This is a genomic window from Paenibacillus sp. KACC 21273, assembly GCF_028736095.1.
In the GTDB taxonomy this organism is placed as follows: domain Bacteria; phylum Bacillota; class Bacilli; order Paenibacillales; family Paenibacillaceae; genus Saccharibacillus; species Saccharibacillus kyungheensis.
Genome location: NZ_CP117876.1, coordinates 1413700 through 1471370 on the forward strand (window position 1 = coordinate 1413700; position 57671 = coordinate 1471370).

At 38.7% G+C, this 57671-nt stretch carries 51 protein-coding genes (1 of these 51 running past the window's edge); 33 read left to right on the top strand and 18 right to left on the bottom strand.

Going from position 1 to position 57671, the window contains the following annotated elements; genetic code table 11:
* The first annotated feature begins 75 nt into the window (after nucleotides 1-75).
* Nucleotides 76-693 (top strand): hypothetical protein, encoded by a 618-nt coding sequence (locus PQ460_RS06560; RefSeq protein ID WP_273613271.1) that lies wholly within the window; start codon nucleotides 76-78, stop codon nucleotides 691-693.
* Between the two features lie 129 nt (nucleotides 694-822).
* Here the strand turns inward: PQ460_RS06560 and PQ460_RS06565 are convergent, their stop codons facing one another.
* Entirely contained in the window at nucleotides 823-1524 is a 702-nt protein-coding gene (locus PQ460_RS06565; RefSeq protein ID WP_274172112.1) for an MgtC/SapB family protein, read from the bottom strand.
* A gap of 285 nt (nucleotides 1525-1809) precedes the next feature.
* Between PQ460_RS06565 and PQ460_RS06570 the strand changes: the two genes are divergently transcribed.
* The 5 genes from PQ460_RS06570 (at nucleotide 1810) to PQ460_RS06590 (ending at nucleotide 6534) form a co-directional block, all read left to right on the top strand.
* A complete protein-coding gene (locus PQ460_RS06570; protein ID WP_274172113.1) occupies nucleotides 1810-2661 on the top strand; it encodes an amino acid ABC transporter substrate-binding protein in 852 nt (283 codons plus the stop codon).
* A gap of 157 nt (nucleotides 2662-2818) precedes the next feature.
* A complete protein-coding gene (locus PQ460_RS06575) occupies nucleotides 2819-3487 on the top strand; it encodes an amino acid ABC transporter permease (protein ID WP_204823070.1) in 669 nt (222 codons plus the stop codon).
* Nucleotides 3488-3536: 49 nt separating this feature from the next.
* Nucleotides 3537-4289, top strand: coding sequence for an amino acid ABC transporter ATP-binding protein (locus tag PQ460_RS06580; protein WP_274172884.1), 753 nt, complete (start codon nucleotides 3537-3539; stop codon nucleotides 4287-4289).
* A gap of 138 nt (nucleotides 4290-4427) precedes the next feature.
* Entirely contained in the window at nucleotides 4428-5168 is a 741-nt protein-coding gene (locus PQ460_RS06585) for an MORN repeat-containing protein (RefSeq protein WP_274172114.1), read from the top strand.
* 337 nt (nucleotides 5169-5505) lie between these two features.
* On the top strand, nucleotides 5506-6534 hold the full coding sequence (locus PQ460_RS06590; RefSeq protein ID WP_274172115.1) for a Gfo/Idh/MocA family protein: 1029 nt from the start codon (nucleotides 5506-5508) through the stop codon (nucleotides 6532-6534).
* A 135-nt stretch (nucleotides 6535-6669) separates the two neighbouring features.
* Here the strand turns inward: PQ460_RS06590 and dctA are convergent, their stop codons facing one another.
* On the bottom strand, nucleotides 6670-8037 hold the full coding sequence (dctA, locus tag PQ460_RS06595) for a C4-dicarboxylate transporter DctA (RefSeq protein WP_274172116.1): 1368 nt from the start codon (nucleotides 8035-8037) through the stop codon (nucleotides 6670-6672).
* Nucleotides 8038-8368: 331 nt separating this feature from the next.
* Between dctA and PQ460_RS06600 the strand changes: the two genes are divergently transcribed.
* Nucleotides 8369-8602, top strand: coding sequence for a hypothetical protein (locus PQ460_RS06600; protein WP_273613264.1), 234 nt, complete (start codon nucleotides 8369-8371; stop codon nucleotides 8600-8602).
* On the opposite strand, the gene PQ460_RS06605 is transcribed toward PQ460_RS06600, so the two are convergent.
* Both PQ460_RS06605 and PQ460_RS06610 read right to left on the bottom strand, forming a co-directional pair.
* On the bottom strand, nucleotides 8570-9877 hold the full coding sequence (locus tag PQ460_RS06605) for an MFS transporter (RefSeq protein WP_274172117.1): 1308 nt from the start codon (nucleotides 9875-9877) through the stop codon (nucleotides 8570-8572). The genes PQ460_RS06600 and PQ460_RS06605 overlap by 33 nt on opposite strands.
* A 167-nt stretch (nucleotides 9878-10044) precedes the next feature.
* The gene (locus PQ460_RS06610; protein WP_273613261.1) at nucleotides 10045-10368 is read right to left on the bottom strand and encodes a DUF3817 domain-containing protein; all 324 of its coding nucleotides are present in this window, start codon (nucleotides 10366-10368) and stop codon (nucleotides 10045-10047) included.
* Between the two features lie 393 nt (nucleotides 10369-10761).
* On the opposite strand from PQ460_RS06610, the gene PQ460_RS06615 reads away from it, so the two are divergent.
* The 10 genes from PQ460_RS06615 to PQ460_RS06660 all read left to right on the top strand — a co-directional run bounded on the left by PQ460_RS06615 (nucleotide 10762) and on the right by PQ460_RS06660 (nucleotide 22907).
* Nucleotides 10762-12318: an ABC transporter substrate-binding protein gene (locus PQ460_RS06615; protein ID WP_274172118.1), complete on the top strand. Its 1557-nt coding sequence runs from the start codon at nucleotides 10762-10764 to the stop codon at nucleotides 12316-12318.
* Nucleotides 12319-12452: 134 nt separating this feature from the next.
* Complete coding sequence (locus tag PQ460_RS06620; protein ID WP_273613259.1) at nucleotides 12453-13394, top strand: ABC transporter permease; 942 nt, start codon at nucleotides 12453-12455, stop codon at nucleotides 13392-13394.
* Nucleotides 13395-13406: 12 nt separating this feature from the next.
* Nucleotides 13407-14237, top strand: a complete 831-nt coding sequence (locus PQ460_RS06625) for an ABC transporter permease (protein ID WP_274172119.1) — start codon at nucleotides 13407-13409, stop codon at nucleotides 14235-14237.
* Nucleotides 14238-14266: 29 nt separating this feature from the next.
* Complete coding sequence (locus PQ460_RS06630) at nucleotides 14267-14986, top strand: DUF1028 domain-containing protein (RefSeq protein WP_273613257.1); 720 nt, start codon at nucleotides 14267-14269, stop codon at nucleotides 14984-14986.
* A 4-nt stretch (nucleotides 14987-14990) separates the two neighbouring features.
* Nucleotides 14991-16259, top strand: coding sequence for an amidohydrolase (locus PQ460_RS06635; protein WP_274172120.1), 1269 nt, complete (start codon nucleotides 14991-14993; stop codon nucleotides 16257-16259).
* Nucleotides 16260-16317: 58 nt separating this feature from the next.
* Nucleotides 16318-18087: a helix-turn-helix domain-containing protein gene (locus PQ460_RS06640; RefSeq protein ID WP_274172121.1), complete on the top strand. Its 1770-nt coding sequence runs from the start codon at nucleotides 16318-16320 to the stop codon at nucleotides 18085-18087.
* 189 nt (nucleotides 18088-18276) lie between these two features.
* A complete protein-coding gene (locus PQ460_RS06645) occupies nucleotides 18277-19962 on the top strand; it encodes a methyl-accepting chemotaxis protein (protein WP_274172122.1) in 1686 nt (561 codons plus the stop codon).
* A 129-nt stretch (nucleotides 19963-20091) separates the two neighbouring features.
* Nucleotides 20092-21372: a helix-turn-helix domain-containing protein gene (locus tag PQ460_RS06650; protein WP_274172123.1), complete on the top strand. Its 1281-nt coding sequence runs from the start codon at nucleotides 20092-20094 to the stop codon at nucleotides 21370-21372.
* A gap of 267 nt (nucleotides 21373-21639) precedes the next feature.
* Nucleotides 21640-22059, top strand: coding sequence for an integrin alpha (locus PQ460_RS06655; RefSeq protein ID WP_274172124.1), 420 nt, complete (start codon nucleotides 21640-21642; stop codon nucleotides 22057-22059).
* 47 nt (nucleotides 22060-22106) lie between these two features.
* Nucleotides 22107-22907 (top strand): hypothetical protein, encoded by an 801-nt coding sequence (locus PQ460_RS06660; RefSeq protein ID WP_274172125.1) that lies wholly within the window; start codon nucleotides 22107-22109, stop codon nucleotides 22905-22907.
* A gap of 100 nt (nucleotides 22908-23007) precedes the next feature.
* On the opposite strand, the gene fabV is transcribed toward PQ460_RS06660, so the two are convergent.
* A complete protein-coding gene (fabV, locus tag PQ460_RS06665) occupies nucleotides 23008-24204 on the bottom strand; it encodes an enoyl-ACP reductase FabV (RefSeq protein ID WP_274172126.1) in 1197 nt (398 codons plus the stop codon).
* 335 nt (nucleotides 24205-24539) lie between these two features.
* Between fabV and PQ460_RS06670 the strand changes: the two genes are divergently transcribed.
* Nucleotides 24540-24974, top strand: a complete 435-nt coding sequence (locus PQ460_RS06670; protein WP_204823093.1) for a LysM peptidoglycan-binding domain-containing protein — start codon at nucleotides 24540-24542, stop codon at nucleotides 24972-24974.
* 230 nt (nucleotides 24975-25204) lie between these two features.
* Nucleotides 25205-25597: a prenylated flavin chaperone LpdD gene (gene lpdD, locus PQ460_RS06675; protein ID WP_274172127.1), complete on the top strand. Its 393-nt coding sequence runs from the start codon at nucleotides 25205-25207 to the stop codon at nucleotides 25595-25597.
* Between the two features lie 120 nt (nucleotides 25598-25717).
* Here the strand turns inward: lpdD and PQ460_RS06680 are convergent, their stop codons facing one another.
* The 3 genes from PQ460_RS06680 to fdhF all read right to left on the bottom strand — a co-directional run bounded on the left by PQ460_RS06680 (nucleotide 25718) and on the right by fdhF (nucleotide 30440).
* Nucleotides 25718-26437, bottom strand: a complete 720-nt coding sequence (locus tag PQ460_RS06680) for a stalk domain-containing protein (RefSeq protein WP_274172128.1) — start codon at nucleotides 26435-26437, stop codon at nucleotides 25718-25720.
* A gap of 186 nt (nucleotides 26438-26623) precedes the next feature.
* Nucleotides 26624-27118, bottom strand: coding sequence for a helical membrane plugin domain-containing protein (locus PQ460_RS06685; protein WP_274172129.1), 495 nt, complete (start codon nucleotides 27116-27118; stop codon nucleotides 26624-26626).
* A 382-nt stretch (nucleotides 27119-27500) separates the two neighbouring features.
* The gene (gene fdhF / locus PQ460_RS06690) at nucleotides 27501-30440 is read right to left on the bottom strand and encodes a formate dehydrogenase subunit alpha (RefSeq protein ID WP_274172130.1); all 2940 of its coding nucleotides are present in this window, start codon (nucleotides 30438-30440) and stop codon (nucleotides 27501-27503) included.
* 498 nt (nucleotides 30441-30938) lie between these two features.
* Here fdhF and PQ460_RS06695 point away from each other — a divergent pair, with 498 nt between their 5' ends.
* The 4 genes from PQ460_RS06695 to PQ460_RS06710 all read left to right on the top strand — a co-directional run bounded on the left by PQ460_RS06695 (nucleotide 30939) and on the right by PQ460_RS06710 (nucleotide 34424).
* Complete coding sequence (locus PQ460_RS06695; protein WP_273616339.1) at nucleotides 30939-31289, top strand: Na-translocating system protein MpsC family protein; 351 nt, start codon at nucleotides 30939-30941, stop codon at nucleotides 31287-31289.
* Between the two features lie 5 nt (nucleotides 31290-31294).
* Complete coding sequence (gene fdhD / locus PQ460_RS06700) at nucleotides 31295-32122, top strand: formate dehydrogenase accessory sulfurtransferase FdhD (RefSeq protein WP_274172131.1); 828 nt, start codon at nucleotides 31295-31297, stop codon at nucleotides 32120-32122.
* A 67-nt stretch (nucleotides 32123-32189) separates the two neighbouring features.
* Nucleotides 32190-33209: a GTP 3',8-cyclase MoaA gene (moaA, locus tag PQ460_RS06705; protein ID WP_273613244.1), complete on the top strand. Its 1020-nt coding sequence runs from the start codon at nucleotides 32190-32192 to the stop codon at nucleotides 33207-33209.
* A gap of 357 nt (nucleotides 33210-33566) precedes the next feature.
* A complete protein-coding gene (locus tag PQ460_RS06710) occupies nucleotides 33567-34424 on the top strand; it encodes a formate/nitrite transporter family protein (protein WP_274172132.1) in 858 nt (285 codons plus the stop codon).
* Nucleotides 34425-34533: 109 nt separating this feature from the next.
* On the opposite strand, the gene PQ460_RS06715 is transcribed toward PQ460_RS06710, so the two are convergent.
* Together PQ460_RS06715 and PQ460_RS06720 are read right to left on the bottom strand one after the other, a co-directional pair.
* On the bottom strand, nucleotides 34534-36294 hold the full coding sequence (locus PQ460_RS06715; protein WP_274172133.1) for a methyl-accepting chemotaxis protein: 1761 nt from the start codon (nucleotides 36292-36294) through the stop codon (nucleotides 34534-34536).
* Nucleotides 36295-36346: 52 nt separating this feature from the next.
* On the bottom strand, nucleotides 36347-37357 hold the full coding sequence (locus PQ460_RS06720) for a BMP family lipoprotein (RefSeq protein ID WP_273613241.1): 1011 nt from the start codon (nucleotides 37355-37357) through the stop codon (nucleotides 36347-36349).
* A 229-nt stretch (nucleotides 37358-37586) separates the two neighbouring features.
* Between PQ460_RS06720 and thrC the strand changes: the two genes are divergently transcribed.
* The 5 genes from thrC (at nucleotide 37587) to aspA (ending at nucleotide 44060) form a co-directional block, all read left to right on the top strand.
* Nucleotides 37587-38987 (top strand): threonine synthase, encoded by a 1401-nt coding sequence (thrC, locus tag PQ460_RS06725; RefSeq protein ID WP_274172134.1) that lies wholly within the window; start codon nucleotides 37587-37589, stop codon nucleotides 38985-38987.
* A 242-nt stretch (nucleotides 38988-39229) separates the two neighbouring features.
* Complete coding sequence (locus PQ460_RS06730) at nucleotides 39230-39643, top strand: Rrf2 family transcriptional regulator (protein WP_273613239.1); 414 nt, start codon at nucleotides 39230-39232, stop codon at nucleotides 39641-39643.
* A gap of 158 nt (nucleotides 39644-39801) precedes the next feature.
* Nucleotides 39802-41118, top strand: a complete 1317-nt coding sequence (locus tag PQ460_RS06735; protein ID WP_274172135.1) for an SMI1/KNR4 family protein — start codon at nucleotides 39802-39804, stop codon at nucleotides 41116-41118.
* 36 nt (nucleotides 41119-41154) lie between these two features.
* Nucleotides 41155-42450, top strand: coding sequence for an arsenic transporter (locus PQ460_RS06740; protein ID WP_274172136.1), 1296 nt, complete (start codon nucleotides 41155-41157; stop codon nucleotides 42448-42450).
* 200 nt (nucleotides 42451-42650) lie between these two features.
* Nucleotides 42651-44060: an aspartate ammonia-lyase gene (gene aspA, locus PQ460_RS06745; protein ID WP_273613236.1), complete on the top strand. Its 1410-nt coding sequence runs from the start codon at nucleotides 42651-42653 to the stop codon at nucleotides 44058-44060.
* 160 nt (nucleotides 44061-44220) lie between these two features.
* Here the strand turns inward: aspA and PQ460_RS06750 are convergent, their stop codons facing one another.
* Complete coding sequence (locus tag PQ460_RS06750; RefSeq protein WP_274172137.1) at nucleotides 44221-45129, bottom strand: FUSC family protein; 909 nt, start codon at nucleotides 45127-45129, stop codon at nucleotides 44221-44223.
* 150 nt (nucleotides 45130-45279) lie between these two features.
* Between PQ460_RS06750 and PQ460_RS06755 the strand changes: the two genes are divergently transcribed.
* The 3 genes from PQ460_RS06755 (at nucleotide 45280) to PQ460_RS06765 (ending at nucleotide 47956) form a co-directional block, all read left to right on the top strand.
* Nucleotides 45280-46578 carry a hypothetical protein gene (locus tag PQ460_RS06755; RefSeq protein ID WP_274172138.1) on the top strand — a complete coding sequence of 433 codons (1299 nt, stop codon included), beginning with the start codon at nucleotides 45280-45282 and terminating at the stop codon, nucleotides 46576-46578.
* 265 nt (nucleotides 46579-46843) lie between these two features.
* Entirely contained in the window at nucleotides 46844-47266 is a 423-nt protein-coding gene (locus PQ460_RS06760) for a MarR family winged helix-turn-helix transcriptional regulator (RefSeq protein ID WP_273613233.1), read from the top strand.
* Nucleotides 47267-47308: 42 nt separating this feature from the next.
* Nucleotides 47309-47956: a nitroreductase family protein gene (locus PQ460_RS06765; RefSeq protein ID WP_273613232.1), complete on the top strand. Its 648-nt coding sequence runs from the start codon at nucleotides 47309-47311 to the stop codon at nucleotides 47954-47956.
* A 141-nt stretch (nucleotides 47957-48097) separates the two neighbouring features.
* On the opposite strand, the gene PQ460_RS06770 is transcribed toward PQ460_RS06765, so the two are convergent.
* From PQ460_RS06770 to PQ460_RS06780, 3 genes are all read right to left on the bottom strand, one after another.
* Nucleotides 48098-48856: a YdcF family protein gene (locus PQ460_RS06770; RefSeq protein WP_274172139.1), complete on the bottom strand. Its 759-nt coding sequence runs from the start codon at nucleotides 48854-48856 to the stop codon at nucleotides 48098-48100.
* A gap of 179 nt (nucleotides 48857-49035) precedes the next feature.
* A complete protein-coding gene (locus tag PQ460_RS06775) occupies nucleotides 49036-50178 on the bottom strand; it encodes a VanZ family protein (RefSeq protein WP_274172140.1) in 1143 nt (380 codons plus the stop codon).
* 71 nt (nucleotides 50179-50249) lie between these two features.
* A complete protein-coding gene (locus tag PQ460_RS06780; protein WP_274172885.1) occupies nucleotides 50250-51536 on the bottom strand; it encodes an amino acid permease in 1287 nt (428 codons plus the stop codon).
* Between the two features lie 241 nt (nucleotides 51537-51777).
* Between PQ460_RS06780 and PQ460_RS06785 the strand changes: the two genes are divergently transcribed.
* A complete protein-coding gene (locus PQ460_RS06785) occupies nucleotides 51778-53259 on the top strand; it encodes a family 43 glycosylhydrolase (RefSeq protein WP_274172141.1) in 1482 nt (493 codons plus the stop codon).
* Nucleotides 53260-53329: 70 nt separating this feature from the next.
* On the opposite strand, the gene PQ460_RS06790 is transcribed toward PQ460_RS06785, so the two are convergent.
* The 3 genes from PQ460_RS06790 to PQ460_RS06800 all read right to left on the bottom strand — a co-directional run bounded on the left by PQ460_RS06790 (nucleotide 53330) and on the right by PQ460_RS06800 (nucleotide 56495).
* Nucleotides 53330-54310 (bottom strand): iron-hydroxamate ABC transporter substrate-binding protein, encoded by a 981-nt coding sequence (locus PQ460_RS06790; RefSeq protein ID WP_274172142.1) that lies wholly within the window; start codon nucleotides 54308-54310, stop codon nucleotides 53330-53332.
* Nucleotides 54311-54441: 131 nt separating this feature from the next.
* Entirely contained in the window at nucleotides 54442-55644 is a 1203-nt protein-coding gene (locus tag PQ460_RS06795) for a PstS family phosphate ABC transporter substrate-binding protein (RefSeq protein WP_274172143.1), read from the bottom strand.
* Between the two features lie 62 nt (nucleotides 55645-55706).
* Nucleotides 55707-56495 carry an exodeoxyribonuclease III gene (locus PQ460_RS06800; RefSeq protein ID WP_274172144.1) on the bottom strand — a complete coding sequence of 263 codons (789 nt, stop codon included), beginning with the start codon at nucleotides 56493-56495 and terminating at the stop codon, nucleotides 55707-55709.
* A gap of 128 nt (nucleotides 56496-56623) precedes the next feature.
* On the opposite strand from PQ460_RS06800, the gene PQ460_RS06805 reads away from it, so the two are divergent.
* Nucleotides 56624-57304 (top strand): alpha/beta hydrolase, encoded by a 681-nt coding sequence (locus PQ460_RS06805; RefSeq protein ID WP_274172145.1) that lies wholly within the window; start codon nucleotides 56624-56626, stop codon nucleotides 57302-57304.
* Here the strand turns inward: PQ460_RS06805 and PQ460_RS06810 are convergent.
* Nucleotides 57285-57671, bottom strand: partial view of a PhzF family phenazine biosynthesis protein gene (locus PQ460_RS06810; protein ID WP_274172146.1) — the final stretch only. Its footprint extends 492 nt past the window's final position; only the last 387 of its 879 coding nucleotides appear in the window; its start codon lies beyond the right edge, outside the window — the gene reads right to left on this strand; it ends in the stop codon at nucleotides 57285-57287. The genes PQ460_RS06805 and PQ460_RS06810 overlap by 20 nt on opposite strands.

The following is a 57671-nucleotide window of genomic DNA, read 5'->3' on the forward strand; positions in this document are numbered from 1 at the left end:
CTACTTCTAAATCTACCTATCTAACCCTACCTGAGAACGTTTACAACTTGATAAGCAAAAGAAAGTGGGTGTCCTATGGAAAATGTAGTGACCGTTATTTTTACAGATGAATGTAAAGCATATCGAGCATTATCTACACTTCGACATAGTCGAATTACAGAAGGATATGCGGTACTGGAAGCTGCTATTGTAGCACGTGAGAAAGGCAAAGTCGTATTTTGGGATGGATTCGGTACACAGGGAGCACTTGCAGGCGAATGGACAACAGGTGGTTTGTTAGGTTCGATGATTGGTATTTTTGCAGGGCCATTGGGTGTTTTATTAGAACGTAGTATTGATTCGATTATCAGTATGCCATTTACTCACGAAGTCGCAGAACAAGAAATGGGACTGATTCAATCTACACTATTTTCATTAGATGAAGGACAAATGGCTTTGATCAGTATTGTGCAAGAGAATAATGTAAGCGTATTCAACTATGTGTTAAGTCAATTAGGTTCTCAATTCATATGTCGCCATGATGTGATTGATGTCGAAGCAGAGATTGATCAAGCGTATGAAGTAGAACGTGAATTGCAACGTGAAGCCAGACAACGAATGAATAACCAGCGTCAGGCTTATTTTAAAAACGGGGCAGAAGATGTACGAGATCGGATACGTCATCAATTTGATCAGTTAAAGCAAAACTTTTGATGATCTTAATATTTCGATGCAATCATACAATAAAAGCATCTTGCTAATAGAACTGAACCCGTAATATGTTCGTTCTTGGATCATAGCAAGATGCTTTTTGATGGGTACTTTTTAAAAGTGAGTTGAAAGTTATTCATCTATTTTGACCATTTGTACATCGGGAATCGATTGAAGGATTGGAACAATATCTTTACTCTGAATAGTAGAATCCAGTTGAACCGAAGATTGTAACAGCAAATACGAAGTATCTGAGACATCATGATGATATACAGAGGGTTCTACTTCAGAATGTAGACTAACCACACGTACCTGATGCTGATCCAGAACGTCTAGAATCGATGATATCGCCCCCTCATGATTAATTATCCGCACAGTTAGTCGATGAGGCACACGAGTCGCTGCAAAGGGCTTACGATGGCGATGCATAGCGAATTGAACAGCTACTATTAAAAGTGTAACGCCGATCCCTACTGTATACATACCTGCTCCTATTGCCATTCCTACTCCGGCTGTTGCCCATATGCCCGCCGCTGTCGTTAATCCTTTGACTTTTTGCTTATTCATAAAAATAGTGCCTGCTCCCAAAAATCCGACTCCGCTAACGATCTGTGAAGCTACCCGGGAGGGGTCAAGTGATACATTATTCCAGTTCCCCATATCTGTAAAACCGTATTTGGAAATAATCATCATCAATGAAGAGCCAACCGCCACAATAAAATGAGTACGAATCCCTGCTTCTTTTTGCCGGCTACTTCGTTCATATCCTATAATAGCTCCGCCTAATCCAGCGATTAATACTCTTAAAATATGTTCTAACGTGATCCATATCATCTGGATAAAATCCTCCTTGCTGAGATCATTATTCTAAAAAGTATATACCCTAATTTTGAATACATATATTGCTTTAAAAGAGAGAAATACTGTTCAAATCAACGTATAAAGGGTAAGAAATATGACAGAATTAGATCGCTTTTAATAAAACCAAGTATTTTTATCGGAAAAAGAGTTGACGTGCGATGAAAGACAGTGTACTATACAATTTGCAGTACGTTATTAATAAGTAGTGAATCACCAACCATAAGCGTGCTCACCAACATCTGAGAGGGGTCTTTTTAAATGAAAAAATGGGGTTCTTTTACACTGTTTATGATACTGACCATGCTTGTTCTTGCAGCATGTGGTAACAGTTCTAATACAGCAACGACAGGCAATACAGATACAACTGGAGCGGCTACAACAGACAACACAGCTTCTTCTGGCAAAGCGGCAACATTAGAGTCTGTCAAAGCAAGCGGTAAATTGCGTATTGGTACAGAAGGAACATATGCACCATTTACGTTCCATGATGCTAATGGTAAATTAACTGGTTTTGATGTAGATATCGCAACAGAAGTAAGTAAACGTCTTGGCGTAGAACCTGTATTTACAGAAGCAGCTTGGGATAGCTTGCTTGGTGGTTTGGAATCCAAACGTTTTGATACTGTATTTAATGAAGTAGGTATTACTGAAGAACGTCAAAAAACATTTTTATTCTCTGATCCATACATCGCGTCCAAAGCAGTATTGATTGTACGTGATGATAATACAGATATTAAATCGTTTGCTGATTTAAAAGGTAAAAAATCGGCTCAATCTTTAACAAGTAACCTGGCACAAATCGCTAAAGACAATGGAGCAGAAATCGTTTCTGTAGATGGATTTACACAAGCTGTAGGTTTGTTAACGTCCAATCGTGCTCAAGCTACGATTAACGACAATTTGTCTTATCTTGACTTAAAAAAACAACAACCAGATGCACCGATCAAAGTTGTAGCTGAAGAAGCAAATGCTTCTCAAAGTGGAGCTATTTTCAACAAAGGCGGAGAAGATTTGGTTCAAGCTGTAAATAAAGCGTTAAAAGATATGGTAGATGACGGAACTTATTTGAAAATCTCTGAGAAATATTTCGGAGAAGATGTATCTAAATAATACGTTTAGTTTGATTTTGTATATATGCGACGATAACGATATCTTGACGAATAAATACTCGTCAAGATATTTGTTCGTTGTAAGCCTTTCTAAGATATCTACTTAGTATATACATGATGTACCACTCCAAATTGTTGAAAATAAAGGATGTTAGAATATGGACGATCGTCAAATAGAGATACTTGTGAATTCTTTTTGGCCTATGCTTGAAGCAGGGATACGATTCACGATTCCATTAGCTATTTTTTCATTTATTATTGGTTTGATTTTGGCTGTATTAACAGCATTAGCTCGATTATCCGGTGTGAAAATTTTAGACTTTATTGCACGTTTCTATATTTGGATTATACGTGGAACACCTTTAATTGTGCAGTTAGCGATTATCTTTTACGGACTACCTACGATTGGGATTGAGTTAGATCCTTTTCCAGCAGCATTGATAGGTTTCTCTTTAAGTGTAGGGGCGTATGGTTCTGAGATTGTACGTGCGGCTATTCAATCGATTCATAAAGGTCAATGGGAAGCGGCTTATTCTCTGGGGATGACGCGTGGACAAGCATTACGCCGAATTATTCTTCCTCAAGCAGCACGTGTATCCTTACCACCATTATCAAATTCATTTATTAGCTTGGTGAAAGATACGTCTCTAGCAGGAACTGTTACTTATGTAGAATTATTTCGTAAGTCTGAAGAAATCGTAGCAACTACGTACGAATATTTATTAGTATATTCCGAAGCAGCAGTCATATATCTTGTATTCACTTCAATTTTATCATTTTTCCAAAATAAATTAGAAAAAAGATTAGGTCGCTCGTCAGCGGACTAACTATCATACAGAGTAGTCATTGAAGAAGTAAAGGAGAGATTAGCCGATGATGATCGAGATTCGTAATTTGCACAAGTCATTCGGTGCATTGGAAGTACTTAAAGGAATCGATGTAAGCTTGGATAAAGGAAAAGTACTGGTAATAATCGGGCCTTCTGGTTCAGGCAAAACCACTTTGCTACGTTGTATGAATCTACTGGAGACTCCAGATCAAGGAACCATCAAATTAAGTGATCGCTCCTTGAATTTTCAAAAAGGTCGTAAAGTGTCTAGCAAAGAAGTGACTGAACTTCGTAAACGGACAGGGATGGTTTTTCAATCCTATAATCTGTTTCCTCACAAAACGGTGATCGAGAATGTAATGGAAGCCCAAATTACAGTACAGAAAAAAAGCAAAGAAGAAGCACGCCAATCCAGTCAAGAATTACTTGCCAAAGTTGGCTTAGGCGATCGTGGCAATTCATATCCCCATCAATTATCCGGTGGACAACAGCAACGTGTAGGAATTGCACGTGCAATGGCTGTAGAGCCTGATGTACTCCTTTTTGATGAACCTACTTCTGCACTTGATCCTGAATTGGTTAGTGAAGTGCTGAAAGTTATCAAACAATTAGCAATCGAAGGTAGAACGATGGTTATTGTAACGCATGAAATGAAATTTGCCGCAGATGTTGCTGACCATGTGCTTCTGATGGACGGCGGATATATTATAGAACAAGGACATCCCAAAGATGTACTGAACAATCCACAAAGCGATCGTGCTAAGCAGTTCCTTAATCGTCTGACTGGCGAAGATATCTAATCCATTAGATTATAAATGACCTGTTCAGGGTATAAAATAGCATAAAGGTAACTGGCTTTAGAGAGAAGAAAATCGTACAGACGAATATGTATGGTTTTCTTTTTTTCTATCGTTAGAGACACTAAAGGGGATGAAGCAATGAGAGCATTAGTACATACATATACAAAGATAGCTTTAACTACGATAATAATTGCTACTTTGATAGGGCTATTTGTGCCGGCAACGATACATGCGGCTACGGATAAAGAATCTCTGCAACTTTCTGGTCGTGCTTCTTATTACGGACAAGTGGAAAATGGAAAACCTAATGGAACAGGTACGATTCGCTGGGGTGATTCCAAATCTTATGCCGGACAATGGGTCGATGGAATCCGGCAAGGTACCGGAAAATATGTAAACAAATATACGTTAAAAGGACGGACATTTGTCGTTACTTATAAAGGGGAATGGAACAAAGACCAACGGAACGGTCTGGGCGAAGTCAGACAAATTATTAAAAGTAAAGCCGGTCAAACGGAAGCGAATTTGATCCAACAAGGTCAATTTGTAAATGATGTTTTTCAAAATGGCTATACGGTAACTCAAGCGTTAGCAGATCCTGCTTTTAGCTTCAATTACAAAGATAAAGACACCTGGTTACAGATTTATGGAGATAACCAGAATATAGCGGAATACTGGGCAACCGGTAAGTTGATTCAAATTCAGTATCGCAAAGGAAAAATAGATAAAGAATACTCTATTTTCCCGGAAAACGATGCTGCCAAAAAGGTAGAGAATCAAGCGAATCTGAAATACTTTAAAAAGATCCAACCTCAAGTGGCTACGTATCTCAAAACATTCCAAACATTATCAACAAAAGTACCAATCACTTCCAAATAATTAGAAATATCGTTTATTATAAAAATGTAGTTCAATCTGTTGATTATCTGACAGGGTTGAACTACATTTTTTGGCGTTTTTGTACGTTATAATTATTAAATTTAAAAATAAATATCTAGATTTTTTTGTCGAAATACTCTGGATATTCGACCTATATTTAGAACGTAAAATAAAATTAGTTCTATATATGGTAGATAAACGATAACTATTTTCTAGAAAAAGCTGTTTTTTAGCTCTGAAAATGTAGAATCTTTAGCGCAAGAGGTAGATAATTTGAGCGGATTACTATAAGATAGCTGTGGAACACTTAACTTCATATTTCAGGAGGAATGTAACGATGACTAAAGTCAGAGTAGCAGTTATAGGTTGTGGAAGTATCGCGGAACGTCGACATATTCCAGAGTATGCAGAACATCCGAATGTAGAATTGGTAGCGTTCGCTGATCCAATTATAGAACGTACTGAAGGTTATGCGAAACGTTTCGATGCCAAAGCATATAGTGATTATAAAGAATTATTAGCAGCTGGTGGGTTCGATGCTGTAAGCGTGTGCACCCCGAATATTTTCCATGCTGAAATGTCGATAGCGGCTGCGAATGCTGGCGCGCACGTATTGGTTGAGAAGCCTATGGCTGTGTCTGAAGAAGAAGCACAAGCTATGATTGATGCAGCGAAAAAGAACAATGTTTACTTGATGGTAGGTCATAATCAACGCCTTATGCCACCACATGTAAAAGCGAAAGAAGTATTGCAAACAGGGAAATTGGGACGCGTCCTCACATTCCGTACTGCTTTTAGTCATGGAGGTCCAGAATTCTGGAGTATCGATGGTAAAGAAAGCTGGTTCTTCCGCAAAAATGAAGCAATCATGGGTGCGATGGGTGATCTAGGCGTACATAAGTCAGATATGATTCGCTGGTTGCTAGATGATGAAGTGGTAGATGTGAGTGCATTTATCGGCACATTGGATAAAAAAGATACCGATGTGGATGATAATGCAATCTGCTTGCTTCGTATGAAGAGCGGTGCGATCGGTACACTGGTAGCGAGCTGGACAGCTTATCGTGGAGAAGATAATGGTACTTACTTGTGGTGCGAGAACGGTATTATGAAAATTGGTACTGATCCTGATGATCAAGTTATTGTAGAGCTTCGTGATGGTACTGTTGAGAAATATCGTGTTGGAGCCATCTCCACAAATGAGAAGCAAGAAGTAAGTGGTGTGGTAGACGCATTTATCGAATCTATCGTTACCAATACACCACCATCCATTTCAGGTGAAGAAGGCAAAAAATCATTATCAGTGATTTTGTCTGCTTTCCAATCTCAAGCGGATAACAAAACGATTTCTTTAGATAATAAGTAAAAAGTTGTACCAGAATGACTATAGTGGAATGACAACAAAAAGCTGTTACCCTATGTTAAAAGGTAACAGCTTTTTGCTGTGGTGGTAGAGAACGGTAATACCTAGATATATTCGTAGCTAGATTAGCAGACTACATTAGGTTTTATCGTATACAGTATAAGATTGAGCCAATGGTTGACCAAGTGGAGAAGGGATAGTTTCTGGTGATTTCGTATGTTTGGTAGTAGCGATCTGCTCGCTTTCTTCTTCTGTCCATTCTCCTGAAAGTACAGCTTTCATTTTCTTCGTATCTAACATGCCTTCCCATTTAGCCACCACAAAAGCAGCTACACAATTACCCATAAGATTGGTAAATACACGCATCGTATCCATAAATCGATCTGCACCAAGCAATAACGCTACAACCGCTACAGGGAAAGCATTCAGCGCTGCTGCTGTAGCAGATAACGCTAGAAATGCTGAACCCGGTACACCTGCCATTCCTTTTGAACTAAGCATCAATACAGCTAAGATCGTAATCTCTTGTCCTAACGATAGGTCGATCCCTACAGCTTGAGCAAGGAACACGGTAGCTAATGATAGGTAGATCGAAGCGCCATCAAGATTGAACGAATAACCTGTCGGTACGACTAATCCGACTACGGCTTTATCGCAACCTGCTTTGTTCAGCTTTTCCATCATACGCGGCATCACTACTTCGGATGAAGCTGTACCGATTGCAAGCATAATTTCTGAACGAGTGTATTTGATAAATTGTAATAGATTCATTCCTGTTATCCACCATGCAGCAAGTCCCAGACATACCAGGAATAAGATTGCCGATAGATAGCAGGCGATAATAAGCATTCCGTAAGAAGCTAAAGTAGCTGCGCCATAAGCACCTACAGTATAAGCAATTGCTCCGAACGCTCCCAACGGTGCTAATTTCATAATATAACCGACTACTTTGAAAATAAGTTCCATAATCTGATCGACTAGAGTTAATACATTATCTTTTAATTTACTTTCACTTGCTGCCAGCGCTGTGCCGAATAGACAAGCCAGTAGTAGAACTTGTAGCAGTGCATTTTGAGCAAAAGCATCGACAGCACTGGTCGGAATAATATTAAGAATAAAATCAACAGTATGTGGAAGTTCTGCACCGCCTGTTTTGGCTGCCACTGCATTAGGGTCAAGTGTACTGGCATTGATATTCATTCCATCTCCTGGACGCAACACACGAGCGGCTACCAGACCGAGCATTAATGCAACGGTTGTAGCAAGCTCGAACCATAGAATTGCTTTGAGACCGATCCGACCGACTGCTTTGAGATCACCTGCTTTGGCAATACCGGCTACCACAACGAAGAAGATTAAAGGTGCAATTAACATTTTGATTAGTTTGATAAATCCAGTTCCAAGCGGTTGTAACTGCTCTCCGAAGTTGGGAAAGGCTATTCCTACACCAATACCGATCACAACAGCTACAATAATTTGAAAAAACAACGATTTAAAAAAATTCATAATAAACCTCCTTGATATTCAAATGCTTGGCTACGATACGTGATCATTGCATAAAAAAGTAATCATATGATAGGGGTTGTTGTTATCAATCTGCAATTATCTTATGTAGCATTTTATAACATTTGAATAAAGAGGTTACTATAGATTTTATCCTTTTTTGTATATTTCACAATTCAGAACGACAAATTTTGAGTTTTAAACAAAAATAAGCGAATAATATGTGATAATAAGTAACATATTATTCGCTTATTCAACTATTTATTCTATTTGGAGAAATATGGTATACTCATAAAGAACAATATTATTTATATTCAGGAGAGTGAATGATTTTATGGCACGTACACAGACTCAAAAAGCTATTCGTAAAGCTAAACGCAGTGGCAGTTGGATTCCAGAGTATAGTCGCAAAGCCAACGAAGATTATGCGGCAATCTCACAACATACTCGTATAACTTCTACCAAACAAGAACGATTACAAAAAGTAAAACACAAGAAGCATATCACACACGATGATGCTTCTTTTTTATGCCTTTTAGTCGAATCGTCTGATCGCAGGTACGCATAACCCGATAATCACCAGTAACATCCCAATCCCCGAAAATAAACTAATCGTTATTATGCCTCCAATCTGATCTGCTAACCAACCAATCAATAGAAATCCAATCGGTAAAAAAGCGAACGAACCGAACATATCCAGACTAGCTACGCGACCAAAGCTTTCTACAGGGACTAACTCTTGCAGACTGGTCTCCCAGACTAGAGCAAACATCATCAAACCGAATCCTTCCAGAGCCATAATCATCACCATACCCGGTGGCCATGTAATCACAGATAATAAAAATAAAGCGATTCCGCTTAACAATGCTCCACCATAACCAATCCAACCGCGTTTGCGCCAGTGCTTTCGACTACCAAATAAGACTGCTCCGATAATAGCGCCCACTCCAGCAGATGTCATAGCCAGTCCATAGACAACAGGATCTAACTGATGATGAATTTTGAAAAGCCATGGAATCAGAACGCTTGTAATACCGACATAACAGATATTCAGTAATGAGAAAATAACAATTGTAATCCACAACCAGGGTTGTTTTTTCAGAATTACAAACCCGGCGGTAAACTCTTGCCAGACTGATGTTTTGGTAGTTACAGATAGAGAATTAGTAGGGTCTGCATTGGCAACAGTCTGTTGATTTGCCTGTTGTTGCTGACGTGCGGATATAAAGTGCTTACTAAGTAATGTAAAGCAAAGTAATGAGAACAAATATGTAAGGGAATCGAGTGCGAATCCACTTCCCGGAGAAGCTACTGTAACAAGGATTCCTCCCAAAGTCGGGCCTAATAAACGTACAAATTGAATACTGACTTGAGTAAGAGCATTCGCCGCATTTCGAATATCAGGTGTAAATATTTCAGCACGCAACGCAGAATACGCAGGTTGGAATATTCCTTCCATCAATCCATATAGAGCAAGTCCTACATACAATACAGGTAAAGACAGATGATCTGTAAAAATCAATATTGCTCCACTCAGCATCAAAACAAACCGGACGCTATTGGTCAGTAAAATCAAGCGTACACGATCAGTATGATCTACAATCCAACCGGATATCGGTAAAATAATGACGATCGGCAACATATAGATCGTCATCGCAAGCCCCATAATAGTAGAAGAACCGGTTAAACTGTAGACTAGAATCGGCAAAATAATCATAGTAACCGAACTACCTAACATGGCTATCAACTGACCTAACCAGAGATATGTAAATGCTTTAGACTGACGTACAGGTGAAAGAAAGCGTCTTAATGCAGAGTCTTGATGTTCTTGCTCCAGTTGCATTATACATGTCTCCTTTGTGCAAATCGTTATCTTTGTATTTAAGTTTATTAATCTTCTATATACAATACTATACAAAAAAGACAATTCTCTCAAAAGAATTGTCTTTGCCACAATAAAGCTAATCTATCTCTTTTTATGTATATTAACTCCTGATGATCTGTCAATAATTAAGAAATTTGAGTCTGTTCTACCGCATCACGTTGATGTTGGCGATGCAAGTAACGATCAAATACAAATGGTCCAAACGGAAGAACAGAAGCGATTAATCCCAATACAGCTTGTTTGAATGATATTTTACGCAAAATCAAAGTCAATCCAATCGCTGCTACATAAGCTACAAATAATACCCCGTGAATCATTCCTACATAAGTTACTGCAAGAGGCATATCCGCAAAATATTTAAGAGGCATCGCAATCAGCACTAGCGCAAGATAAGATACCGCTTCCACGTTACCAATCACACGTAACATACTTAGAGCATTTTTGATCATAATAAGTACAATCTCCTTTATTACAATTTTAATAATTCAAATATAACGTAAATACTCTGCTAAAAGTACAATTAAAAGTTACAAAATATCGAAAGTGCCTATTTATAAGAAACTATATACGTAGTTTATGTTTATGATAACTTAGCTGACAAACGATTATAGACAAAAATCGTTATTTCTTTAATTGTAGCACTTATTCAACAGCTGATATTGGATAAAAATACATAGGTTTTAGTAGTTGAACCGAATTATTTGGACAATGGTCAATAGTTTGTTTGGGAATTATACCAATTAGTGCTCTTCGATTTTGGTAGATTTAACGTATGTTTAAAAAGTAAACATTGTTAACATGAAAAACATCAAATATAACAATTTATAGATGAGGTGAGTATATTGAGAAAGATAACAGGCGGAATTTTGATTACAATGTTAATTATGTTGACAGCTTGTTCTAGTTCAGCTCCAAATACAACACAAACCACAACCTCTTCAACAACAACTGGTCAATCTACAGCATCAAATGTGATTAGAGTAGCAGTACAATCTGATGGCAAAACGCTTGATCCTCATACCGCTACAGATGCAGGTTCAATGCATTATATCGAAAATATGTATAGTACATTAATGCAATACAATGGCAAATACGGTGAAATTGAACCGGGACTTGCTGAATCGTATACGATTTCGGATGATCTACTTACTTACACATTTAATCTACATCAAGGAGTGAAGTTTCATGGTTCTGGTAAAGAAATGACTTCAGCCGATGTGAAATATTCCATAGAACGAATTATTGATAAAGGAGTACGAGCGAATCAATTTACCGCTGTCAAAAGTATAGATGCAACAGATCCATATACAGTTGTATTTTATTTAAAACAGCCGATGGCTCCTTTTCTTACTTACCTAGCGAACCCGATGAATGGCATTGTAGATAGCGATATTGTAAAAGCAAACAACAATAGTCTGGATAATGTGGATGCAGGAACAGGGCCTTTCGAATTGGTTAAATGGGAAAAAGATCAACAGTTAACATTGAAAAAAAATCCTGATTATTATGAAAAAGGGTTACCTTATTTGGACGAGGTGGATTTCAAGCCTATTGCAGATGCAACTGCTCGTACAACCGCTCTTCGTAATAATGAGATTGATCTGATTTTGGAGACGACAGAAAAAGAAAATAAAGTATTAGAAAATGTAGAAGGAATAACTTTGAAGTCAGAACCGGGTACTTTCTGGGAATATATTGGTCTGAATGTTAAAGATCCTGCACTACGTGATGTTCGTGTTCGGCAAGCGATTGCCAATGCGGTAGATCGCAATCAGATCAATCAACTGGTGAAGTTGGGTAAAGCGACTGTGCTTGATGGTGGAAATATTCCTCCAAATCATTGGGCATACCCTGATATTCATCCATATGCTCAGCGGAATGTAGAAAAAGCCAAACAATTATTACAAGCCGCAGGAAGTCCAGCTATTTCGCTTACACTTAAAGTTGGTTCTGAATATGATTATCAGGTACAAGCCGCGCAAGTGATTAAGCAACAATTAGCTGAAGTAGGGATTACAGTCAAAGTGGAATCTCAAGAATCTAGCGTCTTTTTTGATGCTTTAGGTAAAGGGGATTTCCAGATGGCAGTAGTCGGCTGGCAAGGATTTGTTGATCCAGACGAATATACGTATAACCTATTCCATACAGGTGAAGCGTATAACCAACAAGGTTACTCTAATCCAGAAGTAGATGCTTTACTTGAAAAAGGCCGCACGACTGCGGATGAAGCAGCACGTAAAGACATTTACAAGCAAATTGAGACTACAGTAGCCGATGAAGCTCCGATGGTATTCTTGTATATGAATGAACGTGCAGCCGCTTATCGTAATAATGTTACAGGCTTTATCGTAGAACCAACAGTAACTTCTATTTTCTTAAAACAAACCAAAGTCCAGTAAAACGCAATATAGAACACAATGATGTATTTATCCAAAGATGTGCGTATATCGTGTGAACTGTAAATATTAGAAATGAACAAAGGAACTGACAGGCTTGTCCTTATCAGTTCCTGTTTGGTTAAAGGAGGGATAAGATGTTGAAGTATATTGTCCGGCGGATTCTGGTTTCTATCCCTGTGTTATTCGGAATTTCTATCGTTACTTTTTTGATGATTCGGTTAGTGCCCGGAGATACGGTTACTGCTCTATTGGGAACACGTTATAGTGAAGAACAAGCAGTACAACTGAAAGCTTATTATGGGCTTGATAAGCCTCTTTATGTACAATATCTGATCTGGATTGGCAATGTACTGCGTGGTGATCTAGGACGTTCTTCATTTAGCGGAGATTCGGTAATGCAATCGATTATTGAACGGTTACCCGTCACCCTGGAATTAACATTGATCAGTGTATTGATTGCCAGTCTTATAGGAATTCCACTGGGTATATGGGCAGCTTATCGTCATAATCGACTACCGGATTATATGGCAACTGTTGTAGGGCTATTAGGAATTTCAATTCCGGGATTTTGGTTAGGAACGATCTTTATTTTATTATTTGCATTGAAGTTAGGTTGGGCTCCTTCCAGCGGGTATATCTCATTTTGGGAAAATCCACTCGAAAACTTACATCATATGTGGATGCCAGGTATTGCGCTTGGTGCAGCGGTGTCTGCTGTAGTTATGCGGATGACACGTTCAACTATGCTTGAAGTATTGAGTGAAGATTATATGAAAATGGCTCGTGCCAAAGGAATGTCACCTTTGCGAATCTTAATAAGACATGCACTCAAAAATGCGATGATTCCGATCATTACAGTACTCGGTATCCAGATTGGTTATTTGATCGGTGGCTCTGTCGTTATTGAGCAAATCTTTTCGTTACCCGGAATTGGGCGATTAGCACTTCAAGCGATTACGAATCGAGATTACGCATTGATGCAAGGAACGATATTATTTGTAGGTTTTTGTTTTGTAGTCATTAATCTGATTGTTGATATTCTGTATTCGATCTTAAATCCCAAAATTCGTTATTAGGAGGAGCTCTGAATGAAAGAGATTTGGTATCGTTTTAGCAAAAACAAACTCGCCATGATGGGCCTCCTATGTATTAGTTTTTTTGTACTGATCGCATGTGGTGCAGGCTGGATAGCTCCATTCGATCCGTATGCACTGGGAAGCGAAATGTTAGGCAAGCCTAGTATTCATCACTGGCTAGGTACAGATCAGTTAGGACGAGATATTCTTTCTCGCATTATTTATGGAGCAAGGATATCATTGCGAGTAGGTGTTATTGCTGTAGGGGTTGCTTTACTTATCGGAGCAACGATGGGAATTCTTGCAGGTTATTTTGGCAAATGGGTCGATGCTATTATTTCACGTATTACTGATGTTCTATTTTCGATTCCTGATATTTTGTTAGCTTTATCCATTATGGCGATTCTAGGCGCAAGTATAACAAACCTGATGATCGCTATCGGCATTGTCTATACACCGATATTTGCACGTATTGCTCGTAGCGCTGTATTGTCGATCAAAAGCTCTCTTTATATCGAAGCCGCTCGTTCAATCGGTGTAGGACATATTCGAATTATGCTCAAACATGTATTGCCTAATATTATGGCTCCACTTATTGTACAGATTACTTTATCTTTTGCATTCGCTATTCTAGCAGAAGCAGCACTTAGCTTTCTAGGACTGGGTGCAGAGCCAGATATCCCATCATGGGGAACGATGCTGAATGAAGGCAAAGACTGGATGGAATCTGCTTGGTGGATTGCTGTATTCCCGGGTCTGGCGATTACGATAGCTGTATTAAGCTTTAATATTTTGGGGGATGGTCTACGAGATGTTCTTGATCCCAAATCCAATAAACATTAAATCATCTTAGAAGAAAGGAGTGGTGTGTGATGCCTATCTTTTATCCGACAGATCGACCTTTAGCTGATTTTAAATGTAATACTTTTGCTATTATTGCCCGTTGTCCCCAAACGAAGCGGTTTGGCGCGGCGGCGGCTTCTAAATTTCCAGGTGTCGGCGCATTTTCTCCTTGTGTTGATCCTGAATATGGTGTGGTAGCTACGCAAGGGTGGATGAATCCGGCACTTGGGCCTCGTGGTATTGAATTGCTACGACAAGGGCTTACCGCTAATAAAGTGTTAGATGATCTACTCATGGAAGATCCAGGCCGGGATTTGAGACAGGTTGCTGTGATGGATCGGTTTGGTCATTGTGCTGCTTTTACAGGTAGTGAGAATGATGATGTCAAAGGGCACTTGATCGGTGATCAATTTTGTCTATCTGGCAATCTGCTTGCAAATGAAGATGTTTTGCCTGCTATGAAGCAAGCTTTTGAACAAAATACAGATATTGAACTAGCAGAGCGTCTACTTGCTGCTCTCAAAGCAGGTTCAGATGCTGGTGGAGATCGTCGTGGCAAGCAAGCATCTGTGCTCAAAGTAGCGGCTACGCCTGGTTTCCCTTATGTCGATTTTCGTGTAGATGATCATCCTGAACCTATTCTTGAATTAGAAAGAATTTATTACAGCAATCGGTCAGTACTAATTGAACAATACTACGACTGGGTGGACACCGTTATGAAAGGCATTCCACTCGAAAAGAAAGGTTGAGTCGATGAGTTATTTTCTAGAACATGATCCTTCTTTTACTACACCATCTCTTTTGAACACATCCTCGATCCTGATTACCAATGCAACTTTGTTAACGATGGAGGGAACAACGATAAATGAAGGTTGGATTCATATCGTAGATGATAAAATTGCAGGTTTAGGCGATACAACTGAATGGGAATGGTACAAACAACAAGTGAGCAATTTATCCAATACTCGAATTATTGATGCACACCATCGCTTAGTCTCGCCCGGGTTGATCGATCCTCATACTCATATCGGTATAGATGAACAAGGTATCGGGTGGGAAGGTGCAGATTACAATGAAACATCTGAAGCGGTGACTCCTCATCTACGCGCCTTAGATGGAATCAATCCTTATGATGATGGGTTTGTCGATGCCGCTAGAACAGGGGTGACTACCGTTCAAGTGTTACCGGGTAGTGCTAATGTGATTGGAGGGTTAATGTGTTGTCTCAAAGTACTTCCAGGCTCAACCGTAGAGCAGATGTTAGTACTACATCCGTCCGGTCTTAAAATGGCATTAGGCGAAAACCCTAAAAAATATCATGGCGTAGCGAGTGGACGAGCCCCATTGACTCGTATGGGGATAGCTGGTATTATTCGTGAACAATTAGTACAGGCTCAACATTACTTAGCAGAGCGGCAATCGATAGAGACAGAACAATCGATACCAACATCACCACGTAATTTACGTATGGAAGCTTTAGCGCTTGCATTAGAAAAGAAAATCCCTGTTCGCTTTCATGCACATCGTGCCGATGATATCGCTACAGCACTGCGATTAGGAGATGAATTTGGATTAGATCTTACGATTGAACATACAACAGATGGGATCAAAATTGCCAAAGAATTAGCAGCATCTGGTCGCTATTGCAGTATAGGGCCTACGTTATCTGCACGTAGTAAAGTAGAATTGCGTAACCTTTCGTGGGAAACGTATCCTGCTTTGTACCAAGCCGGAGTGCCAATATCGATCACAACTGATCATCCTGTATTACCTATTCAATATTTGCCAACGTCAGCCAAAATGGCTATTCAAGCAGGATTACCACTAGATGCGGCATGGGAAGCGTTGACGATTCAAGCTGCTCGTCATTTGCATCTAGCAGATTCTACAGGTTCATTACAAGTAGGCAAAGATGCAGATATCGTGATGTGGAATACACATCCATTAACGGATTCCGGCGAAGTGGCATTCACAATTGCAGGTGGACAGATTACATTTGAACAGTCTGGATCACCCGCATAGATACACAACAATTACTTGTAATCTATAGCACAAAATGAACTTAAAGGAGGCGTAACCGATGGAGCATCCACCGATTCATTCTCTGATGCGCTTCATGAAGACGATTATGTCTCCTGTTCATGAAGAACAGATGCTTCAACTGATTTTGCAGACAGCGATAGATAGTATTCCAGCCGCAGGAGCAGGATTTTTATTTTTGCATGATCCGTTAATTAATAAGTTGATTATTCAAGCTACAGTCGGCTATCTTCCGGCAGTGATGACGATGACTCGATTGTCTTCAGGTGAAGGGATATCAGGCAAAGTTTTTGCAGAACGTATGCCTATTCGAATCAACAATCTTTCTGAGCTACAAAGCGCTATGGATAATATGAGCGCTTTTAATTACAAATATTATGTAGAATCATCTACTCAAGGGGAAACTCCTTGCTGTTGCATTTCAGTACCTTTATTATCTGATAATCGTTGTATAGGAGTAATAACGCTTGATAATTTTACTGATTCACAAGCTTTGACCGAACATGATCTTCAAACGTTACAAATCTATTGTGATCTGGCAACGATAGCGATTGAACATCATCGTTTATTTCGACAGGTGCAAGAGCAGAATCATGAATTATTTTTGACTCACGATGCTTTACGTCAAGAACATGAACGTTTGCAAATTACAATGGATTTTCATAATCAGATTAACAACTTAGCGGCCAAAGGATATGGAACGCCTGAAATTTTGTCTGCTTTATATCGCAATGTCAAAATGCCTATCGCTGTATTTGATCTATTACTCACACCGATTGATTATTTACCTGCTGAAGTGACACCTCATTTACCCGATCAATTTCTGCAACATCCTGCGATGCAGTGGGTACAACGTAGCAAAAAGTGGCAACGAATTGTACTGGAAGAAGATAATTCTCAATCTATTATTGTTACTCCGATTGTTGGCACTGATCGGTTGCTCGGTTATTTGTGTGCATGGACAGGAAGTCAAGAAGTTATGAGTACCAATAAAATGATTTTTGAATACAGCGCTACTGTGCTTGCGCTAGATTGGGTGAAAAAAGAAGCTATTCAACAATCTCAGATGCGTGCCAAAGATGTTTTTTTCGAAAGTATTCTATCTGGTGAAATGAATATGTCTTTACAAGAACAAGCGCGTGTACTTGGATTTGAACAGGAAGATCATTATGCAGTGATGTTAATGCAATCTCTGTCAGTGACTGCGAGACATTCGTTTGAATCTATTATGAGTCAGCTACATATCCATTATCTATTGGTTGAACGGCATCATCATACGATTATTATTGTTAATATTGCAGGACATCTAAATAAAGAAGAACGTCAATCCCAATTTCAATTATTGTTACGAGAGCTTCGCCGAGATCGTCAATTGTCATCAGGTATCGGTAGAATGTATCAAGGGTTAGATAAAGTGAGCCGGTCTTACAAAGATGCAGAACAATGTATGCAGTTATTGCTCAAAGAAGGCAATCAACAGCGATTGATTTATTTTGGCGATCTAGGTGTGATTCGCTTTTTTATGCAACAATCGCGTGAAGAGTTAGAAGAGTATTTGAATGATGTATTAGAACCAATTATTCAATATGATCAGCAAAAAAAAGCCAATCTAATGATCACGTTAGTCTCATTTGTAAAATATGACCGTAATCTTAAAAATACTACTCAATCGTTAAATATTCATCATAATACGCTGTATTATCGTCTTGGACGGATTCAAGAATTATTAGGTTATTCTTTTGATCATGGAGATGAGTGGTTTAACGTACGAATGGCATGTCAGATTTACTTATATTTGTATGAAGAATAACCGCAATACAGAAAAAAATATAAAATAAACACGAAACTTTATCATACCAGAGATAAAGTTTTTTTGATTTGTTAACGCAGTGTAAAATTTTCGGAAAAAGCTAATACATAATACGACAAAATTCGATAATATTATTAGGTCTTATTAACTAATATTTTTATATAAGAATATACCGGAGGCAGATACACCATGACAGTCAGAACACGATTAATCACCACCATCAGTTTATTGATTTTTACTATTTTAGGGAGCGGGATATTATCTTATGTCACCATCTCTAATACGATTGAACAAAGTGCTCTATTGCAATCGAAAATGGAAATGCAAAAAAATATGAAACAAATCGATTTTAGATTAGCAGGACTTTCAAATGATGAACGTGGTTACTTACTTACAGGTGAACAAGAATACGTACCTGAGATGCAGAAAAAGATCACTGAAATTAATAATATATTACAGTTGTTACAACAATCATCCGCAGGCGCACCTTACAAAACGTCTTTGCAAAACATCAGTACCACTTTTGCTAAAGTCGTAGATTTAAATGCTAATGTTGTCAAATTACAAAGTGAAAATCCTACCGCTGCAAGTCAATATCATTTCGGCGAAGAACGTACACTACGCAAAACAGCATTAACACCAGTAGTCAATGATGTGATTACCAAACTGGATCAAGAAGTAGCTCAATTACAAGCGCAAAACGAAGCACAAGCACATATCAGTAAAGTCGTTATTGTCGTTGTCATTATCGTTTCGTCTGTAATAGGCATTATTCTAGGTATTCTTTTATTACGTGCTATTCTCAAACCGTTGCATCTATTAAATCGTCAAATGTTAGAGATTGCTCAAGGTGAAGCAGACTTGACTCAAACGATTGATTTGAAGCAAAAAGATGAATTTGGTACATTGGCTTCTAGTTTTAATCTTTTTGTAGCTACATTACATTCGATTGTTAGCCAGATCGGGGTATCATCTGATATGGTTGCAGCTTCAGCAGAAGAGTTCTCAGCCAGTGCAGAGCAATCCAAGTCTACCTCTCAACAGGTTGCTGAATCGATGCAAGTGATTGCAGATCAGACAGGTGGACAAGCCAAACAACTAGGGTATCAATCTACATCGTTACAAAATTCATTCCACAAATTGTCTGAAATTTCAGATAATACAGCTCAGATGGTGAACTTCTCTCAATTGATGAAACAGCAGTCTGAAAAAGGAACAGAGTCTATAGAACGTGTAGGCGAGCAAATGACGTCTATCCAAAGTTCAGTGTCTCGTGCAGATCAAAGTGTTAGCGTACTGGCAGGACATGCCACTAAGATAGATACAGTTACTACCCTAATCAATGAAATTTCTTCTCAAACGAACTTGCTTGCTTTAAATGCTTCTATAGAAGCAGCTCGTTCTGGAGAACATGGACGTGGATTCGCAGTCGTTGCAGAAGAAGTTAGAAAATTAGCAGAACAATCAGCTAATGCAGGTAAACAGATCAAAGAACTGGTTAGTCATATTCAGTTAGAAACTCAATCTACGATGTCTGCTATTCAAACTGTTCAAACAGATGTGGCAACAGGTAATCAAATGACCAAAGCAACAGTACAGCAATTCCATGATATTTTACGTGCTGTTGAAGAAATTTCTACCAAAACTGAAAGTATTGCTTCCAATGCTTCACATGTTAACGATTCGTTTGCAAACTCTGCCGATTCTATGCAAACGATGACTAAAGGCACGCAAGAAATATCAGATAGCACACAGGAAATTGCAGCGGCAACCGAACAGCAATTAGCTTCTAGTGAAGAAGTTTTACATTCTGCTGTCGCTTTAACAAGCCTTGCCGAAGATTTACAAGCATTAGTAAGTCGCTTCAAAATATAATCAATCTCTCACAACCTGATGATCATTTATTCTGTGCATAAACCAACAAAATAGATGACCGTCAGGTTGTTTTTGATTACAATGAGCAGTAGATCCATGTCTACAACAATCGTTCAAGGAGGTTATATTATGCTAAAAGAACGTATTGATTATTTGTGCAAAAAAAAGGATATTACTCGTAAAGACTTGGTAGAAGGATTAGTCACTCAAGCTCATTTTGCCAATATTTTAGCAGAACGTTATCCACTACCAGAAGATTTGGCAGAGCAGATTGCTGAACGTCTGGGTGTGAGTAAGGTGTATTTGGAACGTACAGCAGCTGATGATCTGGAGACATTACAACGTGCTGAACAGATTTTTGAACGATTATCGATGCAAGCTTCTAGTATTCCTGAGCAAGAAGTAAATGATCTGCCTGATCGTGATAATACTTTAACGATAGAATTAACAACGGCTTTGATGAAAGCGACCTATTTTCAACAATTGAATGATCATGATGCGTACGACTATTTGCATCAATCGTATTTGAATTTTTATCTGGATAAATTTGGACGACCTGACGATATTCTGTTGCCTATTCCATTACTCAAAGCGTTGTTATTTTATAAAATTCAACATTTCCGCTCCAAGCATCAATATTACGATGTTCTGCATCAAGTAGAACGTTGGATTGCATTGCTTCAGACCGGTAGTGAAACATGGCTTACAGCACAACATATTCGGATGGAAGCATATGTACATACCAAGCAGTTTGAAGAAGCCAAAAAAACCTTTGAACAAATTATGAAGCAAGTGTATGAACAGCGATGGTTTCACCGATTATCTGGTCTCTATATCATCTATAGTGGTTACTGCTTTTCGATGAAATTTATACAAGAATCGCTAACTGCCCTCTCTATGGCAGAAGCTCATCTCGTCTATGCAGAACATCAAAGTGATATGTTAAGTATGATTATGAATAATCGGATTATGATGTTAACCATGACAGAGCAACTAGAACAGGCAGAAGCAGAGATTCTACGATTTGAAACGATTGTGGATCATCAGTCTGAAGAAACAAAGCAAAATATGTTGCCTGTGTTACTTATTTATCGTTGTGAGATAGCACTTGCGACCAAAGGTTGGGCATCCGTAATAAATCATATCGAACAATTGAATACGCTCACTCTTCATCAGGATCAGCAGATGGCTGTTACATTTTATGAAAGTCAGATAGCTTTGTCTCAAGGACAGTCGGAACTGTTTATTGAAAAAGCTTTGGTGTGTTTGCCTTACTTTGAATCAATCCATCAATCTACCCGACTCAGTATATTATATGAAGCTTTAGCAGTTGTATCAGAAGATCAGCGACGATACAAAGAAGCTGCTCAGTATTATCGAAAATTAGTCTATTTGTTACGTACTTATTAATATTATTGGCTCATATATCTATATCATTTAGATAAAAATATTGATTAATTTACAAATATCTAAGTGTGAAAAAGAATTCAAGCAAAGATTTGTACGTATTGTTTGCGAATATTTACTGAAACGAACCCTATTTTGATAGAAAAGATAGATTAAGCAGACGATTTGTCTGCTTTTTTTGTATGTGCCTGTATCTATTGTTGTGTGCCAAAAGCATTTATATAATAAAAGCAGAACCACAATATACCTGAACAGAAGGAGCATACACTTATGGGATTTTTTAAACGAAATAAAAAAGAGCAAGATCATATGGAGCAAGCAGATCAAGCTATGAACAAAGGATTAAGCGGATTATTTATGAAAAGTATAGTTCCTAAAGAACAGCGAGATCAGATAAATGCTAGCCTAGAGATGGCACGCCAAGCCCAATCCTCTGCAAGTGGACAAATTCCGATCACTGCTACCGCACAGGTTATCTCTGTAAAAGATACAGGCAAGTTAGTAAATTTTGATCCTATTATTATTCTGGTCTTAGATGTGACTGAGAACAATGGAACCCGATATCAGAAAACATTAGAAACAATGGTATCTAAAATGCATATTCCACGTCCGGGTGATCATATAGGATTAGGCATTCATCCATCTTCACCTGCTAATTTTATTTATATGGGAATCATATCTTCTTCATAATTAACACCCAAACAAACAACCATTTGAACAAATAAGGAGCCATAATAATGAAAAAAATTCTGCTAACAATAGGTATACTATGTATATTGCTTGTATGGGGACTACCGATGTACTTGAATATAACAGGGGGCGATGTGCTAGAAGTCATAGATCAACCGTGGTATCATCCTTTGCTTTATATTGGAATTGCGCTTATTTTTATACCCACGATTCTTTCTACAGTATTCAGTCTCAAAACTGTCAAATCTGGCAAGTCCGCAGTGGGTCTTATTGAGTCTATTCAACAAACAGGTACTTATATCAATGAGCAACCGCAGATTCAGTGTAAAGTGATTGTGACCTGTCAGGGTGAAGATTCATATCCTGCTGAATTGCGAGCTGTAGTGCCGCTTACATCGTTGGCTCAATTTCAACCAGGTGCACTGATTCCATTACTCGTTTCTCCTAAAGATCCATCTAAAGTAGGAATCGATTGGAAAGGGCAGGTCTCGCAAGCAGAAGCACAGCAATTATTAAATGAGCAAATGATCAAACAAGGCGTATCACCAGAAATGATGAATATCGCTACACAGGGTCAACAAGCGTACGCTAAAATAATCGATGTTGTACCTTTAGAAGATATCGACGCACATAAAATAAGTCTTCAACTTACACTTAGTATGACTCAACCATCAGGAGAGACATTAACTGTAAATGTGCAAAAAGAAATTTTTAAAAGCAGTTTAGCTCAAGTTCAACAAGGACAGATTATTCGTGTTGTCTATTTGCCTGAAGATCCATCCCAATTAGTACTATCACTACAATCGGAGTCTGCTGATCTACAACATATATTTGGAGCTACGCGATGAGGGATAGAAGAGATGTAGATCATTTTGATCCTTATACTATAGTTATACACAAAAAGCACATCCTATATGAGATAGGCATGTGCTTTTTGGTATGACAAGCTTATTCTGAATAAATATTAGGAACTTTTACATCGGGTTCTACATCAGCTTCATAATCAACATGATCGGTCTCAAAACCAAACAATTGGAAAAATTCACGACGATATCCTTCCAGATCAGTCAATTCATAAATATTTTCTGATGTTAAGTTATCCCAGATTTCAGCAACTTCTGCTTGCACGTCTTCGCGCAACTCCCAGTCATCAATACGAATCCGATTTTTCTCATCGACAGGAGCAGGGCCTTCTGTATACAAGCGATCTGCAAATAGACGATACATTTGCTCGATACAACCTTCATGAATACCTTTTTCTTTCATGACTTTGTACAATGCTGAGATATAAAGAGGAACAACAGGAATCGCCGAACTGGATTGAGTCACTAATCCTTTACTTACAGAGACAAAAGCACGTCCGCCTGTAGCACTCAATTGATCATTCATTTGTTGAGCAGTACGTTCTAGATCATCTTTCGCTTGACCGATCGAACCTTGACGATAGATCGCTTGTGTAATTTCAGAACCGATATAAGAGTAAGCCACTGTGGTTACATCTTCAGTTAATACACCTGCTTCGTGTAATTGATCCATCCACAATTTCCAATCTTCACCGCCCATAACTTTGACGGTATCTTGTACTTCTTGTTCAGAAGCAGGTTCGATCGTGATTGGAGTCACTTCGCCATTATGGAAGTTAACCGTTTTGTTCGTATATTCAGCACCGATAGGTTTAAGAACAGAACTGAATGTTTCACCTGTTGCTGGGTCTGTGCGACGTGGAGCCGCTACACTATAGATGACAGTATCGACTTGACCGAATTCTTTGCGAATCGCTTCAATCGTTTTGGCTTTGATTTCATTGGTAAAAGCATCGCCAATCACACTGCAAGATTTGAGACCTGCTTTTTGAGCTTCTTGTTCAAAAGCTGCTGAGTTATACCAACCAGCAGAAGCAGTACGTCCTTTGACAGAACCACCATCACGATAAACACCAATCGTATTAGCACCTGCACCGAATGCTGCTACAATGCGAGAAGCCAATCCGTATCCAGTAGAAGCACCGATCACAAGTACATTGCGTGGTCCGCTAATTTTAGGTTGAGATTGTACATATTCAATTTGTTCTTGAACTTGACGTGCACAGCCGACAGGGTGAGCTGTCGTGCAAATAAAACCACGTGTTCTAGGTTTAATAATCATAGAGAGGATTCCTCGCTTTCACTTTTTACATCATCTTTCGTATTGTAGCATTTTTTGCGAATGAGTACACCGTATCACCAAGTAAAGCTTCGATTAAGAATAGATAGAAGCGTTATTGGAAAGTAAAAATAGTACGAAAATAGTAGGAAAGAGCTGTTTAAAATTTAGATAGGTTGGTTAATAAATAATATCGAAGAATAATTGCACAAAATATAATAAAATATTTTTAAATAGTATTGCAATATTCTTTAATTAATGTTATTATTAATTCATAAGGTTACTAAGAGAAAATTAGTTACCAAAAAACAGCTAACATCCCAAAGGAGAAATTAATCATGAATACCAAATTTCAAAAAGTTTTATTGTCAACTACTTTAGCACTAGGTCTTGGAGCAGTAGCAGTTGTAGCACCAATCGGAGCTAACCAAGTATCTGCAGCTTCTAACGATCAAAGCAACCACGAGAAAAACAAAGACAAAGCAGAACAACGTGCTAACAACCAAGCTTATGTAGATTCTGTAAGTGCACAAATCAACTCTATGTTCGGAACTGCTAACGAAACAACTGAACCTACTACACCAACAGACAACACAACTACTGAGCCTACAAAAACAACTGAGCCAGTAACAAACAACAAAATCACTGTAGTTCTTCCACAAGGTGCTAGCCTTACTGAAATCGCTGCTCAATATGGTGTAACTGTAGACGAATTGGTTGCTGCCAACAACCTTCTACCTGCTGGATACCAATTGACTATTCCTCAAAAATAAGAATTTAGACATTCTCGATCAACTGCCATCTGATCGGCCTAAATATTATCTACCCTTAAGTATCTGCCAAATGCTTATGGAGTAGTTTATATATAAAAAAGCTAACGTTCCCCCGAGCGTTGGCTTTTTTTGTTTGGGTTGGCAGAAAGATAATACATATCATTGTTATAAAGTTCATTGTGTCATTAGATCTGGTCGCTTTTAATAATTAAAGAAAGCGAGGAGAGATTATGATTTATATACATAAAAGTAGAGGAAGAATCCAGATTCAAATGGATGTTTATTATATGGGTACAGACGATATCGTGATATTGATCAGTGGAGGAGATCGTCCTCATGTAGGCACCATTACCGCAGGCACTCCGAGCCAACCACTACAAACGATCCAATTTCAGCAACATCAAGAATTTTATTTTACAGAAGAAATCGCTATTCACTTACGTAAACAATGGCGTGGGAATTTTGTGATCTGTGGAGGAGTTCATATTGATCAGATCAGTGGGGAAGAGATTAATCAAGTGATCGAAATGGTAGTAGAGATGGGAAATGAATTAATACTTCATTTGCAGGAGAGTCAATCTATAGAATCATATTCAAAGCCAGAGGATTCACTATTTAACTAATTTGCGCAGATCACTAAAGAGTAGATGTATATAGAAAAGAACGAGATCATAAGTCAACGAATACTCTATCTATCGTTAACACTATTCTCTCGTTCTTTTGCAAATGACATAATCTATTGATTATTTACTTAAAGAAGAAGTTGTTAAAGGCACAAATAGTTTAGAATCATTATCAGCATCTTTAATGTCAACATAAATAGCTTTGGTATTAGCAATATCTACGTCAGCACTAACCATGCCATTGTCAGGATTAACAGATAACGTTTTGAGTGTTGTATTATCCTGATTCGTAATCACAATTTTTTGGTTACCGCTAAGTGCTGCTAGTTCTAGATGTAGTTTGGAATATTTATTGTCAGTCATAATCTGAAAGCTTTTACTCTGGTTATTTTCGCCTGTATATAGGAAAACGTCTTTGTAATCTTTATCTTTGTACACAGTATTACTTGGATCTTTGGTATGCCAGTCTGAGGAACCTAATACTTTGGTGCCTAATGTACTTAAAGATTGTGAGCTTGTTTCTACAGGAGTTGTAGGCGATCCTGTGTTACCTGAACCTCCGATAATAACAGAAGAAGAAGCACTGTCATACGTAATAGAAGTTCCCATTAGAGTGCCGACTGCACGTACAGGTAAGTAAGTTGTACCGTTATAAGTAATAGGGAGAACAGCTTTGCCATTCGCATCTTTAGCAGTAACTGTAGTACCATTCATTTTCAGAGAAATTGTACTGTTCAAATAAGCTTTGATAGGTTCTAATCCTGTCGCCGCCAGAGCACCTGTCCCTATTCCAAATGTCAATGTAGCTGCCAGAATCCCCAAACCAACCTTTTTGTTCATTAAATATCCCTCCTGAGTAATAAAGTAGCAATCACTATTATAAATAAACGATTAACAACCGATTGTCAAGTTTTTAAAGGCCACTTTATAGGTATGATTGGATAGATATGATAGGACTACTTGGATATAAAAAAACAGTACAAAGTCAATAAACTTTGTACTGTCTGCTATAGTTAATGCTATATATTAGGAATGATCAGTAGGATTTTTTTCTTTCAATCCTTGACCAAGTCCTTTCATAAATCGCATACCGAATCGGATCGCTCGATTGATATCAGGATCTTTCAAAGCTTTCATCAGCGAAAATACACCTATTTTTGTATTATCGTCTTTGCCTGCTTCTTCTAATCCTTTGGTAACACTGTTCATTAACTGGGTAGTCTGCGCAGGATCAACCGCAGTTAACGCACCCGCTGCCGCCATTCCATTGTTAATTAGATTAGTGATTTCTTTACGTGATACTTGCCCGAGCGCAATCTCTGCAATATGTGCTTTTGCTTTGAGCATAGATTCAGCCGCTTCCAAAATCCCACTATCATTCAACTCCCGCAAAATCGACATCGAACGTGCTAGAGCCGCATTAGATTCAGCTAATTCCTTTTTCAATTCATCAATCGTCTGTTGCTGCTGTTCCTCTTCCGTCAGCACCCGCTTCCGAATCGTAGTAATCGGAGTCGCCATATATTCATTCTCCTTTCTCCCACTCAAAACATATAAATTCACCATCAAACATCCAAACCACAAACACCAAGCCCAACAATAAAACAAAGAACAAATAAAATGAAAAGCAAATAAAAGTAAAACCCAATCCTTATAAAGCCAAGCCCTATAAAACCAACTACTTTATTCAACTCACTAAAAGGATTAAACTCTTTAAAGGTTCTATGCCTTACCCTGCTCCACAACCCCAAGTTGCACCAGCGAAGGGAGTGAGATTGTTCTGAAAGAGCGAAGCGCTCGCCTTTGTAATAGAATCCCTACCGCCCAGCGGTAAATCAAGGGATTCTGTTACAACAGCGACGACAAGAACAATTCACTCACGAAGCGCCATCAACCCTCCCACCTACATATCCACTAAAGAAACATAATCATCACGATTCCATTTGCGCTGCACCTCAACACCATTTTGCGGATGGCGTTTTTTGTTACGAGGATTAGAGGAAGGTAAAGGATTAATCCCTTTAACATTTAAGACCATCATACGTACTTTAGCTTGCTTGTAAGCAGGTGTATGTGTACGTACATCAACAGCAGAACCGGTTAACAGATTGACCGCTGTTTCGTGACTAGTAGAGTGCATCGGTACATAGATTTCATTACCACGTACCCGATCAGTGACGACTGCTCTTAATTTAATCGCTCCATATGGAGACTCCAGACGAACGAGCGTACCATCTTCAACGCCGCGTTCTAAGGCAAGCTCAGGAGAGACTTCAACAAACACTTCTGGCAATTTACGATTAATTCCGTTAGATTTGTTCGTCATATTGCCTTCATGGAAATGTTCAAGTAAACGTCCATTATTGAGCACTAGATCAAATTCAGCCGGAAACTCTGCCGCAGGAACATATTGTACGAGAGAAAAACGAGCTTTTTTATCCGGGAAATGGAAACCATCGGTGTAAAGCAAAGGTGTACTTTCGCCTGTGCTTGAACCCCATAAGAAGCTTCCCCAACCTTCCAATACATCGTAATTACAACCAGAGAAGAAAGGAGTCAGACTTGCCATTTCATCAAAAATTTGAGAAGGATGAGTATAACCCCAATCGAATCCTAAACGTTTGGCAAGTTGGGTTGTAATCCACCAGTCTGGCTTGGAATCGCCCAAAGGCTCAAGCACTTGATATAGACGTTGTACACGACGCTCCGTATTTGAGAACGTACCGTCTTTTTCAAGTGATGGAGCAGCAGGTAACACAACATCTGCGAATTGAGCCGTTTTGGACAAAAATACATCTTGAACAACAAAAAATTCAAGTTGAGCTAGCATTTCATGTACATGATTCACATTGGAATCGACCCATGCCATATCTTCTCCTACAAGATACATCGCTTTAAGTTCTCCGCGCGCAATATCATCAACCATAGCAATATTATCTTTACCAGGAGCAGAAGAGATCGATACGCCATAAGCTTTTTCAAATTTAGCACGTGCTTCATCATTAGAGACATGTTGGTAACCTGGCAACCACGGTGGCAAAGTTCCCATATCACAAGCACCCTGTACGTTGTTATGACCACGAAGTGGATATGCTCCTGCACCTGGACGCATATAGTTACCTGTTGCTAATAGCAAGTTAGAGATGGCTGCCGATGTATGCGATCCAGCGATATTTTGCGTAACGCCCATACCCCAACAAATAACAGTACCGTCTGCATCACGAATCATTTCAGCAATTCGAATTAATTCAGCTTGAGCTATTCCGGTCACTTCTTCTGCATAAGCCAGTGTATAAGGTTCCGATGCTTTGAGATATTCATCAAATTGGTTAACATGTTGCTGGATAAAGTCTGCTGCATGCCAGCCTTGTTCAACCATGTAGTTCATAATCGCTGTAATCCAGACAAAGTCTGTTCCTTGTTGTGGACGAATAAATAGATCTGCACGTTCAGCCATTTCATGTTTACGTAGATCAGCGACAACTAATTGTTGACCATGCAATTTGTGCGCACGTTTGATACGAGTTGCCAGTACAGGATGACCTTCAGCCGGTGAACAGCCGATTAGAATAACCAGACCAGCAGCGGCGATATCTTTGATCGTACCTGCATCTCCACCGATACCTACAGTAGACATCAGACCATCGGAAGCAGGAGATTGGCAATAACGAGAACAGTTATCGACATTGTTCGTTTCAAATACTTGACGCGCCAATTTCTGAATTACATAGTTTTCTTCATTTGTAATTTTGGAAGAAGAAATAAATCCTAATTTGTCACTACCATGTTCTTTGCGAATTGCTGACATTTTTTCAGCTACAAGATCCAGTGCTTCATCCCATGTCGCTTCTACAAATTCACCATTACGACGGATCAATGGAGTGGTCAAACGTTGATCACTGTTAACGAAGTCCCAACCAAATTTACCTTTAACACAAGTAGAAATAGCATTTACCGGTGCATCATGAGAAGGCTGTACTTTAAGAATCTCACGACCTTTGGTCCATACTTCAAATGAACAACCAACTCCGCAGAAAGTACAGACAGTTTTGGTTTTGCGAGTACGGGTATCACGCATTGCTGCTTCGATTTCAGAAATAGCAAAAATACCGCTGTATCCTGGTTCTACATCTTTGATCAAATCGATCATTGGATTCAGCATTTCTTCGCCAATCCCGGACATAAATCCAGCTTCGCCAAGCATTGATTTCTCCATCAAAGCATTACATGGACAGATCGTGACACATTGCCCACAACTTACACAAGAAGATTCGTTGATAGAAACGCCTTCATCCCACATCACATATGGACGTTCGGCTTCCCAGTTGATCGACAACGTCTCATTGACTTGTAAATTCTGGCACACTTCTACGCATTGACCACAAGCGATACATTGATTGGGATCATAGCGATAAAATGGGTGAGACATATCCACTTCGGTTGTAGGGACTTTAGGTTGGAAAGGGTATTTTTGATGTTCAATACCCATCGCTTCTACCGTATTATGGAGTTTGCAATTGCCGTTATTATTGTCGCAAACGGTACAGTACAACATATGATTTTCAAGTAAACGATCCATACCTTCTGTTTGTGCCGCTTTGGCAGAGACAGAGTTGGTCTGTACATTCATGCCTTCTGTAATGATAGTCGAACAGGCGCGTGCTAATTTGCCATCGATCTCAACGATACACGTATCACACGTCTGAATAGGATCGACTTCAGGAACATAACAGATTTGTGGATGCTCAATTTGAGCAAGATTGATCACATTCAGTACACTTAATCCAGAACCGGCTTCATACGATTCGCCATTGATTGTAATTTTGATAGGTTGTTCGCTCATGCAGATACCCCTTTATTTAACAGTTGTATTTCTAGATGTAAGCATTTAGCAATATAAATGCGACTTCTTCTAGTGAAATCAAAAATGATTGTGGTGCAACCCCGTATCTTACTTCTGGGGTTTTACAAAATATCGCACAGCATTAGCGCATAATATAATGGATAACGGATAATTGTAGTATAATATTTATACTTTTATTTCTTTTATATGTATTATTATCTATTAGATACATATAAAGGGTATAGGAAAAAGAGCATAAAAAAACTCCACCTTAAAATCACTACCTCTTTTCAGGTAGCACTTTTAAAGTGGAGTAATCGTTTAGCAATGACATACTAACTGACCAATCCCATTATATTATGACGAAAATGTGAATACTCTAAATTATACTCTTCTTTTGTGAAATTTCAAGACACAATTAACACGGTATGCTAGCTTGGAATAGTTGAAATCTACAAAATGAGGTGTATGATCAAAACATCAGAGCAAGGAGGATTATTGATGAAAAAAGAAACAACTTTCAATGAAATCGTACGTAAAGTGCGTAAAGATACATTTGGCAAAGGCCCTGAACGGATTCATACGACCTTTGTTGATAATATGGCGATTACCAAAATGTGGGGTAATTTTACACCTACCGAAAAATTTATTGCTCTTACTCCTGAAGGCAAAGAAATGGTACACCGTGCACGTACACAGATGGTTCAAGGTCTATATGATCAGCATGTTCCAGATGGGATGGAAGAATTATGCGGTTCTAAACTACAGCATTTGTTTACCGATATTAAGGTGGAAGATGATTTTGCCATCTCTGTATTCGTTTTTGAAAAAAATATTGAGCAAGGATGAGGCAGATGGATCAAGAATTGCAACAAGACCGTACGATTGTGCGTTATCGGCGCGGACAAGTCACCACGACCACAGATCAGGTTGTTCGTGAACAACCGATTACAGTCAAAGTAAACGGCGAAGAATTTGTTACGTTGGTCTGTACGCCTGAATATATTGAAGATATGACGGTAGGATTTTTAGCTTCTGAAGGAGTCATTAAACAATATGACGATATTCAAGAACTGTGGGTACAGCCAGAAGAAGGGTTTGTGCATGTACGTACAGATCGCTGGAAACCTCAGCACCGTCAATTGTTTACGAAGCGTTATATCACTTCATGTTGCGGAACAAGCCGGCAAGGATTTGTTTTTTTTAACGATGCTCGTACAGCCAAAGTAATGGATACAGTAAATGTTACGTTATCGTTTGAAGATTGTTTTCGGCTGATGGATGAAGTGCAACACAGTGGAGAATTATTTCAGCATACCGGTGGTGTGCATACCGCTGCTTTGTGTGATCCTGATGGGATTATTGTAGCAAGAAGCGATATTGGTCGTCATAATGCTTTGGACAAAATTTATGGCTGGTGCTTAAAGCAGAATCTAAGTCTAGAAGGTAAAATTATTGTATTTAGCGGAAGGATGTCTTCCGAGATTTTGACGAAAGTATCTAAGATTGGCTGTGAAGTGATTTTGTCCAAATCTGCTCCTACAGGGCTAGCGTTAGAGTTAGCCGATCATTTGGGTATAACCACAGTTGGATTTATTCGCGGAGATTCTTGCAATGTATATACACATTCACAAAGAATTTTGGAATGTCAGGACATAGCACCGGATTCTATGATACTCTAGTAGGAAACCGAAAAATAAATATACAGTTCGAAGTCGTTGCAACACGGTATAAGTGAGGAATGGAGAGGTGTCTATGACTTCAAAAGATCAGCATAATCGTATATTAAGAGACTTACGCATCTCTGTCACAGACCGCTGTAACTTCCGTTGTCGATATTGTATGCCAGAAGAAATTTTTGGTAAGGATTATTCTTTTTTACCTAAAGAAAGCGTACTGACAGAGGAAGAGATCGGTAGAATTGCTAAAATATTTGTATCACTAGGTGCCAAAAAATTACGAATTACCGGCGGAGAACCTTTACTGCGTAAAGACTTGCCTAATATTATAGAGCGTCTATCTCGATTGGATGCAGAAGATATCTCGTTAACGACCAATGGCAGTCTGTTATCTCGTATGGCTGTAAGTCTGCGACAAGCGGGGCTTCATCGTGTCACTGTGAGTCTGGACAGTCTGGAAGACGATATGTTTTTACAGATGAATGGCGGACGAAGTCGTGTTCAGCCTGTGCTTGATGGGATTGATGCGGCGGCAGAAGCGGGACTTCAAGTCAAAGTGAATATGGTCGTACAAAAAGGATTCAATGAAAATGCTGTTGTCCCGATGGTCGATTATTTCCGGCAAAAAGGTCATATTCTGCGAATGGTTGAATATATGGACGTAGGCAATAGCAATGGCTGGAATCGTCAGCATGTAGTCAGCAAGCAAGAATTACTGGATCGGATCGGAGAGCATTTCCCACTTCAACCGATCGCGCCAAATTATGATGGAGAAGTTGCTACACGGTATCAATTTGCAGATGGTATCGGAGAAGTAGGCTTTATTTCTTCAGTAACAGAAGCATTCTGCTCTTCCTGCACACGAGCACGATTGTCAGCAGAAGGTAAATTATATACCTGTCTATTTGCTACAAAAGGTCATGATTTAAGAGAGTGGCTGCGTTCAGATCGTAGTGATGAACAGATTGCCGATTATATACAAGCGGTATGGACCAATCGTAAAGATCAATATTCGTTAGAACGAGGATTAGCTTCTGACAAAAATGATCCGAATGGTCATAAAGTAGAAATGTCGCATATTGGAGGATAGAAGGGGCAACCCTTCTATTTTTTTATTTCAAAATGTAGCAGAATTGTATATTGCAAAATTTTAGTTGTCACAGTATTGACAAATTTCTAAGGCGAGATTAATCTTAATGAGCAGTAGCAATATGTGTTTGAAGCAGACTCATGTGATGTTTTTGCTTTAAACCTGAATCGATCGTTGATTGATATCCTTATAGGAGTCTGTAAGGGCATTAACCAGCATTAATTATTCTCTAGCCCTCTTGATGCTTAGCCATATATAAGAGGAATATTAGGGCATTGTTAATGGTGGTTTTTTGGCGTTTTTGAACTGATGATACCAACGATGAGTAACAACCACGATGAACATGGAGGGTTTACAATGTCTTTTTACACCCCGCAAGAAATTATGAATATCACCGCTGAAAATGGTCTCAAAAAATCAAAATTACCGTTCTGGACAGTACTTATTTTAGGGTTTCTTGGAGGCGCTTTTATTTCGCTTGGATTTTTGGCAGATATACGTGTGATCGGGACAGCGCCCAAAGAATTAGGTTCGATCGCTGGATTTTTTGGAGCAGCGGTGTTTCCTGTCGGTCTTATGTTAACGATTCTTGCAGGGGCAGAGCTATTAACAGGGAATATGATGGTTATGGCGATGTCATGGTTTGCCAAAAAAATTACGTTATCTCAAGTAGTGGTAAATTGGGTACTGGTATTGCTGTCTAATTTTATCGGTGCTATTGCTGTTGCTTACTTTTTTGGACATGTGGTTGGATTAACAGAAGGCGATTTTTTAGCAAAAACACTCGCTATTGCTCATGCCAAAGTGGGTGAAGGTTTTGGTGAAGCTTTTGTATCAGCGATTGGTTGTAACTGGTTGGTCTGTTTGGCAGTGTGGCTCGCTTATGGTAGCAAAGATTCAGTCGGTAAATTTGTAGGGATCTGGTTCCCCATTATGGCGTTCGTTGCTATCGGATTTCAGCACGTTATTGCTAATATGTTTGTGATTCCAGCCGCTATTTTTGCAGGTTCGGATATTACATGGACACAATATGTAGAAAATTTTGTGCCTGTCTTTTTGGGGAATCTAGTAGGAGGAGCTATCTTTGTCGCGTTGGCATATTTCGGAGCGTATCGATATACAACAGAAGCTAGTATGTCTCCTGAAGCAGTCAGCGATACGAACAACTATCATGAGCAAGGATTGAGCGGATCGACTGTTCATATCAAACATTAATATTGTATGTTATACATCAAAAAAAGAAGCACAACCGCGTCTATACGGTTATGCTTCTTTTTTGATGTGAATAGATTACCTGATAGCATAGTATACGATCTGTTACTGATTAAGCAGATGTTTTCTCATTATGCGTAGTAGAATCAGTTGGTGAAGGTTGAATGATAGGTTCAACATTGTTTGATGGCTCAGTATTAGCCGATTCATCAGCACTCATATCAATTTGAAAACGATTCAGTTCATGTTGCATTTCTTCACGAATCTGACGAAGCATTTTCACTTTTTCACTTGATTCCAAGAACGAACGTTGTTGTTCAACAGTCGAAGCAGTAATCTCTTCACTACCTGCAGCAGATTGTTCAGTGATTGCACTGATATTTTCTATCGCTTGATGCACTTGATTACTCATATCTTGAGACACTTTCATATCTGTAGCGAGTTTACTTACATGCTCAGCAATCTGTCCTACTTTTTGGCTGATCGCAGCGAATGAAGCATCAGTAGAACTGGTAGCTTGTTCTTGCTCCTGGAACAGATCAATACTTTGAGCGACAGAAGATTTTACTTTGTTCATAGCAATAGTAATACTATCCACAGCAGCGAAGATTTGTTGTACAGCTGTGACAGATTGAGAAGCTAACTTTTTCACTTCATCTGCAACTACAGCAAATCCTTTACCTGCTTCACCTGCACGAGCCGCTTCAATCGAAGCATTAAGGGAAAGCAAGTTTGTTTGCGAAGCAATTTCAGAGACTAACTTGGTCATATCTGTAATTTGTTCTGCATTTTTTTCGAGTTCAGTGACTGTTTTCTCCACTTCAGCCATCGCAGAACGATTGTTAGCAACGAGTTGCAATTGTTGCTTCATCACTAGACTGCCTTGTTGAATCGCTTGGATCGCTTCTTCGCTGTATGCTGCTGATTCAGTAGTAGTCTCTAGATTAGATGAAAATTTCTGTTGCATATCATCGACAACCATAACAGTTGTGCTAAGGTCTTCCGCAATCTTCTGACTACCGATAGCTAGCTCTTCAGTAGAAGTAGCAACTTGATTCACAATTTCTTGCATCACATCGTTACTACGGTCAATATCTTGAGCCATATTGTCTACACGAACTCCTGCTTGATCAATTGAAGTCACGATACTACGCAAGTTATCAATCATAATATGGAAAGAACGATTCAGATCATCGAGCTCGTCTTTACCTTTAGTCTCTGCTAATTTGATTGTAAGATCACCATCTGCAATTCGTTGTGCTGCAATATTCATTTGTTGAGTACGGCGTGCGAATTTGCGAGCAGTCCATGTATTAAATACACCGACAGCAATTAATAAGAAGATCGCACCGACCAAAGCAATTTGCCAAGTTAGATCGATACTGTTGGTCAAATCTTTCGTGTATTCGTTATAACGTGCTTGCGTAATTTCATTCAAAATATAAATATCATTTTGAACACCTTCAATACGAATACTTTGACGCTTCGCTTCTGCACTATCATTATTTGTTAATGCTTGTTGAGAAGCGTCACTTAATTCTTTGAATTTCGTTACGATTGCGGACAGACGCTTTTGCTCTTCTGGTGTCTGTAACATGCCATTTGATAATGTATCAATAGTAGCTTGTGTTTGATTCAACTGTGTATTTACAATCGATTTGTTACTAGCTGACATCGTAAAGGAGAAGTTAGCCAAAGCTTGCCCAGTCTGTACCATATTGCCGTCTAGCTGTTTAACATTTAGCATCGCTGGTACAAGATTATTATTTTGTGAATTGATATTGAGTAATTGGAAAATGATATATGCGACAAGAATTAAGGAAGCAATTAGCGAAATCATCGCATTTAATACTAATTTACCTTGTATTTTCATAAGTTCCTCCACGTAGTTACTTGAAATTAAGGAGCTATAATGTACTCATTAATTAAGAAGTCAAATCGATTTTGATTTCGCCTGAAATTAATTTTTTCTTCAAGTCTTCTAATTGTTTTTGTTGTTCTGCGGTTAATTGAATAACATGAATATCAGTTAAGCCTACACCATCATCGGTTAGACCAAATACCATATCTTTATCTTTAAAGGTGTGATTGTTTTTGGCAAACGATTGTAATGCGCTATAAAGAGCAACATCGACATTTTTGATCATCGAAGTCAGTACTGCTTTTTCAGCGACAAAAAATTGATCACTATCTACACCAATTGCGTATTTACCTTGAGTCTGGGCTTCTTGTAACGCACCGACTCCAGTCAAGCCAGCAACTGTATAAATGACATCGACATTGTCGTTTTCAATCATATCTTTAGCTGCTTTGGAACCCACAGCTGGATTACCAAAATCACCTGTATAATTCGTAATAAAAGAAACATTAGGATCGATAGAGCGCGCTCCTTGTTCAAATCCAGATTGGAATTTGTGTAATAACGGGGATTCAACACCACCGATAAATCCAATACGGTTCGATGTACTTGCCATAGCAGCTACAGCACCTGCCAAAAAACTACCTTCTTCTTCTTTAAAAGTAATCGATGCCACGTTAGGCAATTCTGATGTTTCGTCCACGATAATAAATTGTTTGTTGGGATTAGCTTTAGCCGCTTTTTCTAAGCTGTCTTTCATGATGTAACCAAGTCCGATAATAACATCGTTATCTTCTTTCGTTAATTGGTTAAAAGCTTCATCATACGTTTTGGTCTGAGAAATTTCTTTATAATCAAATATAATACTTTCTTCATTTCGCGCTTTGATCAACCCACGAAAAGCCGCATCACTATAAGATTGGTCACCTAACCCAATATCTGATAGCACGATACCTACTTTAGTTTTGGTAGTCGCTGTTGCTGCTTCTGTGGTCGCTTGCTGAGAAGAGCAAGCACTTAATAAAAGCATGATTGCGATCAAAGCTGTAAATCCAGACAGAAATGTTTTTTTTCTCATAATACTTCTCCTATTCCTCTCTAATCCCAAAATAAATAACTTCCTTTCTTATATCGGTTAATCGTAGAACTTCGTTTATAAAATTTTATTGTGGAATCTATAATTATTTCAAATTTAAATTAATATTTAGCTAGAAAATATGTTTTTTGAAATTAATGCTTGGATGCGACACTGTGACAGGGTATGATAGACAATAAAAATACGAATTCGTTATTACTGGAGGAGAAGCATGAAGTATATCAGTACTAGAGGACAAGTAGAGCCAAAAGGATTTATTGATACTGTTTTGATGGGACTTGCCGATGATGGCGGTCTTATGGTACCCGAGCATATTCCGGTGATTGCTCCTGAGACGTTAAATGAATGGAAAAGTCTAAGTTATGTAGATTTATTCCTTACTATATTTTCTTATTATACGAATGATGAGATTCCAGCAGACGATTTGAGAGATTTAGCGACTCGTAGTTATGCGAATTTCCGTCATCCTGAAGTTACACCGATTACTAAGATTGATGATTCTCTGTATATTATGGAGTTGTTCCACGGACCTACATTTGCTTTTAAAGATGTTGCATTGCAATTTATGGGTGAATTTTATTCCTATGTATCCAAAAAGCAAAACGAAATTATTCATATTTTGGGAGCTACTTCTGGAGATACCGGTGCGGCTGCAATTCAAGGGGTACGTGGTAAAGAAGGAATTAAAATCTGTATTTTGCATCCACATGAGAAAGTTAGTCGTGTACAAGAATTACAAATGACAACAGTAGATGATCAAAATGTACTGAACTTATCAGTAAAAGGTAATTTTGATGATTGTCAAAAAATCATTAAAGAGCTATTCGGTGATCTTGCATTTAAAAAAGAATATCATCTACGTGCGATCAACTCGATTAACTTTTTGCGGATTCTAGCACAGACCGTTTATTACTTCTATGCTTACTTGCATATCGATCAAGGACAGCATCAATTGAAAAAAATCAACTTTAGCGTACCATCTGGTAATTTTGGTAATATCTTTTCAGGATTTTTGGCTCAAAAAATGGGCTTACCGATCAACAAGTTGATTATTGCGACGAATGAAAATAATATTTTAGAGCGTTTTGTACAGACAGGTGAGTACAAGCCTGGTGATTTTAGAAGTACGTACAGCCCTTCTATGGATATTCAAGTGGCTAGTAATTTTGAGCGTTATCTGTATTACTTTGTAGGGGAAGATGCAGCTAAAGTATCTGAATATATGAATGTATTAAAAAGCGAAGGACAAATCGTAATGACAGGCGATGATCTTGCCAAAGTACAAAGTGACTTTGCAGCTTATGGCGCATCGAATCAGGAATGTCTGGATATGATTTTGAAATACAAAGGCGATCATGATTATCTACTTGATCCTCATACCGCTTGTGGCATTACAGCTTATGAGAAATATCAAGGTGATGATGAGATCTGTATTACATTAGCTACTGCTCATCCAGCTAAATTTGATGAAGCGATTATCTTGTGTGAGATTGAGCAAGAGTTCCCTGAAGAAATCAAAGAACTATTCGCCAAACCTCAATATCAAGAAGTAGTGGAGCATGATACAGCAGAGATAGTACGTCAATTAGAATCTTTTTATGCGTTAGATTAACAAATCATATATAGCATTCAACCACATCCTTTTACCCTCTATATCTTTATGATGATGTAAAACATTGTTATAGATTTAGAGGTAAAGGATGTTTTTATTATAGGTATAGGAGCGGACAGATTGACGGTCATTCTTTCGTTCGTTAAAATAAAAGACATCATACATCTTGATTATATGTAATAAAAATAAACAAGCTCAAACTAACGAATATATGATGCTAAACACTGGAAGTAGGTGTCTTTATGAAATTTTCAAAAGCAACGAATTATGCACTGCATACGATGGTATATCTTGTTCAAAATGAAGTAAACAAATCGTTAGGTGTTCAACAAATCGCTGAAACGTTTTCAGTGTCGCCCACATATCTGTCCAAAATTTTGACCAAATTGGTTAAAGCCGGATTGATCGAATCAGCATCAGGTGCAAATGGAGGTTACCGACTCAAGCGCAAGGGTGAAGACATTTCATTTCTGGAAGTTATTCATGCAATTGAAGGGGTGAACTCTTTATTCACCGGTTGCTTAAATAACAATGCTCAGTGTGCGATTCAGCAGGTTATGATTGAAGCAGAAGGTCAGATGGAAGAGTATCTCAAAAACAAAAAGTTGATTGATGTCTCGATCAAATCTGAAATTATGGCATCTCATTCTTCATAGTTTATACATTGTAGATCGCAGAGAATGAGTCTGCGATCTTTTGTTTGCGTTAAGCCTATATTAAAATGGGTACTAAAAAGAAGCTGTATCAGTTACAGATTCTTTGTAAGCATATATGATAAAATCAAATGTTTTAGTATGGAAAGGATGACATAGCAATGCTGCAACAGAATCTAATCGAATGGCAACAACAATGGAAGCAATTACTGCACCAGTTGGAGCAGAAAGGAGCATCCACAGCATTACTGTGGGAAGAACCAGCTACTGATCAAGAGATCACTGATATGGAACAAGAGTTAGAAGTGACTTTGCCAGAAGAATTAAGAAGTCTGTTACAAGACGGTGGTAAAAAAGTCACTGTGTACTGGCAGATTACGTATCCACAGACAGCAGCTTTTGATCTATCAGGAGATATGGGCTGGAATATCGAAAGTATCATGTTTTCAGACTTTGGAGACGATGAGCAAATTGATCAAAAGCGTTATTTATGTTTTTATCATGCCGGTAACGGAGATGAACTGCTGTTAGATTTGTATAGTAATCCTCAGCGTCCAATGGTATTTCATTGGGGACATGAGACAGGTGAATTTCGTATTTTAGCAGTATCGCTAACAGACTTTTTAAATAAAGTCACAGAGTTGAGTGGAATCGGTGCAGAGGAATGGCAATACACTCCTTTTATCGATAACTGTGGTCTCAATCTCTATAGTCAACAATCGAAGAAGTGGAAGCAATGGATTCATGATTATCTTTATTTTACATTCGAAGAAGCAAAGCAAAATCTTCATCAATTGATTCGTTATACCGAATTGAATGGAGTAGACGATACTATAATTCAAGCCTTCTCCGCGTACCGTCCAGATGATGTATTACAAGCATGGCTTGAACGGCTTCATACCGAACATAATCAGTCTATCAAAGATGGGTTACTGGAATATACAGGCTTAATCAACCGTCATCATGCGGCAGATTGGGTGCGTGAGTTATGGAATTTACCGGAAGAACAACGTATTAATTCGTATATTCTAGCGTACCTGACAGCAATCTGTTTACCAGAAGATGAAGGACTAGAGCGGATATGGAAAAAGATCGAAGAGAAAGAAAAGGAAAAAGGACGCAAACTCAATGGATATGAAGCTAACACAGGGCTGAAGAATTTTCACAGTCGTAAAGTGATTCGTTGGATCAAAGATCGAGTGAATTTTCCATATGATGGTTGGGATGATCTATTTGCAGCTTCTCGTCCTCATAGTGAAGATTATAAAGAATGGCTACAAAGCAAAAATGTACATCAACAAATCGCTATTTCTGCTCTGGGCAAACAAACAGAATTGAAGCAAACTTTTGACACAGTTGAACAAATAGAAAGTGTGCGTGTATTATTAGAACAAGTGATGAGCAAAGCAGTGATCAAAAAAGAAAAACGAATTATCGCAGAAGCTTTGTATGTATTGGATCACTATAAGCTTGAATAATTAGATAAAGAATGATGTACAGTGGAGGCTAACTACGTGGTTTTGGTTATATTATCGTGTCTTATTTTTGTGATCACATTAACATTTGTGATCTGGCAACCACGAAATCTATCGATTGGTTGGTCTGCTTGTGGAGGAGCAATACTTGCGCTTCTTCTAGGTGTAGTCAGCTTTCATGATGTCTGGGATGTGACCATGATCGTCTGGAATGCTACGCTAGCATTTGTAGGTATTATTTTAATTTCGCTTATTTTGGATCGGGTAGGATTATTTGAATGGGCAGCACTGCATGTCGCTCATATCTCCCGTGGTAACGGTGTACGGATGTTTATCTATGTAGGTATTCTAGGAGCGATTGTATCCGGATTATTTGCAAATGATGGAGCAGCCTTAATCTTAACACCTATTGTACTGGCGATGGTACGTGCTTTGAATCTGGATGAGCGTAAAGTGTTTCCTTTTATTATTGCAGGCGGGTTTATAGCAGATACAACGTCTTTGCCATTAGTGGTGAGTAATCTTGTAAATATTGTGTCTGCTGATTATTTTGGCATTACCTTTATGCAATATGCAGGGCATATGATAGTGCCTAATCTATTCGCCTTGATTGCAAGTATCGGTGTATTGTACCTTTATTTCCGCAAAAGTATTCCTCGTACGTTTGAAACTACTCATCTAAAACCACCTATGGATGCAATTAAAGATGTACGGATGTTTCGATTATCATGGATTGTATTAATCGTATTGTTAATCGGATATTTTGTGAGTGAATTTTTGAAAATTCCAGTCTCTATTGTTGCTGGCGTAATAGTCATTATCTTCTTAATCCTGGCACGCAAAAGCCCTATTGTGCCTGTCAAAGAAGTACTCAAAAATGCTCCGTGGTCGATCGTATTTTTCTCTATCGGTATGTATGTTGTAGTGTACGGGCTACGTAATGCAGGCTTAACAGATCTGTTAGCTATACTTATTCAAAAGATTGCTGATCATGGAATGTTAGCAGCTACTATGGGAATGGGCTTTATTGCAGCGATCATATCATCAGTCATGAATAATTTACCGACAGTATTGATTAATGCGTTAGCTGTCAAAGCGACGGTAACCTCAGAGCCGATTCGCGAAGCGCTAGTATATGCAAATGTAATCGGGTCGGATCTAGGGCCTAAGATTACACCAATTGGTTCGTTGGCTACGTTATTATGGTTACATGTATTAGCTACCAAAGGAATCAAAATCTCATGGGGAACGTACTTTAAAATCGGAATTATTTTGACTATTCCAACGTTATTTATTACATTGCTTGGATTATACTTGTGGTTACTGGTTGTATAATTCAAATATAAATATCTTGATCTCAAAGCAGTACTGTTTCTCAACAAGAAGCAGTGCTGTTTAATTTATTTTTTAGATTGTAAACGTTTACAAAATAAGGGTTGAATGTAGTGGCGTATATTATAATGGAAGCATATAATAGTCAATGTAGAACAACTATGACGTTTTTAACAAAAGGCAAACAGTCGGAGGAATGAATTGTGAGAATAGAAAAAGACTTTTTGGGTACGAAACAAGTGCCAGATGAAGCTTATTACGGTATTCAGACGATGCGTGCGGTAGAGAATTTTCCGATTACCGGACAACGTCTACACCCTGAATTGATTCGTGCTATGGCGATCGTCAAAAAAGGAGCGGCGATTGCAAACATGGAATTGTCGCGTCTATATGGCCCTAAAGGGGAAGCGATGGTACAAGCAGCTGAAGAGATCATTGCCGGACAATGGCAAGATCAATTTATTGTTGATCCGATTCAAGGTGGAGCAGGTACATCGATTAATATGAATACCAATGAAGTTATCGCTAATCGTGCATTGGAAATTATGGGCAAAGACAAAGGAAGTTATGTGGATATTAGCCCGAATAATCACGTGAATATGGCACAATCGACCAATGATGCTTTTCCAACAGCAATTCATATCGCAACATTATCGATGATCGAAAAATTGCTTGTAGCGATGCGTGAATTACAACAATCTTTTCAGGTCAAAGCAGACGAATTTGATACAGTGATCAAAATGGGACGTACTCATTTGCAAGATGCGGTACCGATCCGCTTAGGACAAGAATTTCAATCATATGCTCGTGTATTAGGACGGGATATTCGCCGCGTGGAAGCAACCAAAGAAAACTTACTGCATATCAATATGGGAGCAACAGCGGTTGGTACAGGGCTTAATGCTGATCCGCGTTATATTGTACGTGTAGCTGAAATACTGGCTGATATTAGTGGATTTCCTGTAGTGGCATCTGATCATCTGGTAGATGCTACTCAAAATACCGATGCGTATACGGAAGTATCGGCTGCTCTCAAAATCTGTATGATGAATATGTCCAAAGTGGCTAATGATATTCGCTTGATGGCATCTGGGCCATACGCAGGTCTGGGCGAATTGGTACTGCCAGCGCGCCAACCGGGTTCTTCTATTATGCCGGGTAAAGTCAATCCGGTAATGTGTGAAGTAGTGAATCAGATTGCATTTCAAGTGATTGGTAATGATCACACCATCTGTCTTGCATCAGAAGCAGGTCAACTGGAACTGAATGTAATGGAGCCGGTATTGGTCTATAATTTATTGCAATCTTTAGAAATTATGAAGCAAGGATTTACTGTTTTCCGTCTGCATTGTGTCGATGGTATTCAAGCGAATGTGGATCGTTGTCGTGAATATGTAGAGCGTAGTGTAGGGATGATTACAGCGCTGAATCCTCATCTAGGATATGAAGTGGTATCACGGATTGCACGTGAAGCGATTCAGACCGGTAAGCCTGTACGTGAACTGTGCTTACTTTATAACGTACTGACAGAAGAAGAACTGAATATTATTCTTGATCCTTATCAAATGACAGAACCGGGTATTGCAGGCGAGCAATTGTTGCATAAAGAATAATAGAGCCCTTTTTCGCATCAGAACAAGATATTTTGTTAGTATTAGATGTATTTAATATTGTACATTGCCTCTAATCAAAGTCAGTTGGCATAAACCTATATTATAAAAAACAAATAAGCGATGCTTTTTCCTTATCAATAGAAGGATAGCATCGCTTATTTTATGTGGACGACTTTGTAAATGGTTGCGCAATATGAGCAGGAATCAGCAAGCCAAGTGTACTCATTTCTTGCAAAATACAACTTACATGATAATTATAAATAATCTGCTGAGAAGATAGATCCAGTGGCAATTGAGCCATCAGATGACTATGGTGTTGCTCTGGAAGATCCCAGTGATGATGTGTAGGCAATTCATCGGTCAATAGACGAATCATCCGCATATGAGAATACGTATTATGATACACATCAATTTCTTGTTCTAGATGTGCTAGCATTTTTTGTTTATTCTTTTTGAGATGGAATTCAGAAGCATATGTCTCATACGCTTTTTCCAGATTAGCCATATCTTTTTTGAGCGGGCTAATATGAATATTTCCACCTTCCCGCAGTAATTCATGAGCAAGCTTGGTTAAATGTTTACGTAATACACTGCGCATTTGCTCCATCAATCGTTCATGATCCGGTGGGAAAACAAGATAATTGACGATTACAGCTACGCCAATACCAATCAACGTATCTGCTACCCGGTGCATACCGTACAAAAAAGGGCTCTCTCCGGGACGTAAATTCAACATAATCGCTAGAAAGACAATACTTGCAATCGATATCGATTTGTTCCAGTGAAGCAAGTTACAAATATAAATTACAATCACAATTCCTATCGCTGAAAAGAGGGCGCTATGTGGATCAATCCAGGCGAAAATAAAACCAATAGCTGCACCTACCAATGTACCCATCATTCGGTTTTTGCCGACAGTATACGAATTGGTGACCGAGTTTTCCATCGCAATGATAGTTGCAATCACAGCATAGAAAGGATACTCTAATTGCAGAAGTTGTGAGATAATAATGCAAATAAAAACAGCTAGTGCTGTTTTGAGGTTACGCATACCTACTAAAAATTTCATAAGATTTCTGTGATTCCTTTCTACATCGTCAAACGTTTTCTATCGTACATTCATAAGGAGGTTAGATAACCGTATACGCTGATATGCTTTAATACCCGTAAATCGGGGTTATTAAAAATCTATAGTTCACTAACTGAGTGGAGGAATATAATGATTACCAAAAAGAAAATAGTACAGTTCTCTTTGATCTGTACAGCATGTGCAGGACTACTGGTGAGTGGAAGTTCATTATCGTTATCAGCAGCTACGACACAGGTCGTAAGCGCCGCAAGTAGCAAAGCAGACCAGAGCACCGATGTTACATCCAAATTACAATTGCTAGGACAACCTTTCTCGACACCTGCTTACGCGCGCAATGTGTGGGATATGCAAGTCTTTGATGGCAAAATTTATCTAGGTCATGGCAACAGTAGTAATGCACAGCCTTCACCTAATGCAGGGCCGATTCCTATTGTCTATTATAACCCCCAGACCAGTCAATTTGTAACGCAAAAAGTCACATATACCGATCCCAAAACAGGCAAAAAAAGTACAGAAGATGCAACAAATGAAGAACAGATCGATACGTTCAAAATTCTAAAAGGCAAACTGTATATTCCAGGTAACGATTCCAAAAGCGAAGAATGGAACTTTGGTAACTTTTACACTTTAGATGGAGATCAATGGACCAAGTATCGCAATTTACCGGATGGTATCCATGTATATGATATGGCTTATTATCATGGCAAATTACTTGCAGCGATCGGTACAGATAGTGCACCAAAAGTATTGATTTCAGAAGATAATGGCGCCAACTGGAAAGAGTTAGCCCAGATCAAAGGAATTGGCACAAGAGCCTACAAATTTTTTGAATTTAAAGGAACATTGTATACAGCCGCTATCCTAATGCCAAATAATAATATTTGGAAAGATCAGACTCATCTTCTGGCAATCGATAAAAACTTTAACGTGACTCAACAACAAGTATCCGGTGCTAATTTGTTACCTGGTATGACGTATGTACAGACAGCAGGCAAAACGCCGTATATGAAAATGGGCAAAACGGTAGTCTTTAAAAAGCAACTGGCTTATATTGTAGGGGATGTATATAACGATGCTCAATTAGCTCCAAAAGCGCTAATCGTCACCAAAAATATAACCGATCCTGCACGTACAGTGACTTTCGCAGATGCAGGAGCATTGCCTACAGATATTATTACACGTCCTAACAAAACATATGTACTGACCTACACCAAGCAAGCTGACGGTTCTTATATCAATAGAGTATATATGACCAAGAACCTCAAAAAATGGACTCAAATCTTACAATTCAAACAAGATACGTATGCCAAATCATTTGAAGAATTGAATGGTGATTTCTATTTCGGTCTTGGCACAGATACCAAGCCTGTCTCTGAATCAGCAGGCAAGATTTTGAAAGTAAAAGCTTCTGATCTGAAAGGGAAGTAATCATTATACACCTAAATAATCGATAACAACCTGAAAACGACCGATGTGAGTATCTAACTTGCATCGGTTTTATGATGTTCATAACGTTTTATTATTTCGCACCATTTAATTTTTAGAATAGTATTTGCAAGCATATGTATAATGTGTTATATTAGTTGAGTACTCAATAGTTGATGGGTCAATTAATAAGAAGTAATTCAATTGAGAACATGCTATCTGATAGCATTTCTATATAAATGGTTGGTCTTGGACAAGGAGGGACGCTGTGCTTCATTCATCGTCTGAAGATATTTTTAACCAGTTGCAAGGGCTACATCGTCAGATCAGTTGTGTTTTTGAACGATGTGCTGGCATAAGTGCGTCACGCCTACAATTGTTACATCAGCTTTATCAAGTGGAAGAGATCAGTCAGACTTCTTTGCAAAAAACACTTGGTATCGATAGTGCAGCTGTCACTCGACATTTGAAGCAATTGGAAATATCGGGAATGGTGACACGTCGCATGAGTCCTGAAGACAATCGTTTTACACTGGTACAGCTAACCGCAGAAGGTCGGCAAAAAATTCTAGCATACACCAAAGAAAAAGAACAATTTCTTAAAGAGATGCTTCAGAATTTTGAAGAGCAAGAACAAGAGCAATTATTGAATATGTTGCGTCGTCTCAATCAAAATATGAGCGAGATGTAAATAAAAAATATAATTATAACTTACATTTAAAGGAGTTTTCCCATGAATACTGTAAACCAAATTACAAAAACAAATGATTTTAACAAAATTGCTTTAGAGCGTCGTTCAATTAAAAAATACGATCCAACTGTAAAAATTAGCCGCGAAGAAATGACTGAAATTTTGGCAGAAGCTACACGTGCACCATCTTCGATCAACTTGCAACCTTGGCGTTTTCTAGTGATCGAAAGTGACGAAGCTAAAGCTACATTGTTGCCACTTGCGATGTTTAATCAACGTCAAGTAGAGACAGCTTCTGCGGTTATTGCTATTTTCGGTGATCTTCGTCATGAAGAAAATGCAGATGAAATCTTCAATGCTGCTGTAGAAGCGGGTCATATGCCTGCTGATGTAAGAGATCAACAACTTCCATTTGCTAAAGCATATTATGAAAATATTTCGGATGCTGCACGTAAAGATATCGCATTGATTGATAGCGGCCTTGTAGCAATGCAATTGATGTTGGTTGCTCGTGCTCATGGTTATGATACAAATGCTATCGGTGGATATGACAAAACCAAAATTGCTGAAGCATTTGGTATGGAAAAAGATCGTTATGTACCGGTAATGCTGTTGTCGATGGGTAAAGCAGACAGCGAAGGTCACGGTTCAGGTCGCCTTCCTGTAGAAAAAGTAGCAGAGTGGAAATAATCGTCTACAACGTAGAGATGAATACTAAATAAGCTAAACGAAAAAAACCTCCTCAGCACGTATCCAGTGCAAGGAGGTTTTTTGCTATATTTTGAATCCAAAGTAGCTTGATTAAGATAAACTAGCTTGATTAAGATAACGTTAGTTTTTTATTTTTACAGCTAACATACCTAGATATTCTTTGATCGCTGTAGCCGTAGAAGACATTGCGCTTGCTGACGGGTAAAATTTGCTGAAATACATTGATGAAGGCTGACTTACCCAATAATCGGTTGGAAAAGGTTGTACCGTTAATCCTACACGCTTGAACTGCATCACAGAGCGTGGCAGATGGAACCCAGAGGTGACCAGTATCGGATGCGACAATCCTTTTTCTTTTAAAATAACAGCCGTATTGTTAGCATTCTGAGCGGTATTAAGTGAACGATTTTCGACCATAAGTTTACTTTCTTCTACACCCATTCCTAAAAGCTGGCGCTTCGCAATATCAGCTTCATTACCGCTATCTGAGAATACCTGACCACCTGAAAATAAAATCGGTAACCCTGTAATCCGGTGTAGACGTGCAGCTGTAATCAGACGGTTGCCTGCTGATCCATACATATTACCAGTACCATCGATATCAGGTGTACCTTTGGAAGCTCCAGCACCCAGTACAACGATCACATCTCCTTGAAGTTCAGCAATAGTAGGTTGTGGATATTGACGTTCTAGACTGCCAATGAGCAAATTACTAACAACGCTAATCGAAGATATGTATAACAATACAGTAATAGCGAGTAACACCATCGCTACATTAAACTGGCTTCTCCATAACCAGACTACAATACCGAATAATAATACTAGAAAAAGTCCGGGAGGAAGCACAAAACTATACAAAAACTTAATAATATAAATCAAAAATGATCAACCGCCTTCTTTATTGCGCACCAGAGACACAATCCATTAGAATCTACTTAGATAATTAAATGTATTGTAACATGGTTGTATCGATCATAAAACCAACCACCCAAATAAAGACAGCTTAGATATACACAGATCCCAATGATCGGTGATATCAAGCTGTCTTTATAGTGCAGTTAACTATTTGGTTTGTTTTGGATATCAGCAGAAGGTTGCTCTAACTCTGGCCACTGAATATGTTGCTTGGTATGACTGAGCTTTTCATAAAATAACAATGATCCTTTGCGGAAAAAACAAGACATTAGATGCATCAAAAAACTAATATCGATTACAAATAAAAGTAGACTACATAACGCACGCCAAAAAGTATGAATATCTGGCAACACAATCGTATCACTAAGAATATTATTGAGTCCAAGAAATACCCAGTACAGCAGACCATATCGAATCGTCAAAGCTAGCAAAGACACTCTGGAATGATCAGGATGGGTGCTACTTACATAGATACGGACGATCCATTTTCCTACCGTAATTCCATGTGTCCAATAAGGAATAAGAATATAGTAAATACCACTAGATATCCAAAAAGGAACAGGAACATCATTAAGTGTCAGCAAGATCATCAATGTATACCAGATAAATAGATCAATCATAAAAGCAACAGCACGGCGAGTATACGATACACGCTTACTGGAGCGATCAATATGCAGGTCTAGATGTTCAATACGGGGTAGACGCTTCGCAATCCATTCTGCAATCATAAATCCAAGCATACCGCCTAGCGTATTACATAGTAAATCATCCACATCGAATATCCGATAAGCATGATCATAAATACCATAGATTCCGGTCAATTGAGTCGTCTCGAAAAAAAGCGATAATAAAAACGATAAGATCAATCCATTAACCCAGCGCACTCTAAAGTAATAACGCAAAAACATTCCAAACGGTATAGTCAGCAAAATATTAAAGATCACTTGTAAAAAAGCTCGTTCGACAAACATATGCCAGTAAGTAGAAGGATGCGCAAACGAAACCGATGTTTCTTTCAAAAAGTCATATACAAATTGCAATGGTAACAATTGTAGATCACCATTAGCCAATGCCGGATTATGACGTGAAGAAGGTAAAGGCAAAATCACCAGAAAAAAAGCATTCATCAGATACAGTAACAACAAATACAGCGTAATCGCACGTACTTTGTGAATATAACCATATTTGCGATACTGTACAATCAGAAATGGCAATGTAAATAAGGCAGCTACAAACGGAAACGCGATAAAAGCATAGGCAATCGGAAACAGATAAGATTGATACATTGGTATGACACCTGCCAGCAAAAAGATTGTATTTTTAGTCTAATGTATCTTTACATCGTGTTCAATTCTACTTAATGAGCAGATTTGCGGAACTTAAAGATAGACCATACAATCAGGAAAGCCAGGAAGATCAAGCAAGCTCCAATACTGATTCGATTATTAGCATCAAATATAAACAACACTGCAATAATCATCAGGCACAGCGTAGTAATCCCTGTAATATAAGGATAACCCCAGATACGGAATGTAGGTTGAGTCGGATAAGAACGTCTTAATTTTAATTGAGACAGACAGATACTAATCCATACTAACAACACGACAAAGCCTGGTACTGCAAGCAAAATGCCGAATACTTGATCCTGTGCTACATAAGCCAGCATAGATCCACCTAAAAGCACAACAGCACACAAAATCAGACTGTTGATAGGGACTCCTTTTGCAGATGTTTTGGCAAGTGCTTTGGGTGCTTCATTATTCGTAGCCAGTGAATGTAACATCCGCGTTGCTCCATAGATTCCAGAGTTGGCAGCAGACAATACAGCTGTAATCAGAATAAAGTTCATAATATGAGCCGCACCTTGTAGCCCTGTAGAAGATAATACTTGTACAAATGGACTGGTCTGGTCACTAAGCTGGTTCCACGGAATTAATCCGCAGATGACTAGAATCGGTAAGGTATAAAATAAAACAACACGCAAAATAAAGCTTTTTACTACTTTAGGTAAAATTTTATCTGCATTTTCTGTTTCGGTTAATGTCAGTCCGATCAGTTCAGAGCCACCATAAGAGAACATGACGACGAGCAAAGCAGATATAATAGCTGTCCACCCGTTAGGGAAAAATCCGCCATGAGCTGTAAAATTGCTCAAGTAAGGTGTAGGATCACTAGGAATAATACCAAATAACAACAAACCACCTAGTACGATAAAAATAATAATCATTCCTATTTTGATCCCTGCAAGCCAGAATTCGACTTCGCCTAGATTACCAACACTCATCGTATTAATTAACAAAATAAAAACAGCACTTGCTAGACTGAGTATCCAGAGTGGTACATCAGGCATCCAGTACTGAAGAAAGCTACCCGCAGCAATAACTTCTATCACACAGACCGATAACCACATAAAGCAGTACAACCAGCCCACAATAAAAGATAATCGTTCGCCAAACGCTTGGCGGATAAAGTCTTTCATATTCATATTAGGATAAACGGTAGCCATTTCAGCAATAGCACCCATTACTACTAATAGTAATATACCTGCGAAAATGTAGGTGAAAATAACCCCAGGTCCTGCTAATCCTATCGTTTCGCTACTTCCTTTAAAAATCCCTGTTCCGATCACGCCACCCATAGCCATAAATGTAATATGACGTGGACGTAATTTTTTCTGCAATGAAGCTTCTTCTTTGACGTTCAACGTTCCAATCCTCCTTCATAAATACACACACTCTATATATATCGTTCGTTCAGACTATCTATATTACACCAGAATGTGAGCATGAGAAATGAATTTAAATATGTAGTGCCATATCCTTATATTGTGTGAATTAATGATAGCGCTTACAATATAAAAGATTAAATAATAAGGGGGAATATTAATGTTAAATAAGAATGTTTATATAGTATCTGTATTAGTGTTTGTTTTGCTTCTATTAACGGTTTTACCTGTTCAAGCGCAAGCTGCATCGACCACATTTATTAATCCAGTGGCACCTTACTCATCGGCTGATCCTTTTGTTATGAAGCATACCGATGGTTATTATTATTTTGTGCATACGTCGCAGAATTGGGACAAAATAGATATTACTCGTTCTTCTTCATTAAGCGGAATCGGAAATGGAGAGCGCAAAACAGTATTTACCAGGTCAACAGCGAACTGTACAGGCGCTAATTGCTATTCTAGCAATATTTGGGCACCGGAATTAAATTATATTGATGGCGCATGGTATCTATATTTTTCAGCAGGAAGTAGTGAAACAGGTACACCGAATCAACGGATGTGGGTGATTAAAAATACCAGTGCGAATCCGTTACAAGGCACATGGTCGGCACCGATTAAATTGAAAGATAGCAATGATTGGTGGTCGATCGACCATACGGTGACTAACATCAATGGACAATTATATATCGCATGGTCACAGATCGCTCCGAATCAACCACAACAGATCGCTATTGCCAAAATGAGTAGCCCTACAGCGATTCAAGGCAAAGCGACTATTATTTCTAGTCCTACGTATGCATGGGAGACTTCCGGTGGAACAGTGAATGAAGCTCCTGCTTTTATTACGCATGGCTCCAAAGTCAATCTAATCTTTTCAGCCAGTGGATGTTGGACAGATGATTACAAGTTAGGTCTACTCAGTGCTAATCTTACTGCTGATCTAACCGTTGCTAGCAACTGGACGAAAAGTGCTAATCCTGTTTTTCAGAAAACAAATACTGTTTTTGGACCCGGTCATAATAGCTTTGTCAAATCTCCAGACGGCAAAGAAGATTGGATCGTCTACCATGCCAATGATGGTTCAGGTCAAGGATGTGCAGAACAACGAACGACTCGTATTCAGAAAATAAGTTGGAATGGAGATACTCCTGTGTTGGGATCACCGGTAAGTTCTGCTACAGCAGTTACTCGTCCTTCTGGTGAAGGTACAGGCGATATTTTGTACCGTATTAAAAATAAAAACAGCAGTAAAGTATTGGCTGTATTCAATGCTTCTACCGCAGAAGGCGCTAATATTCTGCAATGGACATACAATGGTACAGGAGATCAACGATGGGCGCTTGATCCTGTATCTGGTGGATTTTTTAACTTACGAGCCAGTCATAGTGGGCGGTTAGCTGGAGTAAGCGGAGCAAGCACAGCAGATGGAGCAGATGTTGCACAATTTGCTTCAACAGGAGCGACCAGTCAACAATGGAGCTTTACCCCGACACAGAATCAATATTTTGAAATTAAAAATCGTAATAGTGGCAAATTACTAGATGTGACCAATGGAAGTTTGGATGATGGTGGCGATGTCAAACAATGGAGCGATCTGAATAATACGATACAACAGTGGATTTTTGAACGAGTGAATTAAACGTTTGGTCATATAAACACGACAAACTATAACAAAAAGAAGAAGCAGAAAAAATCTGCTTCTTCTTTTTTTACTTCTTCAGTACACTTGCAAGCACGTCATCAATCATTTGACCGTTCGCAATAGCACCTGTATATAACCAGCTAGAATCAGCGCTAAAGTCGTACACATGCCCTTTTTTAACAGCAGGGATGTTTTGCCATACTGCAGGACTAGTGATTTCTTCTTTAGACTTTTCGGTACTATTAATCAAAAATAAATAATCAGCATCCAGATCTGTTAACTTTTCTAATGAAATAGCTTGCCAGTTCGCTTCTCCTGATTTGGAAATTTCCTCTACCACCGCAGGAGCAGTTAAGCCTAGATCGTTATAAAGTACATCTCCACTGGATAAATTACGACTGACTACATAGATACTTTTGCCAGTTACCCATAGAGCCGCAGCAGACTCGCTACCGATTTGCTGTTGCAATTGTTCTTTGGCGGATTTGGCTTTGGTCTCATAATCAGCTAATACTTTTTTAGCTTGATCGCTTTTACCAAGTACATCGCCAATCGTTAGTAACTCTTGACGCCAATCGTTGTTTTGCGCTTTGCCGACTACATACGTAGGAGCAATCTGATTGTATTGCGCATATTTATCGCCAGCTACCATTTCTGCGCTATCCATTAAGATCAGATCAGGATTGGTATTCAGTACAGCTTCATAAGGAAGTGTAGAATCAATCGGTGGAACGTTAGCTAACTGCTTTTGCAAATAACCTTGTGTATTGCCTTCACCAATTGCCCATTGAGCAACAGGTTTAACGCCTAGAGCTACAAGAGGATCTTCAAGGTAAGAAGCCAGTATACGTTGCGGATTAGCAGGTACAGTGACTTTGTTACCGATTGCATCTGTTAATGTCCGTTCTGTAGCAGTTGATTCTGTAGTGGCTGTGTTTTCAGTACTTGTTGCTGGTGCTGTTGTAGATGTACTTGAAGAACAAGCACTTAATAGTAACACCAGACTTAATAAAATAGCTGTTGCAGAGTAAGCAGTCTTTCGATTCATTTGTGTATTCCCTCCACCAAGTTGTTGACAATGATTATCATCCTCACCGCTAGTATATCTTTAAAAGCACATCATCACAATGAAAAGTAGAGAGAACTTGTATATTTTCTTGAAATAGAGGGAGAGCACCTTTATCGAATCGGAAAATAGCCTGTCTTTTTCACCAATTGCTGACCTTGCTCGGATAAAATCCAGTTTATAAAAGGTTGAATATTGGGATTGACCGAAGATGTTGTATCTTTTTTACGAGACGAAGCAGTAATCGCATAAAAAGGAGTAATAATCGGATACTTTTTATCCCGAATTGATGCTACATCTGGATACACACCATCTATAGCGAGTAGACGGATATCATCATTAGCATTCATTTGTGTTGCAAAATAGTGAAACGAATAACCAATTGCATTTTTGTAATTACGATAATCTGCGGTCTGTTCGATAATACCGCCCATTCCTGAAGCCACATCATCGACAATCGGAGTCATCGGTTGCTGATCACCCATCCAGCGTCGTAACATTGCTTGACTTCCGCTATCTTCAGGACGTTGAAATGCTCGGATGGGATCGTCATTGCCACCTACTTGCTTCCAGTTGGTAATTTCACCGGTATAAATCTGCTTGATCTGTGTAGAAGTCAGACTATGTACAGGATTATTTTTATGTACAAAAAATACAAAAGCTTCTCGCCCAATCGGTTGCATATTCAATTGTAATCCTTTAGCTTGAGCTGATTTCTGCTGTTCTTTGGATGGAGCAGCAGCGAAGATCATATCTACATTGTGATTGATTAAGCGTTGGTATGCTTTGCCTGTCCCTGTAATCCGAACAATACTTTTGGCATCATCAGGCTCATAATCTTGAGCAGGATACACAGCTTTGACAAATGCAGAGTAGAGTGGATATAGAGCAGTTGCACCATCAAGCACCGGTAATTGATCCTGAGCAGACAATGTATAGGTAGGAGGGTTGTCCAGTGTTGATACTTTGCTATGATCTGCAAACGGACGATAATCATCTACATTTACATCTTGTTCACTCACAATCAGATGTTGATCATAAGCACGATTCACATGATATCCAATAGCAATCAAAACAAACAATCCCAGACAAAGCTTGACCCCTATTGGAAAAAAGCGATGGCGAGCAATCGGCTGAATATTGCTAAGAATAACTGCGATAATCATAAGACCTGCAATTACTATAATAAAAGGGATATAAAACTTTTGCATATTGCTAAATAGTGCAACTCCCACTAATCCTACAACAGCTAGAAATAGTATAGCTAGAATAGCTCCAAAGCTTGCAAAAAAATGATCAACTCTGTCTCTTTTCAACAAAAATCCTCCTCCACAATCCTATTCACCACTCTGTGTGCATCCTATTGTCAGCTTGGCAGTTATTGTACTGAAGAGTTTGCAAGCACATCTGTAAAATCATTTATCTGCAAAATAATCGGGCAATGATCGCTACCCATAATCTGATGATCTATTGAAGAATCAGCAAGATAAGGAGCTAGACGTGCAGAAGCTAGAAAATAATCAATCCGCCATCCGATATTACGCTCACGTACTTTGGACATATACGACCACCAACTATATACATCAGTAGTATCTGGGTAGAAATAACGGAATGTATCGATAAAGCCAGTGTTCAGCAATTCAGTCATTTTACCGCGTTCTTCAGTCGTAAAGCCTGAATTGCCATGATTAGACTTGGCATTTTTGACATCGATATCAAGATGAGCCACATTGAGATCCCCGCAAATAATAACCGGCTTGACCTGATCCAATTGCTGAACATATTGGCGAAAGCGATCTTCCCATTCTAAACGATAAGGGAGGCGTGTTAGATCACGTTTGGCATTAGGGGTATAAACATTCACAAGATAGAAATGTTGAAATTCTAACGTGATCATCCGACCTTCTTCTTCAAAATTCTCTTCTAGCCCGTAATGAACAGAAAGAGGTGCGATTTTGGTAAAAATAGCTGTCCCAGAGTATCCTTTTTTAACAGCATAATTCCAGTATTGTTGATACCGATCGCCATGATCCAGTTCAATCTGACCGGCTTGCAATTTGGATTCTTGGATACAAAAAATATCAGCATCCATCTGATCAAAATACTCATTAAATCCTTTTTTTACGGCGGCACGCAGTCCATTTACATTCCAAGATATTAATTTCATAAGTTACTTATTCTCCTTTGTCAGACTTTTCATAGTGTACCATAACCAGTTATGATAAGAATCTAGCGCTTGAACTCATAAGCGCATTCTACAATATTTTACATTCATCAACACCAAAGGAGCTTATTGTGAAAGTATGTTTGCTTATCCATGGGTTCACAGGAGGAGAACATGAAGTCTCTCCGTTAGCTGAATATTTAGAAGCGCAAGGATATACTGTCAAAATGTTTACCTTACAAGGGCATGGTGGCAGTAAAGCGGATCTTAGAAATGCCACTCGTCTTGATTGGATCGATAGCGCTGAGGTTCAATTAAAGCAATTGCTAACTACATATTCTAAAATACACCTGATCGGCTTTTCAACAGGAGCATTAATTGCGGCTCATTTAGTGGTGAAATATCCGAATCATATTTGCTCGTTGACAATGTTATCGACGCCTGTGTTTCCATTAAATCCGCAGCAGATTATTCGAACACTGTATCAATGGCCGATGGTAAAAGCTTATATTCGTAATTTGTTTGTTGTACCTTCTAAAGCAACACGCGAATTTTATCGGATCGTTCACGAATCATTTACAATCTATCCTCATATCAAAATCCCTGCACTTATTGTACAGGGAGATCAAGATCATCTTGTTAAAATGAAAAGTGCTTCTTATCTAGCAGAACATGTAGGCACACCGGATACCAGAGTGATTATTGTACCTAATAGTGGACATTTAGTCTGTTATGCAGAGCGTAAAAGCGATTTTTTTGCAGCTGTTCAAGTCTGGATCGATACTCACCATCTTACGTCTCCACAGTCATAATATGTTGCTGAATATTGGAGGCAAGACCTCCTACTTGTACCTGCTTAATAGCACCGTCATCATGCAGTTGTATAGTAACAAGTAATTGTGAAGGCACGTTCATCGTATATCCTTGTTCAAATACAAATGGTGAAGTACTTGTTGCCGGAATCAAGTTATATTGATGCAAATAACACATTAATGCCCCTGTCGATGTTCCTGTAGCACTCTCTTCGGGAATATCGTATAGTGGAGCAAAATTACGACATTGTGCGATAGCATCACTATGCGTATCCCGTGTGAATAGATGATATCCGACAACATTATACGTTTGAGAAATACGCTTAATACGGTCAAAATTGGGAGTTATACGTTGTAATGTATGTAA

What these genes read in the sequence shown, in the direction of transcription:
- fdhD (WP_274172131.1), top strand. Translation starts at nt 31,295, where the DNA reads ATGGATCAAGAATTGCAACAAGACCGTACGATTGTGCGTTATCGGCGC.
- PQ460_RS06775 (WP_274172140.1), bottom strand. Translation starts at nt 50,178, where the DNA reads ATGTATCAATCTTATCTGTTTCCGATTGCCTATGCTTTTATCGCGTTT.
- PQ460_RS06635 (WP_274172120.1), top strand. Translation starts at nt 14,991, where the DNA reads ATGAGTTATTTTCTAGAACATGATCCTTCTTTTACTACACCATCTCTT.
- PQ460_RS06730 (WP_273613239.1), top strand. Translation starts at nt 39,230, where the DNA reads ATGAAATTTTCAAAAGCAACGAATTATGCACTGCATACGATGGTATAT.
- PQ460_RS06590 (WP_274172115.1), top strand. Translation starts at nt 5,506, where the DNA reads ATGACTAAAGTCAGAGTAGCAGTTATAGGTTGTGGAAGTATCGCGGAA.
- PQ460_RS06715 (WP_274172133.1), bottom strand. Translation starts at nt 36,294, where the DNA reads ATGAAAATACAAGGTAAATTAGTATTAAATGCGATGATTTCGCTAATT.
- fdhF (WP_274172130.1), bottom strand. Translation starts at nt 30,440, where the DNA reads ATGAGCGAACAACCTATCAAAATTACAATCAATGGCGAATCGTATGAA.
- PQ460_RS06680 (WP_274172128.1), bottom strand. Translation starts at nt 26,437, where the DNA reads ATGAACAAAAAGGTTGGTTTGGGGATTCTGGCAGCTACATTGACATTT.
- PQ460_RS06800 (WP_274172144.1), bottom strand. Translation starts at nt 56,495, where the DNA reads ATGAAATTAATATCTTGGAATGTAAATGGACTGCGTGCCGCCGTAAAA.
- PQ460_RS06765 (WP_273613232.1), top strand. Translation starts at nt 47,309, where the DNA reads ATGAATACTGTAAACCAAATTACAAAAACAAATGATTTTAACAAAATT.
- PQ460_RS06640 (WP_274172121.1), top strand. Translation starts at nt 16,318, where the DNA reads ATGGAGCATCCACCGATTCATTCTCTGATGCGCTTCATGAAGACGATT.
- thrC (WP_274172134.1), top strand. Translation starts at nt 37,587, where the DNA reads ATGAAGTATATCAGTACTAGAGGACAAGTAGAGCCAAAAGGATTTATT.
- PQ460_RS06650 (WP_274172123.1), top strand. Translation starts at nt 20,092, where the DNA reads ATGCTAAAAGAACGTATTGATTATTTGTGCAAAAAAAAGGATATTACT.
- PQ460_RS06655 (WP_274172124.1), top strand. Translation starts at nt 21,640, where the DNA reads ATGGGATTTTTTAAACGAAATAAAAAAGAGCAAGATCATATGGAGCAA.
- PQ460_RS06780 (WP_274172885.1), bottom strand. Translation starts at nt 51,536, where the DNA reads ATGGCTATGGGTGGCGTGATCGGAACAGGGATTTTTAAAGGAAGTAGC.
- PQ460_RS06560 (WP_273613271.1), top strand. Translation starts at nt 76, where the DNA reads ATGGAAAATGTAGTGACCGTTATTTTTACAGATGAATGTAAAGCATAT.
- PQ460_RS06785 (WP_274172141.1), top strand. Translation starts at nt 51,778, where the DNA reads ATGTTAAATAAGAATGTTTATATAGTATCTGTATTAGTGTTTGTTTTG.
- lpdD (WP_274172127.1), top strand. Translation starts at nt 25,205, where the DNA reads ATGATTTATATACATAAAAGTAGAGGAAGAATCCAGATTCAAATGGAT.
- PQ460_RS06645 (WP_274172122.1), top strand. Translation starts at nt 18,277, where the DNA reads ATGACAGTCAGAACACGATTAATCACCACCATCAGTTTATTGATTTTT.
- PQ460_RS06750 (WP_274172137.1), bottom strand. Translation starts at nt 45,129, where the DNA reads ATGAAATTTTTAGTAGGTATGCGTAACCTCAAAACAGCACTAGCTGTT.
- PQ460_RS06585 (WP_274172114.1), top strand. Translation starts at nt 4,428, where the DNA reads ATGAGAGCATTAGTACATACATATACAAAGATAGCTTTAACTACGATA.
- PQ460_RS06580 (WP_274172884.1), top strand. Translation starts at nt 3,537, where the DNA reads ATGATCGAGATTCGTAATTTGCACAAGTCATTCGGTGCATTGGAAGTA.
- fabV (WP_274172126.1), bottom strand. Translation starts at nt 24,204, where the DNA reads ATGATTATTAAACCTAGAACACGTGGTTTTATTTGCACGACAGCTCAC.
- PQ460_RS06610 (WP_273613261.1), bottom strand. Translation starts at nt 10,368, where the DNA reads ATGATCAAAAATGCTCTAAGTATGTTACGTGTGATTGGTAACGTGGAA.
- PQ460_RS06605 (WP_274172117.1), bottom strand. Translation starts at nt 9,877, where the DNA reads ATGCAACTGGAGCAAGAACATCAAGACTCTGCATTAAGACGCTTTCTT.
- PQ460_RS06710 (WP_274172132.1), top strand. Translation starts at nt 33,567, where the DNA reads ATGTCTTTTTACACCCCGCAAGAAATTATGAATATCACCGCTGAAAAT.
- PQ460_RS06630 (WP_273613257.1), top strand. Translation starts at nt 14,267, where the DNA reads ATGCCTATCTTTTATCCGACAGATCGACCTTTAGCTGATTTTAAATGT.
- PQ460_RS06735 (WP_274172135.1), top strand. Translation starts at nt 39,802, where the DNA reads ATGCTGCAACAGAATCTAATCGAATGGCAACAACAATGGAAGCAATTA.
- PQ460_RS06685 (WP_274172129.1), bottom strand. Translation starts at nt 27,118, where the DNA reads ATGGCGACTCCGATTACTACGATTCGGAAGCGGGTGCTGACGGAAGAG.
- PQ460_RS06755 (WP_274172138.1), top strand. Translation starts at nt 45,280, where the DNA reads ATGATTACCAAAAAGAAAATAGTACAGTTCTCTTTGATCTGTACAGCA.
- PQ460_RS06720 (WP_273613241.1), bottom strand. Translation starts at nt 37,357, where the DNA reads ATGAGAAAAAAAACATTTCTGTCTGGATTTACAGCTTTGATCGCAATC.
- PQ460_RS06600 (WP_273613264.1), top strand. Translation starts at nt 8,369, where the DNA reads ATGGCACGTACACAGACTCAAAAAGCTATTCGTAAAGCTAAACGCAGT.
- PQ460_RS06790 (WP_274172142.1), bottom strand. Translation starts at nt 54,310, where the DNA reads ATGAATCGAAAGACTGCTTACTCTGCAACAGCTATTTTATTAAGTCTG.
- PQ460_RS06625 (WP_274172119.1), top strand. Translation starts at nt 13,407, where the DNA reads ATGAAAGAGATTTGGTATCGTTTTAGCAAAAACAAACTCGCCATGATG.
- PQ460_RS06575 (WP_204823070.1), top strand. Translation starts at nt 2,819, where the DNA reads ATGGACGATCGTCAAATAGAGATACTTGTGAATTCTTTTTGGCCTATG.
- PQ460_RS06660 (WP_274172125.1), top strand. Translation starts at nt 22,107, where the DNA reads ATGAAAAAAATTCTGCTAACAATAGGTATACTATGTATATTGCTTGTA.
- PQ460_RS06620 (WP_273613259.1), top strand. Translation starts at nt 12,453, where the DNA reads ATGTTGAAGTATATTGTCCGGCGGATTCTGGTTTCTATCCCTGTGTTA.
- PQ460_RS06670 (WP_204823093.1), top strand. Translation starts at nt 24,540, where the DNA reads ATGAATACCAAATTTCAAAAAGTTTTATTGTCAACTACTTTAGCACTA.
- dctA (WP_274172116.1), bottom strand. Translation starts at nt 8,037, where the DNA reads ATGAATTTTTTTAAATCGTTGTTTTTTCAAATTATTGTAGCTGTTGTG.
- PQ460_RS06565 (WP_274172112.1), bottom strand. Translation starts at nt 1,524, where the DNA reads ATGATATGGATCACGTTAGAACATATTTTAAGAGTATTAATCGCTGGA.
- PQ460_RS06570 (WP_274172113.1), top strand. Translation starts at nt 1,810, where the DNA reads ATGAAAAAATGGGGTTCTTTTACACTGTTTATGATACTGACCATGCTT.